Below are 57,671 nucleotides of genomic sequence, written 5' to 3' on the forward strand. Positions count from 1 at the left end.
TCAGGCCGGCAACTTCGTTGTGCAGCCGCTCCATCTTCCTGTCGAGTCGGTGCGCGACGTCGGCGGCCTCGGTCAGCTCCTGCACCAATCGGCGGGGGACGGAGCGCTGGTACTTGTAGTAGATCTTGTGCTCGAGGCTGGCCCAGAAGTCCATGGCGATCGTCCGGATTTGCAGCTCGACGGGTACCTGGACGGCCCGGTCGCTCAAGAACACCGGGATCTCGACTGCCACATGCAAACTTTTGTAGCCGTTGGATTTCGGCTTTGCGATGTAGTCTTCGACCTCGAGCACGGTGACATCGGGCTGACCGCCGATCAGGTCCGCAACGCGGTAGGTGTCCGAGATGAGACCGCAGGTGATGCGGACTCCGGCGATATCGCGGATGTTCTGCCGAATGTCGGCGGCCGTGAGCGGGCAGCGCAGGCGCTGCGCTTTGGCCATGATGCTGTCGGGGGATTTCACCCGTGCCGAGACATGCTCGATCGGGCAGTGGCGATCCAGGTGCATGAAACCCTGTCGCAGGATGTGCATTTTGGTGGTCAACGTCGAGATTGGGCATTGGTAGGGCAACACGAACTGGGTGAATTCGGGACCGAAGAGCTCGAACTGCGTCGTCATCGGTAAGTCGGGATCGCAGATGGTGTCGACCGTCATCCCCTACCTCTGCTGTTGTGAAGCGGCTAGTATTTAACGGAAGTCTATCCGTTAAATTGGTAGAATGAAAGGTGACGAGGTGGACGAGGCAAGCGATACCCGGGGGCCGCGGCGAAATTTGCTGCCGCGCAACCGGCAACGGGAACGTGTTCTTCGGATGGTGCGTGAGCACGAGGGTGCGGTGGACGCCGCCGAGCTGGCATCACAGATCGGTGTGCACGTGACGACGGTGCGGTTCCATCTGGACGCACTGTGTGACGACGGCGCGATCACGCGCACCCGGATGAACCGGCCGGGCGCCGGCCGGCCCCGTACCGGCTATCTGGCGATCGAGGAACGCGTGGACTACCGGACCCTCGCCGACGTCCTCGCGATGGAGCTGGGCCAGACGGTGCAGACGCGGGCTCGCCGCGCGCAGCACGCCGGGCACGAATGGGCCGTGCGGATGGCGGCTTCCCGCAGGGCAGGCACCGGTGACGGCGGGCACACACCGGAGTCGGATGACGATGATGCGCTCGATCACGCGGCGGCACGCACCACGGATGCTTTCGCGCGGATGGGGTTCGGCCCCGAGCTGGTCTCGGCGGCGGGACCGCCGACACCGCCGTCGGCGGACAGCGGCGGCCCCGCGGGCGAACGTGAACGGATCATTCGCCTGCACGCCTGCCCGGTACGGGATCTGGCCCGGTCGCATCCCGAGGTGGTGTGCGGAGTGCACCGGGGGTTGCTGCAGGGTCTGCTGGACACGTCAGCGACCGAGGGAGACCGAAAGCCGCATCGACCGGACATCTCGGCTCACCTCGAGCCGTTCGTGGAACCCGAACTGTGTGTGGCCAGGCTGGTGGCGGGGTGAGTCAGGTTGCCCGAAACCCGGTGCTGCTGGTGCCGGGGTCTGGGCCGGGGTGATGGCGGCGATGTCGGGGTGATGGTGGCGATCGTTCTCCGGAACGCTCTGTGACACGCTGTCTCCGAGAGCGACTCGTAGATGATTTCGGCACATCGAAATCTGTGGGCCCCAGGTTTCTTTCGACGGGCCTCTGGTGATGTGAGGCACTCGTGCACGCCCGAGCCGCACTGTGCGCCACCGTTACCGGTGCGGCCGCGCGTGAATCTGCACAGTTGACCCAGCCTCCGGGCCGGCCGGCGTTGGACGACAGCGGTGGGCCGGGTTTACGGGCGGGGGATTGCTACGACGCCGCCTCGCCGACGCTGTACCCGGAAAGGTCGGGGACGGCCCAATTCTCACCGTGTTTCTCGAGCGGGATGGTCGCCACAACAATGTCCGGATCCAGCGGCACCGCTCCCATGATCCGCGGAACCCACCGACCGGGAGTACCCGACGGCCCCGCCGTCTCCTCCCATCGAATGTCGACACCGGCATCGCGGAGTGCGTCCTGGTCGATCACAATCACCGCCAGGGGAAGATTGACGTCACCGTATACGGTGGCGAGGACATGCTCGAGTTGCTCCGCGGTCGCGGCGTGGATGAATCCGATCTGATCGAGTGTGTGGGCGCGGGTGGACGCTTCGTATTCGCCGAACCGTGCGGCGCCTTCCCAGTCGTCGGCGAGGGCTATGTGAAAGATCTGTTCGCTCATCGTGATGTCCTTGTGGAGGATTGTCCGTGGGAATGCAGGTGTCGGGCGCGCCGCCGAGCGCCAACGGGTCGACGGGCAATTCGTGTGCGGCCGACTCAGGCCGAGGAACGTGGACGGCCGAAGTCGGCGGCGCGTGCGGAGGTGAGCGCGGTCCGCGTGACCGCTTCCCGCTGCGCGGCTGCTTCGTACAGTTGATGCGACAGGTCTGCCAGGGCGCGGGCAGCGGCCATGTCGTCGCTGACCTCCGGGACGTCGGTATGGTGCGGATTGCGCCGGGCGAGTCCCGTTCCCACGAATATGGCCCGGCCGCTGGTATGCAGACGGGCGCTCGCTCGTGTCTGGGCGCCGGTCTCCGCCGATTTGTGGTCGTCGATGACGATGTTCACCGACCATGTCTTCTGGTTCACGGTTGATGCACTCCCTTTCGTGTTCTGCGCCGCGGACGCATCCGAGTCGACGCTGGTGCCCCCGGGGGGTTGTCTGCGGCCACCGTCTGCTCTGCTCGGCGCGGATTGTGGTGGGTTTCCGGGAGATCCGTGGCCTCACGTGCCCGGCGATGAGACGCCGTTCCGTCATCGAGGTCACGGCTGGGGGAGCGATCAGAGGGGTGGTCATCGCGGACCCGATGGGGAAGTCGGGAGGTGAGGGCATCGAGTTCGGCGGAGTCGGTGCCGGTCAGGTTGCGGTGCATCGCCCGGGCGATCCTGGTGGCGTGGACGGTGGCGTGTGCGGCGATCGGATCATGAAACCTCTGCCCGACCGTGGTGGACCAGAGGGTGAGCCATCGTAGGAAGTGCCGTGCCTCGAGTCGCTGTCGGGTGTGGACGCTCCGGTGCACCCGCAGGGCGCTGCCCTGGTAGCGGCCGGCCCCGAACAGGACGGTCTCCCAGAAGTCGCACATGATCGGCAGGTGTGATTCGAGCCCCCTCTCGCGGATCTCGGCGAACGGGACGGCGAGGAGGTCGTCGACGAGCACGCGCCCGTAGAACCGGCGGAGCACGTCCTCGATGTCGGCGCGAGTGGCCAGATCCGTGCGTGGGTGTTCGCCCGGTGTCAGTGCAGGCATGAGGCCACCGCCCGAAACAGCTGGAAGATCAACGCGATCAGCAATGCGACCTTCGCCGCCTCCAGTCCGATGTACACCAGGTGCACCCTCGATCGTGGCAGGCTCTCGCCGGCGAGGATCCGGTCCGATCGTTTACTCAGGGGCGGGCGCACCACCGCGACCTGCACCACCAGCACCACCGTGACCAGCGCGAGCACCGTCAACGCGGTCGCGTCCGGTGGCGCGGCCACGCACGACGCCAACAACGCCAGTGCCAGAACCAATTCCACCGCATTGAGCGCGAAGAAGACCTTCCGGCCGATCCCGAGCCCGATGGCCAGGGTCACGCCCGGAGCCCGAAATTTGATCGGCGCCTCGAGAAACGAAATCGCCACCACCATCCCGAGCCAGAACACCGGCAGGATCAACTGCGTGTAGCGCGCCACCTCAGTCATGGGCCACCCACCTTGCGAGGCCGGTTCGGGCTCGGGTTCGACGGACGGTGCCCGGTAGTCGGGTGCAGCAGTAGTCGTCCCGCGGGGTCGGCCGGTCGCCGCCGCTCACGGACCACGACCGTGCATGCACCGCAGCCGCATCGGCTTCGGGACACCGGAGTGAACTGTGGGAACGATCGGCGGTGTCACTCATCGCCGGCCCGTTTCTCGCTCGGGTCCGGAGACTGTGCCCGCGGTGACCGTCACCGACTTGGGCCGTCGGCCGACGTACGTTTCGGCGCGCATCCGCTCGACCATGTGGGGGTAGTGCAGTTCGAACGCGGGGCGCTCGGAACGGATTCGGGGCAGCTCGGTGAAGTTGTGCCGCGGCGGGGGACAACTGGTGGCCCACTCGAGCGAGTTCCCGTAGCCCCAGGGGTCGTCGACCGTGACCACCTCGCCGTACCGGTAGGACTTGAAGACATTCCAGACGAACGGCAACACGGACCCGCCGAGGATGAACGAGCCGATCGTCGAGACGGTGTTGAGGGTGGTGAACCCGTCCGAGGGGAGGTAGTCGGCGTAGCGGCGGGGCATGCCTTCGGCGCCGAGCCAGTGTTGGACCAGGAAGGTGGTGTGGAAACCGATGAAGGTGGTCCAGAAGTGCCACCGGCCGAGGCGCTCGTCCATCAGCCTTCCGGTCATCTTCGGGAACCAGAAGTAGATGCCGGCGTAGGTGGCGAACACGATGGTCCCGAACAGCACGTAGTGGAAGTGCGCGACGAGGAAGTAGGAGTCGGTGACGTGGAAGTCCAGCGGCGGGCTCGCGAGTAACACGCCGGACAGGCCACCGAACAGAAAGGTCACCAGGAAACCGAGCGAGAACAGCATCGGTGTTTCGAAGGTGAGCTGCCCTTTCCACATGGTGCCGATCCAGTTGAAGAACTTCACCCCGGTGGGTATCGCGATGAAGAAGCTCATCAGTGAGAAGAACGGCAGCAGAACGGCGCCGGTGGCGAACATGTGGTGCGCCCACACCGCGGTCGACAGTGCGGCGATGGCGATGGTCGCGTAGACGAGGCCGGTGTAGCCGAAGAGCGGCTTGCGGCTGAAGACCGGGAAGATCTCCGAGACGATGCCGAAGAACGGGATCGCGACGATGTACACCTCGGGGTGCCCGAAGAACCAGAACAGGTGCTGCCAGAGCAGGGCGCCACCGGTGGCCGGATCGAACAGGTGCGCGCCCAGGTGCCGATCCACGAGCAGACCCAACAGCGCCGCGGTCAGAATCGGGAAGGCAATCAGTACCAGGATCATGGTGATGAAGATGTTCCAGGTGAAGATCGGCATCCGGAACATCGTCATCCCCGGGGCGCGCAGACAGATGACGGTGGTGATCATGTTGACGCCCCCGAGGATGGTGCCCACACCCGCCAACGCCAACCCCATGATCCACAGATCGCCGCCCACCCCCGGCGAATGCACCGCGCTGGTCAGGGGCGAATACCCGGTCCAGCCGAAGTCCGCCGCACCTCCCGGGGTGAGAAACCCGGACACGGTGATGATCGCCCCGAACAGATACAACCAGTAACTCAGCGCGTTCAACCGCGGGAACGCCACGTCGGGGGCGCCGATCTGCAGCGGCAGAATGTAGTTCGCGAACCCGAAGACGATCGGCGTCGCGTACAGCAACAACATGATGGTGCCGTGCATCGTGAACAGCTGGTTGTACTGCTCATTGGACAAGAACTGCAAACCCGGCACCGCCAGCTCGCCGCGGATCAGCAGGGCCATCAACCCGCCCACCATGAAGAACGCGAACGAGGTGACCAGGTACATCAGACCCAGCATCTTGGGGTCGGTGGTCGTGGCGGCCTTGTAGAGAAACGATCCCTTGATCCCGCGCCGTGTCGGGTACGGCCGGACAGGGACGAGTTCGGAGACGACGGGAGTCACAATGCACCGTCACTGCAGCGGGATGCCTCGCCGGTAGCCGTGGGGTCCGAATGCGGATACCCACCCACCAACTCGGTGTCGGCGGGGACAGGGCCGAGCTTGCCTGCCCCTCCCGGCATCCCGAGCGCTGCACTCGCACCGGGGAGCGGACTGTGGAAGAACCGGGCGTTGTCGTCGATGAACGCTTCCCACTGGGAGGGCACGTCGGCCTCGTAGAAGATGGCCTCGACCGGGCAGACCGGCTCGCACGCACCGCAGTCGATGCACTCGTCGGGGTGGATGTACAGCGAACGGCCGCCCTCGTAGATGCAGTCCACCGGGCATTCCTCGACGCAGGCCCGGTCCATCACATCGACACAGGGCTCTGCGATCACATAGGTCATGGTCCACCTCCGGGGAGCTACCCCTTTTTTTGAGGAATCCCTTCCTCTAAAGTCATACAGTATGGCGACACAAAAAGGAACCGGTGCGGAGCGCGCCGGGACGCACGCGGTGCTGGCGTCGCGCAGGCGGGTCCAGTTGCTGGACGCTTTGCGGGCGAGTCCGACACCGATGACCGTCGGTGAATTGGCGGCGCTGTGCGAGTTGCACGTGACCACCGTTCGCTTTCACCTCGACGGGTTGACCGGCGCCGGATTGGTCTCGGCCGAACCCGAGCGGCATCCGGCGCGCGGTCGTCCCCGTCAGCTCTACCGGGCGCTGGCCCCCCTCGGCCCGGGCCGCCGTGCCGATTCCGGGTACGAGCGGCTGGCCCGGGTGTTGGCGGCGCACTGGGCGGGTGCTGAGGACGACGACCCCGTGGGCCGGGCGGAGGCGGCCGGCCGGGCGTGGGCACTCGACGATCTCACCGACACCCCCGGAGCTCCCCGATCGGTCGAGGACGCCGCGAGCACCATCACGATCCTGTTCGCGGAGATGGGATTCGATCCCGAACTCGAGGCGTCAGAAGACGAGATGCGGATCCGCTTGCATGCCTGCCCGTTCGAGTCGGTCGCCCGGCAGAGTCCGAATGTCGTGTGCGCACTGCATCTCGGGCTGTTGCGCGGCGTCCTGACCCGGCTCGGCGCACCGGAAACCGAAAGCCAGCTCGTCCCGTGGGAAACTCCCCAGACCTGCGTCGCCCACCTGGCGCGACGCTAGCCCGCCCGGTATACCCGGCATCACCTCGATCGCGCACGGTGGGGTGCGGTGTGTCGGGAAAGGAGGAGGAGGAGGAGGAGGTGAGTCGTCGATGTTGCTGTCCGTGGGGCACGGCCGGCTCGGTCGGGAGGAATTGACGACGCTGCTGACCACGGCAGACGTCGACGCGGTGGTCGACATTCGCCGGTATCCCGGCAGTCGCCGCAATCCCGACGTCGGCAGCGAGAGGATGACGCACTGGTTACCGGACGCCGGTATCGGCTATCGCTTGGAGCCGCGACTCGGCGGTCGCCGCCGCCTGCCGCCCGGGCAGCCGCGAGAGGACCCCTGGTGGCAGGTCGATCAGTTCGCCGCCTATGCCGCACACACCCGCACCACCGAGTTCGCCGCGGCACTGACCGAGCTGTTGGATCAGGCGGCACGGCAGAGAACGGCGATGATGTGCAGCGAGAGCGTGTGGTGGCGGTGCCACCGCCGGCTCGTCGCCGACGTCGCAGTTCTGTGCCGCAGGGTGAGTGTCGAGCACCTCATGCACGACGGCCGGTGCACCCCGCACCTCCCGGCAGCTGGCGCCCGGGTGCGGCCCGACGGTCAGGTGGTGTGGGACCGCCCCCGGGCGCCGTCCTGACCGACGTGCATCAGGCGCGATGCCGCCAACGTCTCTGCTTCGTCCGCCGCGCAGTCCGCGAAGACTCGATGATGACGCCCGTCCGAGATGCACTCCGCGAGAATCTTGATGGCTGAACTGTCGAGCGCTCTACCGAACTTCCGTTTGAGCGCGGCTTCGACCGCGGTCACCGATTTGCCCTTCTGAGCGCGCTACACCGGTCACAGAGAGATTCCTGAGATCATAAGGCCATGCGGCTGTCGGGGGCGTGCTGATTTGTTGCGCAGCAAAGCGAGTCGCTGATCAACGTCGGTGCGTGATTGCTGTGTTTGATACACCGATATAGCGACCCCATTGCGCGGTGATCGCGGCGAGGCTTCCGCCCGGCTTGGGTGTCGACTCTGCAGTGCCCACCACGCGGGCCAATTCCCGTGCGAGCTGAAGTGGGCTCAGGTGGGTGCGCTGGGCGACGTCGATGATCTCATCGAAAGCCTGCCATCGTGAACATCCCTTCCAGTCCATGATGATTCGTTTGGCGAGGTCGAGGTCCCCGCGTGCGGTGGTGGGTACCGCGTTCGAGAAGAAGGGGTCTGGCATCGTCATGATTCCTCCATTCGAACGCCTTGCCGCTGTCGACGCCCATGACGAACGCCGAGGAACTTTCGATCCTGTTGCAGCGACATAAGAACACTCCCGCCTTGACCGCATGGCAGCCAATACCTCCACCGGCGGCGACGCGATCTTGGACATTCGCGTGCGACGTGCCTCCGATGCCCCCATCCTACGCTGCCGGGGTGGAGCGATCGGCTAAGCCGACTTCGTGATCAGCGGTGGACGAATCGCAACGAGCAGTGGACTCCTCAGTGCCCCCGTGCAATCGAGCGGCAATGGAGTGATTCGCCCGGCAGCCGACCGGGAATTCCGTGGCCGATCCTCCGAGGATCACATCAACTTCCATCCGATGGAACACGTCGAATCGGCTGTCGCAGTCGACCGTTCCCTACGCCGGGTGGTTTACCCCGCGCCGGAGCGGTCCCGCAGGTATGACCCAGGCAGCAACCGTGTGAACGCCGGGCAGCGTCCGGATATTGTGAGTTTGCTTGTCGGCCGGAAGGTTAGAGTCGCATTCACCCACCCACACCTCATGTCGCCGGCATCAGCGTCACGCCTGTGAATGATCAGTCACGGTGAACGAATGCGGGATTCACACACGACGACGTTGTAGCGCTCCATAGGTCGGTCAGAGCAGCCACATCGCCGCCCCGGACGCTGTTGTGGCGATGGTGCCGTGGAGCAGCAGCGTGATTCCTGTTTTCGCCATTGTTTTTCGCGCCTGGTGCCGGGTTTGGTACGTCGCCGTCAACGGCCACTTATAGACGCGACCAGTGTCGTCGACAACCCACATCGACATCACACCGGTGCAGAGAACGGCGACGCCGGCCAGGAAGACGTAGATCACCGATGCACCTCCTTCCGCTCTGGGGGTGAGCACTACCCGTCTGGCGGCAATGAACACGGCGCCGCGGCTCATCGAACGCACACAAGCCCCGGTGAGCGACGTGCGTCAGCAGGCTGACTCGGCACGGCTCGCTCACGCAGGTCGAGTCAAGGCTCGAGGCAGTGCATGGCGGGGGCCGTTGCCCTTCCTCGACGCGCGTCGGCAATCACCGCCTCGACACTTTCCTCCAACCGCAATTGCACCTCGGGCGGGGGCATGCAAACGTTTCCGGTCCTTTTCACCCGCTTTTCTTCGATTCACTGAATTGATTGTCGAAACCCTTGAATGGTGCACTGCTTGTCGGCACGCAAAGCGGTGCGGCGACCCGATCGCGGAGCGATACACGTGTGCGCGCCGACGCTGATCGAAACTCAAAACTCACCGAATGCGTTCTCTCACTGGGCTGCATAGGTTGCCAAGTGTGCGGCCGGGTTTGGTCATGTCAGGTCGCCCTTGTTGCTCTCGCACGGAGACCTCAGCGCCTGCGAACCACCGCCGACGACTCGAGCGCCTTGTCCCGCTTCTCCGCTCCTCCAGGCTCCGCGTCGGCTTCTCGAGGGCTTTACCCGAATTCTTCAGCCATTGTCGTTCCATATTCGAGATCGGCAACCACAATCTGATGTCGACCATACGCAAAATAAAAGAAAAAGCCAGTCCGCGGCTCGTGAGCAACAACGGACGGTGCGCCGCTCACCGACGCATCTCGGTGCCGGGTCATCACACTGTCGTGCGCCCGTTGCTCATTCACGGTCCGGGGTCTGTTGGTTCGGGTCACCGACCATGCCCGTTTCGTCAGCAAGCGTGTTGACCAGTCCGCGCGCGAACTCAACTCGAGGTGGCCATGCACGCGATCCAAGAAAGCGCTGGCAGCCGGTCCCGGTCTCAAGCGTTGACGCCGGCGAGTGCGAAGAATTCTTGGCGAGACCGAGGATCCTCCCGCAGGGCGCCCAGGAGAGTGGACGTGACGGTTGCCGATCCGACGGATTGGACCCCGCGCAGGGTCATGCAACTGTGCTCGGCCTCGATGACCACCCCGACACCCCGAGGGTGCAGTTGTTCGGCGAGCCAGTCGGCGATCTGCTTGGTGAGCCGTTCCTGAAGTTGGGGTCGGCAGGCGAAGTGCTCCGCCACGCGGGCGAGCTTGGACAATCCGATGATGCGTTCACCGGGTAGGTACCCGATGTGGACGGTGCCGACGAAGGGCAACAGATGGTGCTCGCACACCGATCGCAGCGGAACGTTGCGGACCAGTATCAGCTCGTCGTACTCCTCGTCATTGGGGAAGGTGGTCAGATCGAAAGGGCGGGCGGTGAACAACTCGGCGTAGCCGTACGCCATGCGGCGGGGGGTGTCGCGCAGGCTTTCCGAGTCCAGGTCGATCCCGAGAGCTTCGAGGAACATGGCCGCCGCGTCTTCGGCAGCAGCCATGTCCCGGCCTGGCGCTTGGGGTAGAACGTGGAGTGTTGCGTGTGCAGGCATGCCGGTTCCTTCCGGGGAGACCTTGGGTGACGTCCACCCCACGAAGCGGCTGCTCCGAGAGGTGGACGAATGAATTGTGTGAATTGTGCGCGACCGGAAATGGTCTGGATGCGCGGCGGTACCGGCTAGGCGGTGCGCAAATTCGGGGCCACCACGGTGCGCCGGTGCCAGGCCGGGTCGTACACGTAGGCCAACCGGCCGAGGGTGAGGGCGGCGAGCATCAGTCCGAAGTCGCGCAGTGCGACGTCGTAGAAGCCCGGGTAGGTCAGCAGGTTGATCACGATTCCGGCGAGCCAGGCGGCGACGATGTAGGCCGCATATCGTGGTTTGATCGCGACGGCGATACCGGCGACGATTTCGATCACTCCGACGACCAGCATGGTCTGGTGCGCGCTGAACGGACTGAGGTCGACGATCCACGGCGCCAGGTAGTCCTCCCAGGTGGTGAGCACGTTCGTGAACTTGTCGATGCCCATGGCGATCGGGAGCACGGTGAATCCGATCCGCAGTAACAGGAACGCGCCGTAGGCGGGGTCACTGCGAGCGCGTTGCAGGGCCGTCCCGGGCGTGGGTGCGGTCGCCGACGAGTCAGGCGTGGGAGTAGTCATCACGGAACCCCTTTGTAAAAGTAATACGAACTATTTTTAGAATCTCCCCCCGACACCTATTTGTCAATACTTTTTGGTGTTACAGTCGGGGTATGTCCACTCCGCGATCCGCTGCGCCGGCGGTTCTGGCGGCGTTGAGCAACCTCGATGATCCGTTGCGGCGCAGGCTGTATGACTACGTGACCGAAAGCGACGCACCGGTCTCGCGGGAGCAGGCGGCCGCCGCCGTCGACGTCGGACGCACCCTCGCGGCCTATCACCTCGACAAGCTGGCCGATGCCGACCTGGTGACGGTCAGTTACCAGCGGCCGGCCGGCCGCGGCGGACCCGGCGCGGGCCGCCCGGCGAAGCTCTACACCCGGGCCACGACGGAAATGACCGTCAGCGTGCCGCCCCGGGACTACGAACTGCTCGCCCGGCTGCTCGTCTCCTCGGTCGAGCAGGACACCAGCGGAGCGGTGCGGGCGGCGGTGAACGAGGCCGCGCTCGACGCCGGCAAGCGGGCCGCCGCCGACACCGGGGGAGATCTCCTGGCGGCGCTCCGTGGCTGCGGATACCTGCCCCACGTCGACGACGACGGCCGCATCAACCTACGCAACTGCCCCTTCCACCATGTCGCCCGAGACCACCTGGACGTGGTGTGCGGGTTGAACTTACGCCTCGTCGAGGGCGCGATCGCCGGGAGTACCCAACACGACGTGCACGCAGAACTGGACCCGCGACCCGACCGGTGCTGTGTCGTGGTCCACCACGCAGCGTCCGCACATGCGCACTCGCCCCCGCCCCCGGGTCCCGCCCGCCCCTGACGGACACGAACCGGCATGAGGCGAGGCGGCGGATCGGCTCGCGCGTCGACCGAAGGGTCCGCGCAACCGACCACCGGCATACCGGCGCATCACTGACCGCGACGCTCCATGCGAGCGCCGCGTGCCAGGAAGCGCTCGTCGCGCATCACAGCGCGAACCACCGGGACCACGTCTGGAAACCCCCGAATCGGAACCCATGACGCTCACCGTTCGTCGTCTTCCTTTTTCGGTGACACAGTGGGTCCAGGGCGGTCCGCATCGATCAAAACCATACCTCTGCAAGGGATTACATCCCATGGGTGTCTACCGAATCCTCTGGTGGGTGGTGACCGTGCCGCTGGGGTTGGTCGGCTTCGCGGTCGCGATCTTCACCGTCCACCCCGACGTCCTCGTGTCCGCGGCATTCGCGGCGGCAGTGACCGGCGGCGGCCTGACCGCGATGGTGGCCGACAGGTCCGCCACCGCCACGCCGCGTTCATCGCTGCCGACCGCCGCACTCAACGCCGCCGCCGCGGGCGTGGTCCTGATCGGCGTCGTGGGCCTGATCGCACTGTCCGGCGCTGCGGCCGTGCCGCTGGTGCTCGTGCTGACGGTCACCGCCGAGCCGGTGGCGCGGCGGCTTCGACGCTGGCCGCCGTTGGCGCAGTTACTCTCCCCGCAGCCCTCTGCTTCGTGTGATCCGGACGAGGCGAGCGCTCCGGGTTCCCTGCCGGAACCGCCGCCGCGCTGTGCGGAATTGTCCGGCGATGCGTTGTGCCGCGGCTGGCGCACCAGCTTCGCGGAGCTGCAGAACGCGAGGTCGCCCGCCGACCGGCTGCGACTGGCCCGGATCCGCCAGCAGTACCTCGACGAGATCGAGCGCCGCGATCCCCAGGGATTCGCGGCGTGGTTCAGCACCGGCGCCCGGGCGGGCAGCGATCCATCGAAGTTTCTCACCACACGAGAGCCACCACCTACCGACCGGCAGTGACACGGTGCACACGCGGACAGAGCGGTGAGCCACGTGGGCGTGGATGAGACGCCCGCACGACGAAAGGCCTGACGATGAACAGATTCCCGCCCCCATCGGTAGAGGTAACGGTGAGTCGGTTGCATCGCCTGTACCGCGAGCAGGGGCAAAGCCCCTGGTTGGACAACCTCACCCGCCCCTACCTGCGCGATGGCACCCTCACCGAGTGCGTGGCCGCCGGGATCCGGGGGGTGACAGCCAACCCCACCATCTTCGCGCGGGCCATCGCCGGCTCCGATGCCTACGACGCACAGTTCGCAGCACTCATCGCCCAGGGACTCGCGGTCGAGGACGCGTATTGGGAGCTCGCCGCGGCCGATGTCGTCGACGCAGCCGCGGTACTGCGACCCGTCTACGACACCTCGGGCGGCACCGATGGGTTCGTCTCGATCGAGGTCGCCCCGGAACTTGCCCGTGACACCGACGCCACCATCGCCGCGGCCGGGCAACTGCACGAACGGATCGCCCGACCGAACGTGTTTGTGAAGATCCCCGCGACCGCGGAGGGCATACCGGCGATCGCGGACATGATCGGCAAGGGCGTCAGCATCAACATCACCCTGATCTTCTCCCTCGCCCGCTACGAACAGGTGATCGAGGCGTACCTGCAGGGTCTGGAGGCGCTTGCGGCACGGGGCGGGGATCCGGCCGCGGTGCGCAGTGTCGCATCATTCTTCGTCAGCCGCGTCGATACGGAGGTCGATCGACGACTCGAGCACAGCAGCGACCCCGAGGCCCCGGCACTGCGGGGTCGGGCGGCGATCGCCCAGGCCCGCCTCGCCTACCGGATCTTCCGGGACCGCTTCACCGGCACGCGGTGGGAGACACTCGCCGCCCGCGGCGCCCGGGTGCAACGACTACTGTGGGCATCGACCTCGACCAAGAACCCCGACTACCCGGACACCCGCTACGTCGACAGTCTCATCGGCCCGGACACCGTCAACACGCTGCCCGAGGCCACCATCCTGGCATTCGAGGATCACGGCACCCTCACACGCTCCATCGACACCGACCCCGCCGGCGCGGCCGCCGTCCTCGGCGAGCTCGCCGCGGTGGGCATCGACATGGACGACGTCGGCCGCACCCTCGAAGACCAGGGTGTCGCCGCCTTTCACCAGTCGTTCGCCGATCTGCTCACCGAACTCCGTGCCAAAGCCCACCAACTGGCACAACGATCACCTCCACGGTCTGACCCGACCCGGCCCGGCCGGGCGCGCGATACGGACGGTGCGCGGTGAACAGGACACGGCGACCTGAGCCACAGCGCATGAGATCGGTCTTCACCCCCTAAGCACCTCGCATCAGAGAAGGACATGACATGGCCACTGCAGAGCAGGCATTCGTCATCGTGGGCGCCGGACTGGCCGGCGCAAAGGCCGCTGAGGCGCTGCGCACCGGCGGGTTCGGCGGAAGGATCGTTCTCATCGGCGACGAGACCGACCGCCCTTACGACCGACCCCCACTGTCGAAGGCCTACCTCCAAGGCACCACCGAGCGGGAGAAGATCTACATTCACCCGGCCGGGTGGTACACCGACCACGACATCGAGTTGCGGGTGGGGACCCCGGTCACTGCCCTCGACCTAGCCGAACACGAGGTGGTCATCGACGGCGTCGAGCGGCTCGGATACGACAAGGTGCTGTTGACCACCGGTTCGTCGCCCCGCCGGTTGCAGGTGCCCGGCGCCGATCTGGGCGGGGTGCACTACCTGCGCCGGGTCACCGACTGCGAAACAATGAAGGCCGCGTTCGTTGCGGCGGACCGGGTCGCGATCGTCGGGGCGGGGTGGATCGGTTTGGAGACCGCGGCTGCCGCCCGAGCGGCGGGCTGCGACGTCACGGTGGTGGGGAGGTCGAAGTTGCCGTTGCTGGCGGTGCTCGGTGCCGAGGTCGCCGAAACCTACGCCGCCCTGCACCGCGACCACGGTGTGGAGTTGCGGCTGAATTCCGGGGTGCTCGAGATTCTCGGTAAGGACGACCGGGCCACCGGAATCCGCCTCACCGATGGCACCGTGGTCGAGGCGGACGCGATCGTCGTGGGCGTGGGTATCGTGCCCAACACCGCACTGGCCGAGACGGCCGGGCTGGCGGTCGACAACGGGATCGTTGTCGACGAACACCTGGTCACGACCGACCCCGACGTGTTCGCCGCAGGGGACGTCGCCAACACCTATTACCCGCTATTGGGAACTCATCTGCGCCTCGAGCACTGGTCGGCCGCCCTCAACCAGGGGCCGGTGGCGGCGGAGAACATGATGGGCCGTGTCACCGCCTATGACCAGGTGCCCTACTTCTTCTCCGATCAGTACGACAGCGGGATGGAGTATTCCGGCTACGTCCCGCACGGGGGGTACGACTCGGTGGTGTTCCGCGGCGACGTCGCCGCCGGCGAGTTCATCGCCTTCTGGATGCGGGACGGGCGGGTGCTGGCCGGCATGAACGTCAACACCTGGGGTGTCACCGATGCCATCGAGGCGCTGGTGCGCTCCGGTGAGCGGGTCGACCCGGTGAAACTGGCCGACCCGGACGAGCTCCTGAGGTACCTGGCCGATCGGGTGCCCGGAGGTGCGCGGTGACGCTCATGCCCCAGCAGCAGGCACGGACGCGAACCCCCGAGACACCGCCCCCGTCTCAGTGGTGGTGTCGACGGCCCTGCTCGAACTCGGCCGGGCCACCTGGATCCAGCGACGGCGCTTCCGGTTCGGCCGGACATGATCGATCGGGTGCGCTGGGGCCGCGACGGAGGATGGGCGCCTCGTCCGTGCACACGCGCCGGGAGGGATTCCCATGATCCGTTGGCTGGTCATCGCGGGCGCCTGGGTGCTGGGATCGGCGTCGCTGCTGCTGGTCTTCTTCGTCTCGACCTGGTGGCTGTCCTTCACGGTGATCGCGGCGGCGATCGCCATGGTCGGCACCTGGGATCTGCTGCAGCGTAGGCACAGTGTGCTGCGGAACTATCCGGTGATAGGCCACGCCCGGTTCCTGCTCGAGTCGATCCGCCCCGAGATCCAGCAATACTTCGTCGAACGATCCACGGACGGAACACCGTTCGACCGTGACACCCGCACCACGGTGTACGAACGCGCCAAGGGCATCAAGGACGTGGAACCGTTCGGAACCGAACGGGACGTCACCGCCACCGGATACGAGTTCGTCACCCACTCGTTGCGCGCGCAGCCGGCCTCCGATGACACACCACATGTTCGGATCGGCGGTCCACAGTGCACCATGGGGTACGACATCGCCTTGTACAACGTCTCGGCGATGAGCTTCGGATCCCTGTCGGGCAACGCCATCGAGGCGCTCAACGGGGGCGCGGCGCGCGGCGGGTTCGCCCATGACACCGGCGAGGGCGGTATCAGTCCTTACCACCTCAGACATGGCGGCGACCTGATCTGGGAGATCGGTTCCGGCTACTTCGGCTGCCGCGACCCCGATGGGCACTTCGATCCCGGCGAGTTCGCCACCAAGGCCGCCCTGCCTCAGGTGAAGTGCATCTCCATCAAGCTCTCCCAGGGGGCGAAACCAGGGCTCGGGGGCGTGCTGCCCGCTGCGAAAGTCAGTCCCGAGATCGCTCGAACCCGGGGGGTGCCGGTCGGGCAGACCGTGATCTCGCCGCCCTCCCACAGCGCGTTCCGCACCCCGCTCGAGCTCATCGACTTCATCACCACACTTCGTGCACTGTCCGGCGGAAAGCCCATCGGCTTCAAACTCTGCGTCGGTTCCCGCACGGAATTCCTCGCCATCTGCAAGGCCATGATCGAGACCGGCATCACCCCGGACTTCATCATCGTCGACGGCTCCGAGGGCGGAACCGGAGCTGCCCCACTCGAATTCGAGGACCACGTCGGGATGCCGCTCACCGAGGGCCTGATGCTGGTGCACAACGCGCTGGTGGGCACCGGACTGCGGGACCGGATCAAGATCGGCGCCTCCGGCAAGGTCGCCAACGGAATCGACATCATCAAACGCCTGATCCAGGGAGCGGACTTCACCCTCGCCGCCCGCGCGATGATGTTCGCGGTCGGCTGCATCCAGGCCCAACGCTGCCACACCAACCGGTGCCCCGTCGGTGTCACCACCCAGGACGCCCGCCGGGCCCGCGCACTGAATGTTCCGGACAAGACCACCCGGGTGTACAACCTCCAGAGATCCACCGTCGCGAGCGCCCAACAAATCCTGGCATCGATGGGGCTGGACGACTTCTGCGACCTCGATCCGTCGATGCTCAACCGGCGCATCCAGGGGCACCGCACGATGACTTACGCGGACCTACACGAGTGGCTGCAGCCAGGTGACCTGCTCACGGAGGACCCCCCGACGAGTTGGCTCCGCGACTGGACGAACGCCGACTCGTCAAGGTTTTGACGGCATCGCCGGGGTCTGTGGTGTTCGCCCGAGCCCCCCCCAGACGGACCACTACGCACTACGGTTGCGGCAACTCCTCGTCGGGGACTCCCACAGATAATCGACCAGCGATTTTTTTCACCGACCGGCAATTGATGGGGACGGAGACGAGCGGGCAATCGACTGATCAGATCATCGGTCGCGGTCCCGGTGGGTCGGCGTAGGTCGCGAAGTCACGGGTCGTGGGGAGGGTCGTCCCAGATGGGTAACTCGAGGGTGGGTCCGAGGCGCAGCAGTTCGTCGCGGTGCATCGCACTCAGGCGTGCCAGGATCAGCTGCCCGTGCTCGGTCAGCTCCACCCGTACCGCCCGCGCGTCGGACGGGTGCGGCGCGCGCTCCACGAGTCCCTGCTTCTGAGCCCGGTCGACCAGCTCCACCACGCTGTGATGACGCAGCTGCAGGCGGTCGGCCAGTTCTCGCATGGTGGCCCATTCGCGGCCGGGAAATCCCTTGAGTGCGAGCAGCAACTGGTAGTGCTGCGGGGTGAGGCCATGGTCACGGACCGTGTCCTCACTGAAGCGCAGATAGCGGCGGATGCCGAAGCGGAAACGTGCCAGTGCCTCGAAATCCCGCTTCGTCAACGGCTCCGACTCCACGTGCTCGTCTGCAGTCACGGCACCTCGCCCCTTCAGTCGTCAGAACCGCCGCACTATATATCGCCATACGATACACCGGGTATGCTCTGACAATCATCACGCCTCAACGGGGCATTGCCCGAAATCGTGCGACGAGCCCATGGAGACAGCCCCGACGTCGATGCCACGGCGACGAGTGCGTAACACCCCGCCGTGCGATCGGACGGCGACTCGGCAAATGTCGACAAGTATCGCCGATTGGCGGTCGTGATTCCGGCGCAGACGATTTCCGATTCCCCCAGAAGGACGCCCCATGAACTCATCATGTATCAGCACGGGCACTGCCGCGTGCAGCGGAGCGATGTGCGCGGGTCGAAGATTCCGCAACGAAAGCATCGCGCACTCGTTCGGGTGCAATTGCGGCACGGATCGCGGGGGGCCGAAAAGGGTCGTCGGAACGTTGTGAACCGTCGACTCGTCCCGGCAATGGATCTGGAACCTCTGTTGTGCGAAGGTCGTTCACCCGCGGAGCCACAGGGGCCGGCGGGCACGTGTAGCCTTGTGGGTGCCGAGGGCCCGAACATGCGCGGTCAAGCCATGTCGTCCTCGGCGCCCGACCCGGCCCGATGTCACAGGGCCGAGAACTGGAGCGCCGCCATGGCGTCGAACGCGACCTATGTGTCGAACCCTGAACGGGCACTGGAATCAACGCCGTCCTGCACGGCATGTCCGCACAGCCCGGATTCCCACGATGCGCTCGGTATTCGGTTTTGCGCCGCGACCTCGGACCGAAACCTCGACCGAAACTGCATCTGCGCCGGCGAACAGGCGACTGGACAGCACTACTCCCGGTACTGAACGAGAAGTTCAACTCGAAAAGCCAACCCAGGCATATCCACCCGATTCTCGGCGAGTACTACCGCAACCCCTCTTCGCGCGGTGCGGGACCGGCACCCACGCGGCGACATCACCGACCGCACCAATCGGTGACCGTCGCTAGAAAAGGGGCAGCGGCGGTACCACCACCTTTCCTGGCGCGCAATCCCCTTCGCGTCCGGCAGCGGCCAGGCTTCCCGCGGTGCCGGATATCGACCGTGATTTTCGCGGAGTCGCATACGGATCGAGCGGCGGGACCGGGTATGTGGTTCAGCGCGAGCGTCTTCGCGCACGAAAAAGGGGTCCACTACTGAACCACCGGCGAGGAGCGCAGTCAACCAGGGTGGACGACGCCGCGCCTTCCGCGCTGCAAGCGAAACGTTTTTATCGTGATACGATATAAAAAGTGGTCGTCCCGGCACCAAGACCTCGCCGGGGGAGTCCGGGAGGTGCGCTGTGCTCAGCGACGATGAACGAAATACTTTGTGCGAGATCGAACAACGGCTTCTCGCAAGCAGCCCGACGCTGCTCCGAGTGTTTCACGGCGTCACACCGCGCCCACCATACGATCGCAGTGTGCGGACCCGACTGAGAGTGCTGGTGCTCGCGGTGACGTTCGGAGTGTTTGCACTGCGAGGTCCTCGCATTTTCAACGAAGCCGAGATCACCGTCCGGAAGAGTGCACCGACGCCACGCACAACACGGGCGGTGCCAGCACGCAACCGTCTGGCCGTCGGCGGTTCCCATTCCGCGAGCGCGATTCCGGTCAACACCGACACCGTCCGAATCCTCGATCCATCGACCGCATCCGGTGCTGTGCTCATACCATGGCCGCCCCGCGGGGCGCCGGCACCGCAATAATTGGCGAACTCGGAAAGCCAACGCGCCGCACCTGATCGGACGCCTCCGCGAATCGAGGCGCTGCCCCGAGCAGCTAAACGCGGGGACGTGACGTAACTTCATCGATTGGCAGCAAGCCCGTGGTGACCGGGTATCGGTAGAGGCCACGGACGGATAGGAGAACACCATGATTCTCTATGCGGTGGCCGTCATAGTCGGTCTCGGCCTACTCGGCCTGAGCTCGAGCATTCGCGTCGTCACACAGTTCGAACGCGGCGTCGTGTTTCGGTTCGGGCGCGTCCAGCCCGCCGTCCGCGGACCGGGCCTGATGTTGCTGATCCCGATCGCCGACCGGCTCGAGAAGGTGAACATGCAGATCATCACGATGCCGGTGCCCGCCCAGGACGGCATCACCCGCGACAACGTGACCGTCCGGGTGGATGCGGTCGTCTACTTCAACGTCGCCGACCCGGTGCGAGTGGCAGTGGACGTGCAGGACTACGTCTCCGCGATCGGTCAGGTCGCACAGACGTCGCTGCGGTCGATCATCGGCAAGAGCGAACTCGACGACCTGCTGTCCAACAGGGAGGGCCTCAACCAGGGCTTGGAGCTGATGATCGACAGCCCCGCGCTGGGGTGGGGTGTGCAGATCGACCGGGTGGAGATCAAGGATGTGGTCCTCCCCGATTCGATGAAGCGGTCGATGTCGCGCCAGGCCGAGGCCGAACGTGAACGGCGGGCCCGCATCATCACCGCCGACGGCGAACTGCAAGCCTCCGCGAAACTGGCCCAGGCCGCCGAGACCATGACGGAACATCCCGCCGCCCTGCAACTGCGGCTCCTGCAAACCGTCGTGGAAGTCGCGGCCGAGAAGAACTCGACCCTCGTGCTGCCGTTCCCGGTCGAGTTGCTCCGCTTTCTGGAACGAGCGACACCGCACACCGCCCATGCTCCGACGCGAACAGCCGAACCTACAACCACAACCACTCCGGCCAACGTGAACGACGAACCGTCGACCCGGCACACACAACACACGCCCGTCGACGCCCGCGGATTCGCCCTCGAACAATCACGATTCGGATAGGACCAATAGACCCGTGTGGGTCCAGAGCAGTGACCGCCGGTTCCGTTTGGAGGGTCCTGGGTGGCAGGTGGTGTCGGGAGCTATGTTTGATCCCGACACCACGGTGACCTCTGTTGCGGCGGGACTCGCGGCAGGGGGCAGGACCGTCACCCTGTGCCGTCCGGTTCCAGGATGTCGCCCTACGGGCCTGGGGGTCTGATTGCCCGCACTGACCTGCGACCGACCCGCCACTGCCCCGCGGACCACGGCCCCGTTCTGACCGCGGCCGGACGGCACGGCTCGATGTGCGGGCCGGAGGTTCATGGATGCGATGAGAGTTCAGCCCGACCTATGGGGATGTCAGAACTGATTCGAGATCCACTCGCGCAAGACCACGGCTTGGTTGTGCTCGAGGTCCTTCGCCGAATACAGCAGCACCACAGTCCCGTTCCGCGCCGCCTCGACGATCGGCTGGGCGGCAGTGCGATTGGTATCAAGTTCCTGAAGATAGCGTGTGCGGAACTCCGGAAACCGATCCGCCTGGTGGCCGAACCAGGTCCGCAGTTCCGTACTGGGCGCCACCTCCTTGATCCAGGCGTCGCAGTCGAGGTCCGCTTTCGCGATGCCCCTTGGCCAGAGTCGATCTACCAAGAAGGTTGGCGATGTCTTCTTAGTGCCGCGAGCGTCATAGGCTCGCACCAACTCGATCGGGCCCATAGATCGATCATGACACGAAATGACGGTGCCCACAACGAATGACAAACCCGCGGTGCACTGTGGCGGTGAAGATCGCGGACACCGCGCCGGCAACCGTGTCGTGGTGGCGGCGGGCGCCTTCGCCGGCCACGCCACGATGTCCATCGGGATGCTCGTGCACGAACTGTCGGTGCTCGTGGCCATCGTCAACCCGATGCGCCTGTTCGTCGGAGGGGTATCGGCTCCGCACATCACGCGGCGCCCCTCGGTGCGAGAGAGGGTCCGCACCGGGTTTTCCGATCCGTCGATCGGACCGCTGAGCTAGCCTGTGGACAATCCGAGACGAGCTCCCCGAAAACGTAATTGACGAGGTTGGAGTCGATAACCATGTCTGTCCCCATGAACAGCGAGGGCTCGGGTTCCGTAGCGCTACCGCCGGTCCCCGAAGGCGCCGTGATGGTCACGTTGAAGATTCGCCGTTTCAGCCCCGAGGACCCGGGCAAGGCCGGATGGGCGAGCTTCGAGGTTCCGTGTCTGCCCACCGATCGGTTGCTCAACCTGCTCACCTACGTCAAGGGGTATCTCGACGGGACCCTGACCTTCCGCCGCTCGTGCGCGCACGGCGTGTGCGGATCGGATGCAATGGTCGTCAACGGAGTCAACCGGCTCGCGTGCAAGGTGCTCATGCGCGACATGCTGCAGAAAGACGGTAAGAACACCACTGTCACGATCGCACCCCTCAAGGGACTCCCGGTCGAGAAGGATCTCGTCGTCGACATGGAGCCGTTCTTCTCGGCGTACCGCCAGATCAAACCGTTCCTGATGACATCGGGTCAGGAGCCCACCCGCGAGCGGATCCAGTCCCAGGCCGATCGTGCCCGGTACGATGACACCACCAAGTGCATCCTGTGCGCGTGCTGTACCGAGTCGTGCCCGGTGTATTGGGCGGATGGTAGCTATTTCGGGCCGGCCGCCATCGTCAACGCCCATCGCTTCATTTTCGACAGCCGCGACGAAGGCGCCGGGGAGCGGATGGACATTCTCAACGGCGTCGACGGCGTCTGGCGTTGCCGCACCACGTTCAATTGCACCGACGCTTGTCCGCGCGGAATCAAGGTGACGCAAGCGATCACCGAAGTCAAACGCGCGTTGCTGTTCAACCGCAAGGCAGTAGTGCGGTAGCCGCACGAGTTCTGCACCATCGCCAGGCCTTTAGCGGGTTCGTGAGGCCCTGGAGTGGCGGGAACGAAAAGGCGTCACCCTGTTGCTCGGGCCCGCGGCGCGGTGACCCGCTCGGCCAGGGTTGCTGGCCGGCGGTCGCTGCCCCGGTGGGTATGGCGAGCCGCTCAGGTGACGAGGAGCTGTCGCAGCACGTATTGCAGTATCCCGCCGTGGCGGAAGTATCCCGCCTCCGCGGGGGTATCGATCCGCACGGTGGCGCGGAATTCCTGTACTTGACCATGGTGGTGGGCTCGGACGGTGACCTCGGTAGGGAAGTCCGCGCCCGGGTCGCCGCCTTCGAGTCCGGTGATCGAGTATTCCTCTTCACCGGTCAGGCCGAGGCTTTCGCGGGTGTGACCGGGCGGGAATTGCAGGGGCAGTACCCCCATGCCGATCAGGTTGGAGCGGTGGATGCGCTCGAACGACGTCGCGAGGACCGCTTTGACCCCGAGGAGCAGTGTTCCCTTGGCCGCCCAGTCGCGTGAGGACCCGGATCCGTATTCGGCGCCGGCGAGGATGATCAGCGGAGTGCCCTCGGCGGCGTAGGCGTTCGCGGCGTCGAAGATGCTCATCTCCTGCCCGTCGGGGAGGTGGCGGGTGACGCCGCCCTCCGTGCCCGGGGCCAGCAGATTCCGCAGGCGGATGTTGGCGAAGGTGCCGCGGATCATCACCTCGTGGTTGCCGCGACGGGATCCGTAGGAGTTGAAGTCGGGCGGTTCGACGCCATGCTCGCGCAGGTAGATACCGGCCGGGCTGTCGCGGCGGATCGTGCCCGCGGGTGAGATGTGGTCGGTGGTCACCGAATCCCCCAACATGACCAGCACCCGGGCGCCGGTGATGTCGGAGATCGGTTGCGGTTCGGGCTGTATGCCGTCGAAGTACGGTGGCCGCCGCACATAGGTGGAGTCCTCGTGCCATTCGAATATCTCGCCGGAGGCGACATCGAGGCCGCGCCAGTTGTCGTCGCCGGCAAAGACATTCGCGTAGCCGTCGGTGAACATCTGTGATTGCAGGCATTCGTCGATGACTGCCTTGACCTCCTCGGTGCTCGGCCAGATGTCGCGCAAGTACACCGGCTGCCCGTCCGACCCTGTCCCGATCGGGTCGTGGAGCACGTCGGCGAGCATGGTCCCGGCGAGTGCGTAGGTGATGACCAGCGGCGGGGAGGTGAGGAAGTTCATCTTGCATTCGGCGTGGATGCGGCCCTCGAAGTTGCGGTTCCCGGACAGCACCGCGCAGGCGGTCAGATCGTGTCCGGTGACCGCGTCGCTGACCTGGGGGATCAGCGGACCGGAGTTACCGATGCAGGTGGTGCAGCCGTAGCCGACGAGTCCGAAACCGAGCTGTTCCAGATAGGGGGTCAGCCCGGCCCGTTCGTAGTAGTCGGTGACCACCCGCGATCCCGGGGCCAGCGACGTCTTCACCCACGGTTTACGGGTCAGGCCCGCCTGCACGGCCTTCTTCGCCAGCAGGCCCGCGCCGATCATCACCGACGGGTTCGAGGTGTTGGTGCACGAGGTGATCGCGGCGATGACCACGTGCCCGTGATCGACACTGTGCACCGCGCCGTCGAGGACCACCTCCACCGGGTCGGAGGGCCATTCATGGCTCTTCCCACACCGGCACGGTGCCGCCGGCCCATCCGATGCGCGGTCGTGGTCGACCGCGATCGGGTCGCTGGCGGGGAATGACTCGTCGGATGCCTCGTCGAGGCCGGCATCCAGCGCAGTCGGCAATGGTTGGTCCGCCAGCAACGACCCGACGGCGTGCGGCGCGCTGGCCAGCGGGATGCGGTCCTGGGGTCGTTTCGGGCCCGCGATGGAGGGCTCGACGGTGGCGAGGTCGAGCTCGACGGTGTGACTGTAAACGGGTTCTTGATCGGGGTCGTGCCACATTCCTTGTTCTTTGGCATAGGCCTCGACGAGTCGGATCTGCTGCTCGGGTCGCCCGGTCAGGCGCAGATAGTTGAGGGTTTCGTCGTCGATGGGGAAGATGGCGCAGGTCGAACCGTATTCGGGGCTCATGTTTCCCAGGGTCGCCCGGTTCGCCAACGGAACGTTGGCGACACCAGGGCCGTAGAACTCCACGAATTTGCCGACGACCCCGGTCTTGCGGAGCAATTCGGCGATGGTGAGGACGAGGTCGGTGGCGGTGGTGCCCTCGGGTAGGGCGCCGGTGAGTTTGAGCCCGAGGACCTGCGGCAGGAGCATGCTCATCGGCTGGCCGAGCATGGCTGCTTCTGCCTCGATCCCGCCGACTCCCCAACCGAGCACGCCGAGGCCGTTGATCATCGGGGTGTGCGAGTCGGTGCCGACGAGAGTGTCCGGGTAGGCGAGAGGGCCGTCCGGTGTGTCCCGTGTGAACAACACGCGGGCCAGGTATTCCAGGTTGACCTGATGGCAGATGCCGGTATCGGGTGGCACGACCAGAAAATCGTCGAAGGCATGCTGCGCCCACCGCAACAGTTGGTAGCGCTCCTTGTTGCGGGAGAACTCGAGGTCGGCGTTGATCCGGTAGGCGTCGGGCCGACCGAAGACGTCCGCGATCACCGAGTGATCGATGACCAATTCGGTGGGTATGAGCGGGTTGATCTTTCGCGGGTCGCCGCCCAGCGCCGTCATCGCGTCCCGCATCGCCACCAGGTCGACCACACACGGCACGCCGGTGAAGTCCTGCATCAGCACCCGGGCGGGGGTGAATTGGATCTCGGTGTGGCCGGGATTGCGCGGCGACCAGGACGCCAGGGCCGAGACCTGCCCGGCGGTGACCAGGCGGCCGTCCTCGTTGCGGAGCAAATTCTCCAACAACACCTTCACACTGTAGGGAAGCTGCACGTCGGTCTCGATCGCATCCAGCCGGTAGATGCCGTACGTCTGGTCTGCGACCGTCAGTGTGGAGCGCGCGCCGAAACTGTTGCCGCTCACGGTTCGGGCTCCCCGGTAGAGGTGTGGACACGATGGTTCATCGCGTTCAGGGCCAGCGTGGAGTGCGCGAACGCACCACCGGCCCGCATTTCCGCCGCGACCCAGATGGCTTCCATGATTTCCTCCGGTTCGGCGCCCGTGCGGCGGGCCAGTTTGGTGTGCCCGGTGATGCAGTAGGGGCATTGCGTCACATGGGCGACCGCGACCGCGATCAGCTGTTTCGTCTTCCCCGGCAGCGCACCGTCGGCGAAGACGGCGCGACTGAAATCCTCGAAGGCGTCGTGAATCCCGGGTGCGAGCGCCTTTCGACGCTCCGAAATCTCCGGCGTGGTGGGCTGATACAGCGACTCGGGCATACAGCTGTCCTCCTGTTTCAGCGTTGCCAGCCGTAGCACAGACACCGCAGCAGCAGCGCGGACCTTCGCCTGCCACCATAACCCGTCCGCATCAAATTGCCAGGGCCGAATGTCCCCACTTCCACGACCGGTCCGGTGGCTCAATGGTGCAAACTGAGGGGGCGATCTGCAGGACAGTGTGGGACGAGTGAACATTGGCCCGATTCGCTTGCCGCATTGCGCGGCGCGATGGTGTCGGAGGACAATAGTGGATGCGTGCGTTCCGATCTGAGCGACGACACCAACCCACCCCGTGAGCGGTACGGTGAAGATCACGGACCGCCCGGGCGTAGGAGATGAAGATGTGCGCTGCCAAGGTTGCCTCGTCGGTGATGCAAGTGGCCGAGCTGGATCGGTCGGTGAAGTACTACTGCGACGTCTTCGCCTGCCGTGTCGCTGTGCGCGAGCCCGATGCAGCACTCCTTTTGACGCCGGATAACTTTCAGATCTACATGTATGCGAAGAAGGGGGCATCGACCCGTCGCGGGGTAAGCGTCATCGGTGTCCACTACGTCATGTGGTCCGCCGACACCGAGGAAGAGTTGGAGCGGATCACCGAGCGACTACACGCATATGATGCGGCCACATACACGCAGACGGTCGGCGGGGTGACGTTCGTGGATGGTTGCGACCCGGACGGTATCCGTGTGATCGTCGCCTACCCTGGCCCCGAGCAGCTACCGCGGGAGCTGATCGCGCAACGATTCCACGGGTGACCACGGGGGGTGACCACGGGCGTTGGCGCATCCGCCACGCCGGCAGACGAGCGTCCTCTGATCGAATGCGACCGCGCCGGCGTATGGCTACTTCACGACGACGAGTTACGCAAACGGATCGCAGGCGCCGAGGTCATGATCGACCGACGACAACGTCGAGTACACGATGAGGCCATAGCCTTCAGAGGTACTGTCGACGTTCGGACAACACCGCTGACATTGACCGAGCGGCACATCCCCGGCCTGACACTAGGTGCGGATTTCGCCAATCAAGGGGTTCCATTTGCTGATGAGGACCTTTGAGACGAGGTTTGCCTGAGCAAATGGATCGTGCGTGAACAGACGTGTGACGGTGTCTTCGTCGGCAGCGTCGACGATGAACTGGGCGCCGGTACGGTCGGCGAGGGGACCCGATGACAGCACCACCTTGCGGCGGACCAATTCGGCGAGCCACGCATGGTGGTCTGTTCGGTGATCATCACGACCGGAGGATGTTTCGGGACTGTAGGTGTATTCGACGACGAACATGGGCATGCTCTTCTCGTTCCCTCGTGAGCCGACCTATCCAGTGTGCAACCACGCTCGAAACATTACCAATCCTTTGGGCCGAAATTTCTTGCGGCGACGGTAGTCTGCGGCCAACCCCGTAGCGGATGTTCTCGGCCGAGAGCTCCCTCTCGAGCAGTGCCTCGCGCACGCCGAGCATGAAGGGCAGCGGCAGACAAAGGTAGGCGTGGGTGCCGGGTGCGATGGTGATCTCGGCGAAGTCGGCGCGGCCTTCGCGGAGGCGCCTTCGGGTCGGCGTCAACCACCGCCTTGATATCCGTCAACCACCGCCTTGATATCCGCGGAGTGGAGCAGCTCATCCACTCCTCGCTGTCGGGTCGACCGTGTCCCACGGAAGTCAACATCGTCGAAATCGTTGTGCACCAAAAGGATCTGAACCGGGATCCGGTCCAGCAGCGCATAGTCCGGCAACGACTTCGAGCCACGTTGGTTACATCGATGTCGTGGCGGTAGCCGATCGTCAGCAGTTCGGAGAACGCGTCGTCGTGGTCGTAGCTGTGCTAGCCGATCAGAATGCCTTCGGCCACAGCCGGGTCGGCGTGGCCGCGGACTGAGCACTCGGGTCGCCAACGCGATGCCGATACACCTTCATCGCGTACTGAGGGCGGCGCCCCAGTGATCACCGCGGCGCGCCGTTGCCTGATAGCTTGTGCCTCATCGACCAATACCTGTTCTCCAGCGGCAATGGACACTGTGCGGGTGCCGGGTACGGTCTTGGTCAACGCGATCGCGATGCGGCGTTCGGATTCGTCCGCGAACGGGCCTGCGATGGTGACGCAGCCCTCCTCGACCGTCACGCGCCAGCGTCCGTCCCCGGTATAGTCGTCGAGGCGGCGTTGCGCACCCACGGCGATCGTCTCGTCCGGTTTGAGCATCAACCGCACCACGTCACTGCGGCTGAGGATGCCCACTACCCGCCCGTCGATCCACGACCGGCAGACTGCGTAGACCCTGCTCAAGCAGCATCTGGCTCACATCGGCCAAATATTGATACATCGGCGCAGCAACGGCGGGTGCAGTCATCACCTCGCCCACCGTCTCCGAAGACGCGTGTCCGGCCCGCAACACGTCTCCGCTGTTCAACATCCCAACCAGCCGGTCGTGGTCGTCGACGACCGGCACCGCCGCGAACCCGTACTCGGCCAGTAGCACCGCCGCCGTGCGCATACTGTCGGATTGCCGCACCATTACAACCGGTCGCTGCATCACGTTCAACACTCGCATGGTCATCACTCGCTTTAGTCGATCCGACACTCAGCACTTAACTTAAGAGCGTCCTTTAACGAATCATAACTTATGAAAACTATTTCGTCAATAATGGTTTGGTTGTTCAGCGGAGGGCGTCGATCAGGTCACCGACGGTGTGACCGCCCTCCAGAGGATCGGGCAGTCGCCTGTCGAGGTTGACCGTGTAGGTGTTACGGCGACCGACCTTCGTCTTGGACATGTACCCGCCCTCGGTGAGGTCGGCCAGGATCGCTTGCACCGAACGTTCGGTGATGCCGATCTCGATCGCCAACTCGCGAGCGGTGTGCTGATCACCACCGGCCAGACACAACAAGACGTGCGCATGATTGGTCAGGAAGGTCCAGCTACGAGTGCGGGCGGCGTTCTCGTGCATCGCAGAGCGGTGATTGGGTCGTCGAACCGTTGTCGCCATTTCCCCACAATATGACATCGATGATTCATGTATCCAGTTTCGGGATTGCTCCACGGTCTGATCGAACGGGACTGCCCCCACCCTGGTTGACACACGGGGTGTGCAGTTTCAGGCCGCGTGTGCGGTCTGATGGAGCGTCTCATATTCGACGGGTGTCAGTCGACCGAGACCGCGTTGCCGGCGACGCCGGTGGTAGGTCTTCTCGATCCACTCGACGATCGCCAACCGTAGTTCCTCACGGCTGCTCCAGCGGTGACGGTCGAGGACATTGCGTTGCAGCAACGCGAAGAACGATTCCATCGCGGCATTGTCACCACATGCCCCCACCTTCCCCATTGATCCTTGTAAACCATTGCAGGTCAGCAATTCTACGAAGATCCCGGAACGGAACTGGCTGCCGCGATCGGAATGTACGACGGTGCCGTCCGGGTTGCGGAGCGCAATGGCATTTCGCAGCGCCGAACATGCCAGGTCCGCGGTCATCCGGTCGGCGATCGAATAGCCGACGATCCGGGTGGAGAAGCAGTCCTTGATCGCGCAGATTATGTGGAATCAAGATTGTCAAGTTCATCAGGGTTTCCCGGGTCGGACTTGCACGATCGGAAGCAGGGTCACGGTCGCGGGGGTACCGAGCTCACGCGGGGTGGGCCCGGCGGGTGTGGGGACGTCGGCGAGCCGGTCGAGCAGGGCGGTGACTGCGGTGTGTCCGTCGTCGACGGCAGCGCGCTCGTCGTCGGTAAGCGGGATGCTGGCGAGCATGCGCTGCAGGTTGCCGCTCGCCTCGAGCAGCTGGGCTTTGCTGGAGTCTTTCGGGGTGTAGAAGTCGCAGCGTGCGCAGGCCATCCTGTGCTGACACTGCTCGAAAAAGCTGTAGCTGCACCATCCGTGGCCGAGGTCGTAGTGCTGCCAGGGCTGCCCGGCGGCGGCGGCGCCGGAAGTGACGGCATCGCGGTCCAGCAGCACCTCGATGGTGCGCACGTTGCGGGCGAAGTAACCGGCTTCGGTGTAGGCCTTGGAAAGGGTGTTCGGGCTGATCTTCGCGTAATGCTGCGTGGCGGTCGGGGTGCGATGTCCGAGCCATGCCTGCAGCTCGAACAGCGTCATCGGTTCCTTGGCGTTGTAGAGCTGGGTCGCGATCGTGGACCGGGCCCGGTGACTGGTGATGTTGCCGCGGACGTCGCTGCTCGGGACACCGGCCTTGGCGCAGAGCGCAGGGATGATCGTGCGGTTGATGTAGTTCTTCGCGACCGGCTGCGCGCGGACAGCGAAGAGCATGTCCACCTGTTCGCTGGTCTTGCGGTCGAGCGTCGTCGGCTGAGGCGGGCGCAGCGCCTGCCAGGCCTCGATCGCCTGTCCCAGAAGAGGATCGACGGGTTTGGTGAACGCGGTGCCGGTCTTGTGGACGGGCACGTCGAGCAGGCAGACGGCGTCCTCGGCGAGCACGTCGGGCGAGTCGGCAGCAATGGACTGACCGTTGTGTTGCCAGCGCACGCAGCCGACTCGAAGGCGGGACAACTCGTCGCTGCGCAGGCCGCTGAACAGCCAGGTCAGCGTGATCGCCCGGATCAGCTCCATCGGGTAGTAGGTGTCGGCGGAGTTGCCGGGCAGATGGTCCTGGTCGAGGTTCAGCCCGGCCCAGAGCAGTTTCGCCCAGACCTCGTCGGCGATGACGCGTGGGTTGGTGCCGATCAGCGCGGACACGCTGCGGGGCACCGCAAGTGCCCGGGCCGGGTCGAAGCGGCGACCGATCCACTCCCACTCCTGGCAGTCGCGGAAGAAGGTGCGGGTCGCCATCAGGTTGTGGGCCTTGGTGCGCGGGGAGATCGGTGTTCCAGCACGGGCGTGGAGGTGGTCGCGTCGCTGGACGTAGTCGCCGACGTTCATGCGGTCCACGGCCGCGACCCAGGCGGCGCACGTCTGACGGGTCCATTGCCCGGGTTCGGTGATCTCAGGATGTTCTGCGACCAACCATCGCCCGGCCTTGGCCATGATGGTGCGCACGGCGGCGCGGACCCGTGGGGTGAGCGTCGAGGTGTCGTGCCAGCGTTCGACCCAGCCGGCCCAGGCTGTGGCAGTGCCCTCGATGCCGGGTGCGTGGTGCCCGGTGCGCACCGGCGGGTCGCAGTGTCCGAGTGCGGCGACCGCACGTTGCAGCGCGTAGAGCATCTCGCCGTGGTGGTCGCCTGTTGCCGGATGCGCGCGCAGCCGCTCGAACGCCGCGGTATCCAGGTCCTCCAACCTGGGGCTGCGGTTGATCAGCAGCGCCTGGCTGAAGACCCCACGCAGGCGGTGCTTGCCGCTCGCGGCGCCGCGGTAGCCCCACTGGTCCAGGACCGCGCTGGCCTGGCGCATCGACTCCTCGACAATCCCGGCGCCGAAGACGAAGCGGGCCAGGTGCAGCCGGTTGAACGTGCCCAACAGCTGGAAGTCGTCGAAGCCGCCGAGCAGATAGGCCAGCGCGAGCAGGAAGGGACGCACCGTGGTCTCGGTCGGCAGTTCCCTGGCTGCGACGAAGGCCTCGGCGCTCGAACCACACAGCTGCGCCCAGTCCTCGGTCGTCCACGCCCAGTAGGACCGGCTCGTGTCCACGCAGTTCTGCAAGATGATCGCGGCCGCGTGCGCCCCGGCCCGGCGAAACCGGGTGTCATCGCCATGATGCAACCCGGCCCGCGCGGTGTCGAGCGGCTCGACGAGACGGGCCAGCGCCGTCCAGTGGGTCGCGGTCCGGCGTGGGATTCCGCGTGCTCTGTTGCGGCGCAATGCCTTCGGACCCAACTCGCGCAGAGCGCGGCACTCCGCATCGGTCAGCTCCCCCCGTTGGTCGTAGCGTTCGAGGGACAACGGAAACGTCCACCCCGGCGGCATGGCTTCCGTCTTGCCGACGGCACGAACCGCGGCGGTCACGCCGGACCCGTCCCGTCGGCATCGGCTGCGGTGAGCATGCTGATGCGCTGCGCATGCAGGTGCGTCATCGAACGATTCAGCTTTTCCGCAAGATCCCGGCCCGACAGGTGAATGTAGGTCAGTGTCGACTCGGTGGAACGGTGCCCGGCGAACGTTGCGATTGCGTGCAGCTCCCAGCCCATCCGGGCCAGGTCGGTCAGACACAGGTGTCGGGTGGTGTGCGTGGAGAACTGCGGAACATCAGCAGCCAAAGCGACCCGTCGCACCACCTTCGACCAGCTCCACAAGCTCAGTGGTTCACCGTAATTGCGCCGTGACTCGGACAAGAACAGCGGTCCCCGGGCGCGGCTGATCCCGGCCCGGTGCGCGAGGTAGCCCGACAGCAGCACCCCGGTCGCCGCCGAGTACGGCACCACCCGCCCCCGACGGGTCTTGGTCGTCTCCGCCCGCACCCGCAGCGTGCGGTGCGCGGGATCGAGATCGTCGGTGCGCAGCGAGCACAGCTCTTCACGGCGCAGCGCCGAGTCGTAGGCCAGCGCCAGCATCAGCCGGTTACGGATCGGCTCGAGCCGGAACGCGTCAAGCAGCTGGAACCACTCGGCCTCGCCGGGGATCCAGGGCAACTTGACCATCCGCGGGACCAGCGGCCGGGACTGCCCACCGAAGTACCGGCCCGGCGTGTAACGCCCGCGACCGACCGGGTTGGACTCGCGCACGCCCTCCTCGACCAGGAAGTCGTAGAACAACCGCACCGGAACCAGCCGCTGCTGCAGCGTCGCGTTCGCCAGACCCGAACCCGAGTCCAACGCGACAACGTTGGTACCGCGTCGGCTCGGGCGAGTCCGCAACTCCCTTACAAACAGGGCGATTTGGGCCCGGGTGGCAACAATCGGGTCGATGCCCTCGCGATCGCAGACCAGCAGATACTCGGCCAGGCCACGCGCATACGCGTCGATCGTGCGAGGCGCCCGCCCCAGATCGGTCCAGATCCGCAACCACTCGGCCGCCCGCTCGTGCCGGCACAGCACCGGCCACTTCTCCTCCAAGTTCATCGACACAGTCAACAGGGCCCCTCAGCTCGTGGTGACACCGCGGGACGAACAACCCGCCCCCGGCGTGATTCCACGTAACTAATAGGTAGAGCTTGCCCTCATCGGTCCAGTGCTCGGTGGGGGCACCTCCCTGCACGTAGTGCTTGGGGGAATGTCGGTCAACCACAACCGGTCGGGCTGCTGGGCGCTGAACTGCCGCCTGACGAGGTCGTCATGGACCGGTGGCCCGGAGCGGCGATGAAGTCCTCGCTTCTTGGCGAACACCGAGAAGATCCGCTGCTGCGAACACAGCCGGTGGACGCGGTTCTCGCCGGCGACGATGCCGTGGGTGGGTAGTTCGTCGGCGATGAACCGGTATCCGAATTCCGGATCGCCGGCGTGGATATCGAGTGCGGCGTTGATCAGATGGGCATCGTCCCAGTCCCGTCGGGACACGGGATCGGTGTTCCACTTGTAGAACGCTTGCCGGGAGAATCCCAGCACCCGGCAGGTCACCGCGACGGCGATACCGTCGGCGGCGAGTTCACGGACCAGCGGGAACATCATTTTGTGCCCCTATGCTGTTCGTCAAGCAGCTGAGGGTCGCGGGTGGGCTTGATAGATGGTGCCGTCGCGGAGCATTGCGAAGAGGACGTCGCAGCGGCGACGTGCGAGTGCGACGAGAGCTTGGTTGTAGCTTTTGCCCTGGGCTCGTTTGCGGTCGTAGTAGTCGCGTGAGTCCGGGTCTTGCAGGGCTGCGAACGCGGACAGATAGAGCACGCGTTTGAGTTTCTTGTTGCCGCGTCGCGATCGGTGCTCACCGCGGATCGAGGACCCGGATCGGCGGGTGACCGGTGCGAGGCCGGCGTAGGCGGCGAGGTGGCCGGCGGTGGCGAAGTGCTTGCCGGAGGTTTCGGTGATGATGCGGGCGGTGGTCCTGATCCCGACTCCGGGCATCGAGGTCAGCACCGGGTAAAGAGGGTGCGCTTCGACCAGCGCTTCGACTTTGGCTACGACGTCGGATCGTTGCCGCTGCAATGATGAAAGTTGCTCTGCAAGTTTCGGAATGACGGTCTCGGCAGCACTGGTTCCGATGACGACCACGTTCTGTTCGGAGATAGCGGTGGTGATGTCGCCGGCCAGTCTTGCTCCCATGCGTGGGGCCTTCTTGCTCAGCCGTGTCGCGAGGCGGGCGTATCCGAGCCGGCGGATCTGAGCTGGGGTCGGGTAGTGCTCGAGCAGGTCGAGGATGGCAGGGTGGGCGATGTGCCGACCGATGGCGCGTTCGAGTGCGGGATGGATCTGGGTGAGCAAGCCGTGCAGTCGGTTGCTGGTGGCCGTGATCTGCATGGCGAGGTCGTCGTCGAATCCGCTGAGGATCGACAGTTCGGCGACCTGTGTGTCCGTCGCCTTCAGGTTTCGGATCGCGTGTGGCAGCGTGCGTGCCGCGTCGGCGATGATCGCGGCGTCTTTCTTGTCGGTCTTCGCTTCACCGGGGTAGAGGTCGGCGATGCGTCGCATCGCCAGTCCTGGGAGGTAGCCGACGGCGATCCCCATGTCTTGGGCAACTGCGACGGCCAGCGCACCGATGGTGGCGGGTTGATCGACGACGAGGATAGTCGGACCGTACTGGGTGAGTGTGTCGATCAGTTCGCGGAGGCGGGTTTCGTCGTTGGGTAGTGTCCGGTCGAATAAAATGGTGCCACTGCGGGATACGGCGACAGCGTGGTGTTGTCCCTTGCCTACGTCGACGCCGAGGAAGACTTCGATTTGTTCGTGTGTCGGGACTGTCATCGCATCCTCTCGTGGGAAAGAGATGTGGTGCACTGCTGGGTGTGGCGAGTGAGTCTCGGCATCCACGTTACGACGGCCTGTATGTGCGGGTCCGGCCCCTATCAGCGATCACTCATCGCCTGTCCACCTCGGTGACATCACAAAATTGATCATTGTGCGACAGGTTGACGTAGTCATGCCGAGGTGTCCAGTTCAGTGGTCGGAAGCGGGTTGTTTCCGACTACGAAAAGGGTAACGGGTTGACGTCCCTCGATAGGTAGGCCACCGCCCGGCGCATCACCTCCGCTTCCTGTTCGAGCAGCCGGATACGTTTGCGGGCCTCGCGGAGCTCGTCGGATTCGTCTCGTGTGAGGCCCGGTCGGGTGCCGTCCTCGATGTCGGCCTTGCGCAGCCAGTTCTTCAGGCCAGTCTCGGAGATCCCGAAATCTTTCGCGATCTGCTCCAGCGGGGCTTCGCGTTTGCGGGCCACGGCGACGACGTCGCGGCGGAACTCTTCCGGGTACGGCTTTGGCATGTCGATCATCCTTCCACCGTGAGGGCAGATCCCTCACAGGTCAGGTGTCAACCAGAGCCGGGGCAGTCCCAACACGTCACATCCCGGGTGAAATCCGCCGAAAGCATCCTGCACAAGGCGCAGCGCATACAGTGCCCCCTCACGGTCGAGGACATCCGCAAGAACATCCTCGACATTGCGGGTGTGCGGATCATCTGCAGCTTCATTTCGGACACGTACCGGATCGCTGCCCTACTTGCCGGGCAGGCGGACGTCACCGTGGTCGAGGTCGAGGACTACATCGCCAAGCCAAAACCGAACGGTTACAAGAGCCTGCACATAACGGTCGAGGTCCCCGGTTTTCATGAGCAGCGGGGTTCAGCGGGTGCCGATCGAGCTGCAGATCCGGACGATCGCGATGGATTTCTGGGCGCGCCTCTCACCGGGTCTCGGTACGTGAGTAGCGTGCCCGCTCACTGCACGCAGTACCTGAAACTCCCCGGGAAACATGCCGTCCCGACTGCGGAGAGGCCGAGACGACGCGGGAGGGCCGGAGATCGGACCCTGATATGGTGGTCTCACGCACACGCACACGCACACGCAGACCAATGACATGTGGCGTGCTTCGAGATTAATTCAGGTTTCGATGGGCCTTTTCCGATCCTGTACGACAATCGGAAGAGAGAGCAGCCCCCATGATGTCTTGCGCCCGAATAGCTGTCACGCGACAGTGCTACTCCGCGATGTGGGTGCGGGTCGGTTGGTCGAGTTTCCGACGCAACATCTTCAACCCTCAGCCAGCGGAGAGCATGGCGGAGGGTGAGGTGATGCTCCAGAAGGGCTTCAACTCTTACGCTTTCGAATGAACTGAGTCGACTCGAGGGCCTTCGCTCGCTTCTCCGCCCGGCGCCCCTTGAGGGCACGTGCAAACTGTTTCGAACTCTTGACGGCAGACTTGTCAGCCATTGTCGGTCCTGTCCGAATCGGCAACCGCAAACTAACCTCGACCATACCCAACAAAAGAAGTAAGTCCAGTTCAGAGGCAGATGCGAGGAACCGACACGTCTACGAACCTACACTAAAAGGTCAGTTTCGGTTCTGCCCCGACGTGACGACGGGGTCGGCTGGAACGTCATCACCGGGCTGTTCCGTCCGAGATGCCCTGCGCCTCTTCCACGCCCGCCCCGATCATCTTCGATAGTCACGTAGAGGCGGTTCGAGATCCCAAGACGCGCAGAAAATGTCACGGCGTTTGCCTATTCCCTACCGATGGCTATGGTGCAGGGCAGGCATCAACGGCATCTACTGGAGGGCTGAAATGTGAGTGCGGCTACCGATCGTCAATGGGCGGTTCGTGACGCTGTTCTGCGTTGGCTTCTTGCAAAGACAACGGAGGGCTATCTCAGCCCGATTGTGGACGCGGATGCCATCGGAGAAGAAGTCGGTTGGGCGGCCTCGGCGCTCACCCCCGACGAAGTGTCCGACGCCGCGAACCATCTCTACAAAGAAGGGTATGCGACCGGCATGCCGGTAAGGGGTATCGGGATTCCCCGCCCGAGGCTGACTCTTGTCGGACGTCGTGCGGCCAAGACAGGCACACCCCTACGATCCGAGGTCGACGCTCGTGAGGCAAAGTCGCGCAAGCGGCTGATCTCTTCCGGTGGCGAGGTTGTGAGTTAGGCACGGCTCCGCCTGACATTCGACGACAATGTGCGAGTACGGGTTTGGGGTTCACCTCCTGCGGAGATTCAGCCTACTCGCTTCTGTTGGCGAAGCGCGAGCTGATGATCATGCCGAAGCGGCAAGGACGAGAACCTCCTTCACACGGCCGTCGTCTGAGTCTGAGTGGTGTCGACGACACAATGGACAACCCGGTGCGGAATCACTGGCGGTGATCGACCGATGATGCGTCGGCGTGGTCCCGGTGAGCCTGGCTATGGTCGGCCGGGTTTCGGCCGGTACAGATTGGCTGCGCCGTACCGACTCGCCCGCGCCCCAACCTGGACTTGCTGCTTCCCAGTACACATCTGATCGTGCCGTGATGTCCGCGGAACGCTCACGCGGTCTCCTCTCACTGCCCGGGCCGTGCTGATCGACAGGCCCGATCCGGGGTCTCCACGATTCGACGATGCCAGATGCGGTGAAAGAGGAAGCGTCCGGGCAAGCAGGGCGATCCTTGCGGCAGAAATTGATTGCCGTAGCGAACCCGACTTGATGTGGGGTCAAGTGGGGGCGAACGCTCGCATGGAGATGCCGAGGTAGATCACCATGAAGGTCAGTAGTGCCCATCCTGCGCCATGCCAGATCGGCCAGGTGCCACCCCGTCGCCATACCTGGTAGGCGCGGACGAAGGCCCCGAGTCCGCCGAGAAGGAGGATGGCGGTGGGTCCGAAGACCAGAACGTATCGGTCGGGACTGGCGCACACCAGAAATTGCGCGTCCGCGCATTCGTCTCGGTTCGCCGCTGCCCAGGCGACGGTGATCGCCATGAGCAGCAAGGCGACACCGACGACCGCGCCTGCATACAGGCCCGCTCGGCGAAACGTGGCCTTGTCGGACCATCTCTTCTCGACGTCGTTGGTCACGGATCTGCGTCCGCGCTCATCCGTCGACGCGGTCCGTTGGCCCTTGATGGCCCGATGCGCGGGCGCAGTGGGCGCAGCAGTACATCTGCTCGTCTACTTCGACACCGTGGCCGAGGATACGGCATCCGCAGTGACCGCACTGGGGTGCCATGTTCTGGGCTGCGCATTCGAAGCTGTCGAATATCGCCGACCGATCACCGCGGGTGACGGTGAAGGTCTTGTCGTACTCGTTGCCGCAGGTCTCGCAGGTGCCCATTTGACATCAGCCCCTCGTCGCAGTGGTGAGTCTTCGCTGGTTGTCGTCAGTTCGGGCTGCGGATCCGTGCTGTGGCGGCAGCCCGAGCATTAACCTCCGATCGAACCTTCCTGCAGGAATACCCGGGCCGCCGTGCGGTAAACGGGGTCCGTCGGAACCTACCGCGTCCCCACTTTCAGCCGGTGGTGTGTCAGCAGGGGAGCCGTGAGAATTGTTGTCACCGCCCGGATGGCGGTCTTTGCGGCTGATGGTGGTGTCGACGGACGGCCGGGACGGCATCGTGGCGGTCTGCCCTGCTGATTCCGGCTGTGCACGCTGGGCTGTCAGCTGCTCGGATCCGGTTCCACCACAATGACCCCGCAACTCGGCGCCGATCTCCAACCCTCCAGTGGGCGCGGGCCGATACGTGTATCGCACTCCGCCGATCGGCTGAATATCGCGACGAAACACAGCTGGTGGGCCCACTACGGCCCGTCTGATCGGGGTCGACTCGGACTGGCCTGGCACCAGGTCTCTGTCCGGGCGGTGACCAGGGCCGGATTAGTTCGTGCATCTTCGGTGTTGAACTAATCAGTAGAGCCGTCACCGCCCCGACGGAGAACGCACCGATGAACTCCTCACGAGGGAGCGAGCCCGACCGATCCGACCTGGATCAGGACACATCGGAGCGGGAAGGAGTGGTCATGACCAGGCGGTCAATCGTAAGCCGTGATCCCGAAATCTGTCTGTCCACGTATCTGCCACATGATGTCTCCCGAAGCGTGCTCGGCCACCGACGGGCCACGATGGTCTTCGACATCACCGGTCACGGTCGGTGGACGGTGCGGATCGACGAAGGCGCCGTCACCCACTCCCGCGGTGCCGTCTCTCATCCGACCTGCACCGTGCGGACGGACGCGAGCACCCTGTGTGATCTGCTGACCGGCCGGATCAGTGTCGTCGATGGCTTCTTGTCCGGCGATCTCGACGTTCGCGGCAGTATGACGACGATACTGACGGTCGGCGGCACCCTCGCACCCAATGCCGAGTTGTCCACCCGCGCCCACGGCCGAGAGACCAGCGCGTACGGGGTGCCCACCGGTTACCTCGAAGCCGGCGACCCGGAGAAGCCGCCGGTGATTCTGCTGCACGGCCTCGGCGCCAACAATTCTTCGATGCTGCCCGTGCTAGCTGCACTCGCACCCGATCACCGGGTGATTTGTCCTGATCTGCCCGGTTTCGGATCCTCCGCGGCCCCGGCATGGCGGTACACCCCACACCAGCTGTATCGATGGCTCAATGCCTTTCTGGACGCAGTCGATGCTCGCGGTGCCGCGGTGATCGGGCACTCTCTCGGTGGCCGCGTCGCCCTCGAACTCGCCCTGCGCGACCCGGACGCCATCACCGGGTTGGTGCTGCTGTGTCCGGCGATGGCGTTCCGTCGTCGCCGACTGACCACGCTTGCCCGACTGCTTCCCGCCGACTTGGCTCGCCTTCCCCTCGCTGTGCCGTCGTGGCTGCTGCACACTGCTGCCCGTAGCGGACTTCGAGCACTGTTCGCGGACCCGGACAAGGTGCCTCGGCACTGGTACGAGGCCGCAGCCGACGAATGGGAACTATCCCTGCGACACGCCACGCGGCGCCGTGCGCTGTGGTCCGCACTGCTGGGCCTCTACCTCGACGAACCCTTCGGTGAGACCGGACTCTGGGATCGAATTGCGGCGTTGGAGCCGCCCGCATTGTTCCTCTGGGGCGACGCAGACCCCCTCGTCCCCGCGAGGTTCGCTCGCCACCTCAGCGCTGTCCTCCCGGGAGCCAAATCAGTCATCCTCCCGAACTGTGGACACGTGCCGCAGTTCGAGTTGCCCGAGAAGACCCTCCACCTGATCTGTGAGCATCTCACCGCCACCGGAGATCAGCGTGAGGTCCGACTGCGACAACGGACACGGACACGGGCACGGGCACGGACACGGACACGGACCAGCGCTACATCCCGACATCGATGCCGATCAGCCGGCTCGAACACCGGCCGCACGGCCTGAACCGGGCGGGACGGAACTCGCGACGCGCGCGGCCCCCCGCACCGACGGTGTGAGTGACGCGTTGCCAAGGGTGTTGTTCGAGTACTGCACATTTCGATGCCCCGGGTGTGCGATCTCCGATAGCCGAACGCCGCGCCGGAGTGGGAACGCACGTGTCTCCATGCCGTTCCGCTCGCTGCATTGGGAGATTCCTTGACTGCGTCGAGGCTGGCGAGTTACGCGGGCAACGGGCGCCCCTGGGAGTTCGTTCGCCATGTCTGTGGGCGGTGTGTGGGCGCCCGCCAGTGCGGGTACCCACCCGACGGGCGGGCGACCGGGAAATGCGATGCAGTGCACCTGTCCTCATCAGGCGACTAGTGAAGGACACGTAATTCGAGCAGGCCCCTGTGTGGACGCCGACGTCGCCGCATTCGTGACCCGTAGCGACGACTTCGAGTTGGAGACCCGGTGGCCGCTGTTCACCAAAGCAGCACTCGCCGCGGGGGTGCGCAGCATGCTCTTGTTCCGGCTCTACACCCGTGCCGACCATTCTGGGGACCTTGAACCTGTCCGCCTTCGCACCGAACACCTTCGACAGCGAATCCGAATCCATCGGGGAGGTGCTCGCTGCCCCGCGGCCATCGCGATCACCGCCGGCCGCACGAAGCTCAATTCCGGTCCGCGCTCGCAAGCCGGGACATCATCGGTCAGGCCAAGGGCAGGCTGATGGAACGCTTCGACATCCCCGCTGATCGTGCATTCGAGATGCTCGCCGGACTGTCCCCGGACACCAACACCCCATGGGCGGCGGTCGCCACCCGCATCGTCGAAGCCGGACCCGATCGACGAGCGAGCCACACGAGCGCAAGCACACACCGCGGGCAAGGACAGCATCAGTCGGCGTTGGTGGTCGCCCGCGGCCGCTGGCACCATCGAGTCATGCGCAGACTGCGATGGCCCGCGGCGCCGGCGACCGGGGGCGTGCGAGTGCACGGCCCCGCGGTGCTCGCTGCCCAGCACAATCTCACCATTCACCTGGTCGAGATTTTGCCTTCCCCGACGGTGTGGAGGTGCGACTGACGGTGACCGCCACCGGAGTCTGCGCCGTGCTCGCCCGGCGAGCAGACCTACGCCGAGCATGCCGACCCCGAGGGCGAGGTGCAGCCAAGTGTCGGCGGTGTTGACGGGGACGAAGGTCGCGGCGCTGTCCTGGTCGATGACCAGACCGTAGATCCACGGGATCAGATGACACCGCCGCCGAGAAGGAACAGCTTCGTGGTCCTCGCCCACTCGGCCATACTCCGGCGATCCCGAAGAGCAGGTGCACGAGGTTGTGCAGGATGGACACTTCGAACAGTCCCAGCAGTTTCGCACCGCAATGGTGCCCGGCCGGCGCAGAGATCGGCGGCGGATTCGCCGCCGATGACGTTAAAGGCCCGGTTGCTGGTGCGGATTGCGATCGCTTATCAGGCTCACTTCGAACTCGGCGAGGGCATCGATCGGGCCAGGGCTGCCGGTGCGCAGTGGTCGGAGATCGGGGGGGTGGGGTCGATACTGGTCATCGACGGTCGGCCGGGGTCTGGTACGTGATGGATATCGAGCATGAGCCCTGTGGCGAAAGGTCGCGGACATCCAACCCTCATCTCGCTAATCGCACGACGGGTGGAGGTTACTCTCATCAGGGGTGGGGGTCAGGTACGCCAGGCAAAGCGACGGCTCGACGAACGGCTCGAGCCGATCGGCCGCGAGCGGTGCCCGCACCTCGGTCAGCACGCCGCGGATCAAGCCCAGGTGCAGCGAACACACCACGTCCCGGTGCCGCTCGGCTACCTCCCGGAACGGGCAGTGCCGCAACGGGATCACTGGTCGAGTGAGGTCGTCGACCACGCCCGGGGCGAAGCCGGACTCGGCCAGCACCGTCGACAACCGGCGGACCCCATCGGCGGCGTCCACCCGCTGCGACGGGGCCGGCCGCTCCGCCAGGTAGCGACCCCACGCCTCCCCGGCCGTCTCGGCAGCCCGGCCGGGCTCCGGCAGAGTGTCGGCGATCAGGCCGGTCAGCATCTCCGCCAGCAACCGATAACTGCGCCGGCCGGTGGACGCATCCGAGGTGGTAGCGGCATAGACCATCCGGGGCCGACCCGGACGGCGGCGGTCCTCGGCGCGACGCTCGGCCAGGCCCGCCTCGACCAATCCGTCCAGATGGAACCGGGCCGTATTCGGATGCAGGTCGACCCGTTCGGCGATGTCGTGTACGCCCATCGGTTCCGCCGCGGCGCACAGCAGGTCCAGCACCCGGTTCCGGGTCTCGCCGAGCGCGGTCGGCAGCGTGGGGTCGGTCAACGTCCGCTCGCTCATACTGCCTATTTTAGCCGAGTCTATTGTGAAAACCATCCATATCGACGAAGGAACCAACGAGGGGAAGATCGTCCGATAACACCAGGTCAACAACGTCTAGTGATTTTAGTCACACGCATTTTTCCTTCCGACGGTCAGCGAGTTTGCACTATCATAATAGTAAATATCAGTTGTTGTTTGAGGTAGTGCAAGCTTGCTCTCCTCGCGCAGAGAGAGGGCCTCGTCGTGTGCGCACCATTCGACATCACCGACACCATCACCGGCTCCGGTGTTCGGGCCGGCTCGGGCATTCGAGATGACGCTCACCGTCTGCTCCGCGAGTATCGAGCGAAAGCGGCACTGGTGACCGAGTTGGCACTCGATGGCCCACTGTCGGCGAAGTCGTACGCCGGGGTGAATCTCCCCACCACTTGCCGTCGACGGCAGCCGGTCGCCAGCGACCCGCCGTGGGGCCGTGGCGTGGTCGAGGCACTGCCGTCTGGTTCGGCACTGCTCGTGGTCATCCGGGGACCCAACCGCGGTGAGTGGTTCCTGCTCGATCAGACGGTCACCACGATCGGTCGCCACATCGACAGCGACATCTACCTCGACGACACGACCGTCGGCCGTTGCCACGCCCAGATCCGGTGCGACAACGACACAATTCGGGTGACCGATGTCGGCAGCCTCAATGGCACCTACCGCAACGGGGTGCCGGTCGACACTGCACTGCTCGCCACCGGTGACGAGATCAAGATCGGAAAATTCCGGCTCGCGTTCCTCATCACACCGCCTACAGCGGCAACAGATCAATGATCCCGACGGAGTGAGAGCGCATCTGAAAACTCGGGTGATTGGCGTGTGACTGGTGAGGAATGGGTGAACTCCTGGTAGGTCAGTAGGTGCTTACGCCACGACCCGACCAGGAGTTCACTTGTCATCATCGCTCATTGCACTGTGTCCGTCATGCCCTATCCCGGATCCGGGGATCGGGCATCGGTGCGCGGTCTACTCGTCATCCTCGGTGACCGACGCTCAATGGGCGATTCTCGAACCACTACTACCTCCACCCGGCAACACCACCGGCAGCGGTGGTCGACCCGAAAAACACTGCCGCCGTCTCGTACTCGATGCAATCTTCTATGTCGTTCGAGGTGGGATCGCCTGGCGGCAGTTGCCGGCGGAGTTCCCGCCCGCGACCACGGTGTACGCGATCTTCGCCCGCTGGGTCCGCGCGGGAGTATGGCAGCGGATTCACGACGCGTTACGTGCTCGGGCGCGGGTCCAGGGCGGTCGACACCCGCTGCCGTCCGCGGCGATCGTCGACTCCCAGTCGGTGCAGGGCGCCGACACGGTGGCCCGGTCGAGCCGAGGATACGACGCGGGCAAGAAAATCAACGGCCGCAAACGTCATATCGCGGTCGACGCCAACGGGCTACTACTGGCGGTCGTGGTAACCATGGCCGGGATTCAGGACCGCGGTGCCATCCGGCTGCTGGCTGCGTTGCGTGCCCGATTCTCGACGATCAGCCTGGTGTGGGCGGACGGCGGCTATGCCGGACGGCTGATAGACTGGTCGAAACGGGTTGTGTCCCTGACGGTTCAGGTCGTCAAGCGCACCGACGATGTCAAAGGGTTCAAGGTTCTTCCCCGGTGTTGGGTAGTCGAGCGAACCTTCGCCTGGATCTGTAAACACCGGCGCTGTGTCCGTGACTACGAGACGCGGCCCGACCATCACGAAGCGATGGTCTACATCGCCATGATCGCCACCATGTCACGCCGACTCGCCCGCACGGCGTGACCTATCCCGGAGTTCTCAGACGCGCTCTTACACTTACACCGAGCGGCGACTCGACGGCCACCTGCTGGACCGTTCCGCCGACCGTGACACGACCACGCTGACTGTCGTGCGCCGGAGGGGTCGCGCAGAGCCGAAAGAGCGACGATGATTTTCGAGAGGAGATCGTCGTGCGCCGGAACGATCGGACACGATGCCACGACAGGAGGCGACGGCAATGGGAAGCAATGAGCCACATGTCAGAGAACTCGCTGTCAACGAATGTTGGGCGTTGCTTCGTACCGAGAGTGTCGGCCGTCTCGCGGTGTGGGTAGACGACCACCCGGACATCTTTCCACTCAACTATGCAGTTGATCATGGAACCATTGTGTTTCGATCCGGCAGTGGCACCAAGGTCTCCGCTGCACTCTCGGATGCGCCGGTTGCGCTCGAAGTAGACGGCTACGAGACTTCATTGCGCGAAGCGTGGAGTGTGGTTATCAAGGGACGTGCCGAGGGGATCCAGGAAATCGACGAGTTGATGGACACGGTTGACCTGCCGCTCTTTCCGTGGCAGGGCGGGGCGAAGAACCTGTTCATCCGACTCGTTCCCACCCTGGTGACCGGCCGACGGTTTCCGGTTGCCGATCCGACCATGTGGCAGACTCCCTTCTCAAACGTGCGACGTTCGCCTTCGGAGTAGCTGGGAACCTCAACCTATTCGCAGACCCCACCGCGAAGGGGTCAACACCTCCACAAAGTGGTCGGTGGTCGACGCCCGGTGAGATGAGGTGATAAGGCATCGAAGGCCACCGCGGCGCGTGGTGCACAAGGGCGCCGGTGAAGGGGCCTGGCCCGCCTCCGGTGGTGGCTGGCGGCGTGGTTTGCGGTTCGGTCGCATCCGAGCCTCCGGGACGAGTCCCTGACCCGTCCCGTCGAGCCTGCCGAAACGCTGCGAAGACCCGGGATGTGGGGTTTCATGATGTAGGTGAGCTCCGGGGCGCACGTGCGGGGATCTTCGGCAAGGTCGGTCAATCTGGCCCTGGCGACCTGGGTGTCCGCGATCAATTTCTGGGCGTGGAACTTGATCGGTCCTCTGTCGACCACGTACGCCGAGGCGTTGTCGCTCAGCAGTGCGGAGGCGTCGATGCTGGTGGCGACGCCGATCCTGGTCGGCTCACTCGGCCGTATCGTTGTCGGGGCACTGACCGACCGATTCGGTGGGCGGGTGATGTTCATTGCCCTCTCGTCGTCCTCGATCGTGCCGGTCCTCGCGGTGGGATTTGCCGGCTCGATCGACTCGTACACCCTGCTGCTCGTCTTCGGTTTCTTCCTCGGTATCGCCGGTACCGTGTTTGCGATCGGCATCCCGTTCGCGAACAACTGGTATGAGCCGGCACGCCGGGGGTTCGCCACCGGCGTCTTCGGTGCCGGCATGGTCGGTACGGCGTTGTCGGCGTTCTTCACCCCGCGCATGGTCGGCTGGTTCGGCCTCTTTCCGACGCATGCGATCGTGGCCGCCGCGTTGGGGGTCACCGCGCTCGTGTGTGTCGTGGTGATGCGGGACTCGCCGGAGTTCGTGCCCAACACCAATCCCGTTATCCCGAAGCTGCGTGTCGCGGCCCGGCTCCGGGTCACGTGGGAGATGGCATTCCTGTACGCGGTGGTGTTCGGTGGGTTCGTCGCGTTCGCCAACTACCTCCCGACGTACATCAAGACCATTTACGATTTCTCCGCCGTCGACGCGGGCACCCGGACCGCGGGCTTCGCCGTCGCGGCGGTGATCGCCCGACCGATCGGCGGCGCGTTGTCGGACCGGATTCCTCCGAAGTTCGTGGTGCTCACGTCCCTCGCGGGTACCGGGGTGATGGCGGTGGTGGCCGCGTTCCAACCGCCACCGGACTTCTGGTCGGCCGTCACGTTCATCGGCCTTGCGGTGTTCCTCGGGATCGGGACGGGTGGGGTGTTCGCGTGGGTGGCGCGCCGATCGCCGGCGGCGAGCGTCGGCAGCATCACCGGGATCGTCGCCGCGGCGGGCGGGGTCGGTGGCTATTTCCCGCCGCTGGTGATGGGTGCGACGTATGACGCGGCGGATAACGACTACACCGTCGGGCTCGCGCTGCTGGCGATCACCGCCGCGGTGGCCCTGTTGTACACGGCGTTTCGCCTGCACGCTCGTGAACCCGATACCTCGGTCCAGGCGCACTCGACGTGAAGGAGAGCTGACGTGGTCGTCCCGCACACCGGTGGTCCGTTGGAGGACGCCCTGCTCAGGGGAGGGCGGTTCTTCACCCCGGGCGTGTTCTCGGACGACAGGCGCACGGTCACCCGGGAAGGGGGGCGCGAGGGCGATGTCTTCTACCGGGACCGCTGGAGCCACGACAAGGTCGTGCGGTCCACCCACGGGGTGAATTGCACCGGATCGTGTTCGTGGAAGACCTACGTCAAGGACGGGATCATCACCTGGGAGACCCAGGAGACCGACTATCCGTCGGTGGGGCCCGACCGCCCCGAATACGAGCCCCGCGGCTGTCCCCGCGGCGCGGCGTTCTCCTGGTACACGTATTCGCCGACACGGGTGCGATATCCGTACGCGCGCGGGATTCTCGTCGAGATGTATCGGGAAGCGAAGAACCGGGTCGGCGATCCGGTGGACGCGTGGGCCGATGTCCAGGCCGACCCGGCGCGCCGGCGCAAGTATCAGCAGGCGCGCGGCAAGGGCGGGCTGGTGCGGGTGTCGTGGGCCGAGGCCACCGAGATGATCGCCGCCGCTCACGTGCACACGATCAAGGAATACGGGCCCGACCGCGTCGCCGGATTCTCGCCGATCCCCGCGATGTCGATGGTGTCGTTCGCCGCGGGGTCACGGTTCATCGAACTTTTCGGCGGCGTCATGACCTCGTTCTACGACTGGTACGCCGATCTGCCGGTCGCCTCGCCCCAGGTGTTCGGTGATCAGACCGACGTTCCGGAGTCCGGGGACTGGTGGGACGCGTCGTACCTGATGATGTGGGGGTCCAACGTCCCGGTCACCCGGACGCCCGACGCGCACTGGATGGCCGAGGTGCGGTACCGCGGCACCAAGGTCGTGTCGGTGAGCCCCGACTACGCCGACAACACGAAGTTCGCCGACGAATGGATGCCCTGCGCCGCGGGCACGGACGGCGCAATGGCGATGGCGATGGGCCACGTCATCCTGTCGGAGTTCTTCGTGAAGAGGCGAGAACCGTTCTTCGTCGACTACGTGCGGCAGTTCACCGATCTCTCGAGGGAGGACCGTCATGAGCGCCACCATGAATAGCGGATTGACTGATGCGTTGATCAAGACTCGTAGATTTTTTACGAGGAACCAACCCGTCTCGCTCGATGGCCGAACCCTCCTCAAGATCGGTGGCCGTTCAGGAGATTCGTTCTACCGGGATCGCTGGAGTCACGACAAGGTTGTCCGATCGACCCACGGGGTCAATTGCACCGGCTCGTGCTCCTGGAACGTGTACGTCAAGGACGGCATCATCACGTGGGAGACCCAGGCCGTCGACTATCCCACCACCGGGCCCGACAAGCCCGAATATGAACCACGCGGGTGTCCCCGCGGCGCCTCCTTCTCCTGGTACACCTACTCGCCGACCCGAACCCGGTATCCCTACATTCGCGGCGTTCTGCTCGAGATGTACCGGGAAGCCAAGTCGCGACTGAAGGATCCGGTGCTTGCCTGGGCCGACGTGACCGAAGACCCTGAGCGGGCCGCGCGGTACAAGCGTGCGCGCGGCAAGGGCGGTCTGGTGCGCGCCAACTGGGATGAGGCGATCGAGATCATCGCGGCCGCCCATGTGCACACCATCCGGAAGTGGGGTTCCGACCGGGTGGCGGGGTTTTCTCCCATCCCGGCGATGTCGATGGTTTCCCACGCCTCCGGAGCCCGTTTCGTCAACCTCATCGGCGGGTCGATGCTGAGTTTCTACGACTGGTATGCCGACATGCCGGTCGCTTCCCCGCAGATGTTCGGCGACCAAACAGACGTGCCCGAATCCGGGGACTGGTGGGATGCCAGCTACCTGATGATCTGGGGCACCAATGTCCCAGTGACCCGGACGCCCGATGCACACTGGATGATCGAAGCGCGCTACCGCGGCCAGAAAGTCATCGTCGTCTCGCCGGACTTCGCCGACAGCACGAAGTTTGCCGATGAGTGGCTGCCGGCCGAGCCGGGCACCGATGGTGCACTGGCAATGGCGATGGGGCACGTGATCCTGAAGGAGTTCTACGTCGATCGAGAGACTGCTTACTTCACTGATTACGTCAAGAAGTTCACGGACCTGCCGTTCCTGGTCGTGCTCGACGAAGCGCGAGACGCCGACGGTGAGATTACATATACCGCAGGGAAGTTCCTGACCGCCTCAGACCTCGCCGACGAGATTGCGCCGGAGCAGGAGAACGCCGAATTCAAGACGGTGCTGGTGGACTCGGTCACAGATCGACTCGTTATCCCTCCCGGAACGTTGGGTCACCGGTATGGCGAAACCGGTGAGGGCAACTGGAATCTCGACCTCGGGGACATCGATCCGAAGCTGTCCCTGATGGACGGCGCAGACGAGAACGTCCCAGTCGACATGCCACGCTTCGACACCGGTCAGGGCAACGTGGGCGTCATCCGACGCGGCGTGCCAGCCCGCCGGGTCGCCGGCCGGCTCGTCACCACGGTCTTCGACTTGATGCTGGCGCAGTACGGCGTCGGACGACCCGGCCTGCCCGGCCGGTGGCCGAGCGGCTACGACGACGCGGAATCCCCCTACACGCCCGCGTGGCAGGCAGCGATCACCGGCGTTTCCGCGGAGGCTGCCGAGCGGATCGGCCGCGAGTTCGCGCAAAACGCGGAGGACTCCAAGGGGCGGTCGATGATCCTGATGGGGGCGGGCACCAACCACTGGTTCCACTCCGACACCATCTATCGGACGTTCCTGACCATGACGACGATCACCGGCTGTCAGGGTGTCAACGGCGGCGGCTGGGCCCATTACGTCGGTCAGGAGAAGGTCCGCCCGCTGACCGGGTACACCCAGTTGGCCAATGCCCTGGACTGGGTGCGACCGCCTCGGAACATGGTGCAGACAGCCTACTGGTACCTGCACACCGACCAGTTTCGCTACGATCAGTTCGGCGCGGATACCTTGACGGCACAGACCGGCAAGGGCCAACTAGCCGGCAAGACAACCGCTGATGTGATCGCCCAGTCCGCACGGCTGGGCTGGATGCCGTCCTACCCCACCTTCGACCGCAATCCGCTGGTGATCGGTGCGCAGGCCCGCCAGAATGGGAAGTCAGCCAAAGAGTATGTGGTGGAGGAGTTGAAGGCGGGTCGGCTGAAGTTCGCGGCCGAGGACCCCGATGCGCCGGCGAACTTTCCCCGGGTGTTGTCGTTGTGGCGATCCAATTTGTTCGGATCGTCGGCGAAAGGCAACGAGTACTTCCTCAATCACCTCCTCGGGACGTCACACACCGTCAGCGCCAACGAGACCGCCGAACGATTCCGCCCACACGAGGTCAAATGGCATGACGAGGCGCCCATCGGCAAGCTTGACCTGCTGACGACCCTCGATTTCCGGATGACCAGCTCTACCCTGCTATCGGACATCGTGTTGCCAGCGGCAACATGGTACGAAAAGCATGACCTGTCGACGACGGATATGCATCCCTTCGTCAACTCGTTCAACCCCGGGATTTCCCCGCCATGGCAGTCGCGCACCGATTGGGATGCGTGGCAGCAGATCTCCCAGGTCTTCAGCCAGCTGGCTGCGCGCCACCTCGGCAAGCAGACCGACGTGGTCGCCGCACCCCTGACCCATGACACACCAGATGCGATGGCAGCGCCGCACGGCAGGGTCCGGGACTGGAAATACGGAGAATGCGAACCGGAGCCCGGCGTCACGATGCCGAAAATCATCGAAGTCGAACGGGACTACACGGCGATCGGCGACATGATGCGCTCCGTTGGCCCGCTGATGGACACCTTGGGGGCAACCACCAAGGGAGTCACATTCGAACTCGGCCAGGAAATTGCGGCTCTCAAGGAGAAAAACGGCGTCGTCCGAGGTGGTCTTGCCGACGGCCGACCCGACATTCTCCATGATATTCAGGCCTGCGAGATGATCCTGGCACTGTCGGGCACCACCAACGGCCATCTCGCCACAGAGGGCTTCAAGACACTGGAAAAGCGTACCGGCACGCTGCTGCACGACCTGGCCTCCGAGAATGAGGGCAAACGCATCACCTTCGCCGATACCCAACACGGCCCGGTACCGGTGATCACGTCACCCGAATGGTCCGGATCCGAGACCGGCGGACGGCGATACTCGCCGTTCACGATCAACGTGGAACGACTCAAGCCCTGGCACACGCTGACCGGCCGCCAACACTTCTACCTCGACCACGACTGGATGACCGAGCTGGGTGAAGGGCTGCCCACCTTCCGGCCACCGCTGAACATGACCGCGCTCTTCGATGAGTCCGAGATCGGGGCGACGCCCGCCCACGGTGTCTCGGTCCGCTACCTCACTCCACACAACAAATGGTCGATCCACTCCGAATATCAGGACAACCTGTTCATGCTCTCACTGTTCCGCGGCGGGCCCGGTATCTGGATGAGCCCTCAGGATGCAGAGAAGATCGGGGTACACGACAACGAGTGGATCGAAGCCGTCAACCGCAATGGAGTGGTCAACGCACGCGCCATCATCTCGCACCGGATGCCTGAGGGAACGGTCTACATGTACCACTCGCAAGACCGCCTCATCGATATGCCGCTCTCTGAGACGAGCGGCCAGCGCGGCGGCAACCACAACTCGCTGACCCGGCTGATGATCAAGCCCACCCACATGATCGGTGGATACGCCCAACAGACCTACGCCTTCAACTACATGGGTCCCACCGGCAATCAACGCGACGAGGTCACCGTGATCCGGCGCCGTAGCCAAGAGGTGAGGTACTGATGCGAGTCATGGCTCAGATGGCGATGGTCATGAACCTGGACAAGTGCATCGGCTGCCATACGTGCTCGGTCACGTGCAAGCAGGTGTGGACCAACCGGTCCGGCGCCGAACACGTCTGGTTCAACAATGTGGAAACCCGGCCCGGTCAGGGATATCCGCGCACCTATGAAGATCAGGAGAAGTGGAAAGGTGGCTGGACACTCAACAAGCGTGGCCGGCTGAAGCTCAAGGCAGGAGGTCGCCTGAAGAACCTCGCCACCATCTTCGCCAACCCACACCTTCCCGGCATCAACGATTACTACGAGCCGTGGACCTACGACTACGAGAACCTCACCACGGCCCCGGCGCAGGATCATATGCCGGTAGCTCGCCCCAAATCGTTGCTCACGGGTGAGAATACGAAAATCACCTGGTCATCGAACTGGGACGACGATCTTGCCGGGTCCGTCGAGCACGGGCACAACGACCCGATCCTCAAACAAGTCGGCGACAAGGTCAAATTCGAATACGAGCAGGCGTTCATGTTCTACTTGCCACGGATTTGCGAACACTGCCTGAATCCTTCATGCGTGGCGTCGTGTCCCACCGGAGCGATATACAAGCGCGAAGAGGACGGCATCGTCCTCGTCGACCAGGATCGCTGCCGGGGCTGGCGACAATGTGTGGGCGGATGCCCCTACAAGAAGATGTATTTCAACCACAAGACCGGCAAAGTCGAAAAATGCACGTTCTGCTATCCGCGCATCGAGATCGGCCAACCCACCATCTGCTCCGAAACCTGCGTGGGGCGACTGCGCTACCTCGGCCTGATGCTTTACGACGCCGACCGGGTGCTCGACGCTGCATCCACGACCGATGAACACGGTCTCTATGACGCCCAGCGCGCCGTATTTCTGGATCCCAAAGATCCGGAAGTCATTCGACAGGCGCAGCTTGCGGGCATCCCGGATGACTGGATCGACGGTGCACAACGTTCACCGATCTGGGCGTTGATCAATGAATACAAGGTCGCCCTGCCGCTGCATCCGGAGTACCGCACGATGCCGATGGTGTGGTACATACCGCCGCTGTCTCCGGTCGTGGACGCAGTCAGTGAAACCGGCGAGGACGCCGAACGCAAGGACAACCTGTTCGCCGCTATCAACACGCTGCGGATCCCGGTCGAGTACCTCGCCGGGTTGTTCACCGCCGGGGATACTGCTCCTGTCGACAAGGTGCTGCACAAGCTCGCAGCAATGCGCTCGTATATGCGCGACATCAACATGGGCTGGGAGACGGACGAGTCCATCGCGGAGTCGGTTGGGATGACCGGCCAACAGATCAAAGATATGTACCGACTGCTGGCCATCGCCAAGTACGAAGAACGCTACGTCATCCCTCCGGCCCACTACGAAGACGCCCACAAACTGGAAAACATCGCCACCGAGTGCTCGCTCAACGTCGACGGCGGGCCCGGGATGGGCGGGATGGACGGTTCCTTTGGTGGCGACCCCGGCATGGGTGCGGACCCCGGCGTCGGCTCGCCGGTCGGCCCGGGACGCCCTGAGGGGGTGCGGATCAACTTGGTGACCTGGAACGGCCAGGGGACCCCGGATGGGCTCTTCCCCGAGTTGCACGAGCGGTCCGAAGGACCGACGGACACCGAGCGCCGGTCATGACCCCACGGGTACCGAAACTCAAATACTCCAAGGACGAACTCACCCGCACCTGGCAGTCCGCTTCGATGCTGATGGACTATCCCGACCAGAACCTGCTCGCACATCTCGATCTTCTCAGCCAGGTTGCCGCCACCCTGCCTGCGAAACTCGGTGCGCGCCTGCAGGCGACGATCGACCACCTTCGCGCCCGGCCGTTACGCGAGTCCGAAAGTGACTACGTCGACACCTTCGACAACCGCAGGCGCGGCTGCCTGTTCTTGACTTACTTCTCCAACGGTGAGACCCGAAAGCGGGGTCTGGCGCTCCTTCGCATCAAGCAGGTATACACAAGGGCTGGCCTGACACTCACCGATGACCAACTACCCGATCATCTGTGTGTCGTACTGGAGTTTGCCGCCACAATCGATCAGCAGGCCGGCCTGAAGATGATTCTCGACAACCGCGCGGGCCTCGAACTCCTCCGCCTGCATCTGCGCGAGATCGAGTCGCCGTGGACGGGGGCACTAGAAGCCGTCTGCGCCACGCTGCCCCCGCTAAAGGGCACGGATCACGAAGCCGTCGAACGGCTTATCGCCGAAGGCCCCGAAGAGGAGCAGGTGGGCCTCAACCCCTATGGAATGCCCGATCTGTTGCCGATGCCCGGAGGTGCATGATGGACAACGTCTGGAACATTTTCCTGTGGTTGATCTTCCCGTACATCTGCCTGACCATCTTTGTCCTCGGCCATATTTGGCGCTATCGCTACGACAAATTCGGCTGGACTTCCAGATCGAGTCAGATGTATGAAAGCCGTATTTTGCGTTGGGCGAATCCGATGTTCCACTTCGGCATCCTGGCCGTCTTCTTCGGCCACGTGATGGGCCTGGGCATTCCCGAAAGCTGGACCGAGGCCGCCGGAATTTCGGAGAGCATGTACCACTTCATGGCGATCACGGTGGGCATCTTGGCCGGTGTCTTCACCATCGTCGGCCTGGTCGGCCTGCTCTATCGTCGACGCTTCACCAAGGCAGTGCTGGGGGCGACCACCAAGATGGACAAGCTGATGTACCTCATGCTCACCGTCGTGATCCTGAGCGGTCTCGTCAACACCGGGTCCGGCGCTGTCGGGGATTACAACTACCGCGAAGGTGTATCCGTTTGGTTCCGTAGCATCTTCTTCCTCAACCCCCAGCCCGAGCTGATGGCCCACGCCCCATTTAGCTTCCAATTCCACGGCCTGGCTGCCATCAGCCTCTTCGCGCTATGGCCCTTTACCCGTCTGGTACACGTATTCACCGCCCCATTGGGATACATCTTCCGGCCATACATCCTCTACCGCAGTCGCGATGCACACGAAGGATCCCGCGAACGCCGCCGTGGCTGGGACAAGGTCGACACCATCCCGCGCCGCCGGTAGGCAACAGAAACGCCGAACGAAGACCTGGGCCCCTCCCGCGTTAAGCTCACGATCCGCAAGGGGCTTCTGCACGATGTCTTTGAGTTTGCGCAGAAATGCGGCTGCGGGTGCACCATCCACGACGCGGTGGTCGACGGACAAGGTCAGCTTGATGATCGAGCGCACCACCACCTCGCCGTCCCGGACGACGGGAGTGGGACTGGCTGCACCTACCGCGAGGATCGCCGCTTCGGGTGGGTTGATGATGGCGGTGAAATGGTCGATCGGGTACATGCCGAGGTTGCTGATGGTGAAGGTTCCGCCGGTGAATTCGGGCGCATGGATCCACCGATTCGGTAGAGGCCTGAAGTGGGTCGCAACGGCGAAACGCCCTGTCGTGGTGGGAGAATAGGATTCCTTGAAGGTCGCATTCGGCCACGACGAAGGGCATCTCGTAGATGGACCTATCTCATACCCGACCGGTAGCGTCGGCGATCTTCGACGATCCCAATCCGGTGTCCTGCGCCAGCCTGGTCCCGATCGAGGCGTTGGCCGAGCGGTGCGACCTGGCGGCATTGGCCGACGAGCACGCCCGTAACGTCGTCTACCGCAAGCTGGTGGCCGTCGTTCCGCACGAGCCCGGTACCTCGGGGCGTCGGTGGCGCAGCATCGGGAGCAGGTAATGACGGTGGGCGGTCGCCGCGGCCGAGTCGTGGGCGCCGTCCGTGCGGCGGTCGGGTGGGTTGATGATGGCGGTGAAATGGTCGACCGCGTACATGCCGAGGTTGCTGATGGTGAAGGTTCCGCCGGTGAATTCGGACGGGGTCAGGGTGCCGGTGTGGGCGCGTTCGGCCAGCGACCGTGCCTCGGCGGCAATCTCCCGAACGGTCTTGCGGTCGGCGTCGCGGATGACGGGAACGAGGAGGCCCCCGTCGGTGGCGACGGCGACACCGATGTGGATCCGACGGTGCCGCACGATGGCGTCTCCGCCCCAGGACGCGTTGACCTGCGGGTGCGCGTGCAATGCGACCGCACAAGCCCGCACCAGCAGGTCCGTCACACTGACTTTTCCGCCGGCGTCCGCCGATGCAGCGTTGACCTCCGCACGGAAGCTGGAGCAGCCGCTCGGTGTCGACCACGCTGGTCAGATAGAAGTGCGGTACATCGGCGCTCGCGGTCAATCGGCGTGTCGTGACCCGGCGAACGGTGGTGAGCGGGACGGACTCGTCGTCTGACTGGATTGTGGCTGGTGTCGTGGCGACCGGCACCGATGCCTGTGGAGTGTGCCCGACGGCGCCGACGGCCGGCTCGACGTCGGCGCGGACGATCCGCCCACCCGGCCCCGTGCCGGTGACAGTGCCAAGGTCGATGCCGCGCTCGTGCGCGATCTTGCGGACGAGCGGGGTGGCACGCCGGGAGGGGGTGGCCGGTTCGGGTGCCTCCGCTGTCGCGGGTCCACCCGCCGAGGGCTTGGAGGCTGAGGGTTCGGCTCTCGTCGGTGCCTGCGGCGCAGGGGATGTCGGCTTCGCGCTGGCGCTTTCGCCGATGATGGCGATGGGCTGGCCGATAGGGACTGTGCTGCCTTCGGTGACCAGCAGAGCGGTGAGCGGCCCCTCGTCGTAGGCTTCCAGCTCCATAGTGGCCTTGTCCGTTTCGATCTCCGCGATGATGTCGCCCTTGCGGATCAGGTCACCTTCGTTCTTCAGCCACCGACTCAGAATCCCCTCGGTCATCGTGTCGGACAGGCGGGGCATCTGTGCTTCAGGCATGGCGGAACTCCTACCGCGTGAAGCGAGTGTCGTCGAGGACCTGATGGATGACCGTGAGCAGCGCAGCAGCGTTGGGCAGGGCCGCCAGCTCGAGCGGTTTGGCGTAGGGCAGCGGGACCTCCGCGGCGGCGACCCGTCGGACCGGGGCGTCGAGGTAGTCGAAGGCACCTTCGCCGATGCTGGCGGCGACCTCGGCGCCGATCCCGTAGCTGAGCCCGTCGTCTTCCAGGACCACCGCCCGGGTGGTTTTGCGCACCGAGGTGCAGATCGTCTCCCGATCCAGTGGCCGCAGGCTTCGCAGGTCGACGACCTCCACCGAGATGCCCTCTTCCTCGAGTTGGCGGGCCACTTGCAGGGCGATCACCGTTGACCGTGAGTACGCAACGACGGTGATGTCGTGACCCTGCTTGACCACCCCGGCGGTACCGATCTTGCCGAGCAGCTCCCCCTCGGGAACCTCGCCCTTGGTGTTGTACAGCGAGAGGTTCACCAGCACGATCACCGGATCGTCGTCCCGGATCGCCGCCGTCAGCAGTGCTTTGGCGTCCGCCGGGGTGGCGGATGCCAGCACCTTCAGGCCGGGCACATGTGCGTACCAGACCTCCAGGTTCTGCGAGTGCGTGGCCGCGAGCTGTTGGCCATCCCCACCGGGTGTGCGGATCACCATCGGTACCGACACCTGCCCACCGAACATCGTGTGCATCTTCGCCGTGTGGTTCACGATCTGGTCCAACGCCAGCAGGCTGAAGTTGATCGTCATGATCTCCACGACCGGCCGCAACCCGAGCATTGCGGCACCGATGGCCGCGCCGACGAAGCCCTCCTCACAGATGGGCGTGTCCCGCACGCGGGTCGGACCCGCGTGTCCCGCACGCGGGTCGGACCGAAGTCCTTGAGCAGACCGGCGGTGATCTTGTAGGACCCTTCGAAGGCACCGATCTCTTCCCCCATCAGAAACACGTTCTGGTCGCGAACGAGCTCCGCCCGGAGCGTGTCCTGTAAAGCCTTGCGGTAGGTGATCACCGGCCCCACCGGCGCAGCGTCGGTCATGGAATTGTCACCACCCGCTCGCCCGGAAGGTGGTGTGGCGCGTTGAGCACCGCGGTGGCATAAGTGTGCGCGAACAGCTGGTCCGGCTCCGGTGAGGGGCTGGCGTCGGCGAACTCGACGGCAGCGGTGACCTCCTCCTCGACCTGTGCGCCGATCCGTACCACGTCGGCCTCCGCCAAGACTCCCTCCTCGAGGAGGCGAACCGGAAGCGGGAAGCGTCGCCACCGGGTCGAGGGCACGCACCCGGTCGGTCTCCCCCTGCGAGCGGTAGCGGGCCGGGTCGACCACCGAGTGTCCGCGCAGCCGTTCACACATGGTCTCCAACAGATACGGCTGCCGGTCGATCCGCGCACCCTGCAGCGCTGCACGGGCGGCGTCGCGGACGGCCAGCACGTCGTTGCCGTCCACTCGCTGCCCTGGGATGCGGTAGGAGCAGCCCCGCTTGTACTGTTCCGGCTCGCCGGCGGCCGCCTCCACCGTGGTGGCCATGCCCAGGCCGTTGTTGACGATGACGTAGACGATGGGCAGCCGCCACACCGCCGCGAGGTTGAGTGACTCGTGAAACGCACCGATGTTGGTGGCGCCGTCGCCCATTACGCACATCACCGCCTCAGCGTCCGGTCCCGACTGACCGCGGTAGGTCAAAGCCAGCGCGGCGCCGGTCGCGGGCGGAATCTGACCGCCGACGATGCCGTAACCGCCCATCAGCCGGGTAGGCACGTCGAACAAGTGCATCGACCCGCCCCAGCCCCCCGACACTCCGGCGGTCTTGCCGAACAGCTCGGCCATGATGCGTCCGGGCTCCAAGCCACGAGCCAGGGCGTAACCGTGGTCGCGGTAGGTGTTGAACAAATAGTCCCGTGGTTCAAGCGCATCCATCAA

At 64.8% G+C, this 57,671-nt stretch carries 48 protein-coding genes and 12 pseudogenes (2 of these 60 running past the window's edge); 27 read left to right on the forward strand and 33 right to left on the reverse strand.

From position 1 onward, the window contains the following. Positions 1-655, reverse strand: the 5' portion of a protein-coding gene (locus JWS13_RS00510) for a GTP pyrophosphokinase (RefSeq protein WP_005261804.1). The gene continues 176 nt to the left of window position 1, outside the view; only the first 655 of its 831 coding nucleotides appear in the window; it begins with the start codon at positions 653-655; the stop codon falls past the left edge of the window. Positions 656-812: 157 nt separating this feature from the next. On the opposite strand from JWS13_RS00510, the gene JWS13_RS00515 reads away from it, so the two are divergent. Then, entirely contained in the window at positions 813-1,508 is a 696-nt protein-coding gene (locus JWS13_RS00515) for a helix-turn-helix transcriptional regulator (protein ID WP_005261805.1), read from the forward strand. 334 nt (positions 1,509-1,842) lie between these two features. Here the strand turns inward: JWS13_RS00515 and JWS13_RS00520 are convergent, their stop codons facing one another. The 6 genes from JWS13_RS00520 to fdxA all read right to left on the reverse strand — a co-directional run bounded on the left by JWS13_RS00520 (position 1,843) and on the right by fdxA (position 6,071). Further along, positions 1,843-2,253: a DUF952 domain-containing protein gene (locus JWS13_RS00520; RefSeq protein ID WP_005261806.1), complete on the reverse strand. Its 411-nt coding sequence runs from the start codon at positions 2,251-2,253 to the stop codon at positions 1,843-1,845. A gap of 95 nt (positions 2,254-2,348) precedes the next feature. Next, the gene (locus tag JWS13_RS00525; RefSeq protein WP_005261808.1) at positions 2,349-2,660 is read right to left on the reverse strand and encodes a dsRBD fold-containing protein; all 312 of its coding nucleotides are present in this window, start codon (positions 2,658-2,660) and stop codon (positions 2,349-2,351) included. Next, a complete protein-coding gene (locus JWS13_RS00530; protein ID WP_005261811.1) occupies positions 2,657-3,319 on the reverse strand; it encodes a group III truncated hemoglobin in 663 nt (220 codons plus the stop codon). Before JWS13_RS00530 ends, JWS13_RS00525 begins: the two co-directional genes overlap by 4 nt. Continuing rightward, the gene (locus tag JWS13_RS00535) at positions 3,307-3,753 is read right to left on the reverse strand and encodes a hypothetical protein (RefSeq protein WP_005261813.1); all 447 of its coding nucleotides are present in this window, start codon (positions 3,751-3,753) and stop codon (positions 3,307-3,309) included. The genes JWS13_RS00530 and JWS13_RS00535 overlap by 13 nt, the downstream gene beginning before the upstream one ends. 189 nt (positions 3,754-3,942) lie before the next feature. Beyond that, complete coding sequence (ctaD, locus tag JWS13_RS00540; RefSeq protein ID WP_005261815.1) at positions 3,943-5,688, reverse strand: aa3-type cytochrome oxidase subunit I; 1,746 nt, start codon at positions 5,686-5,688, stop codon at positions 3,943-3,945. Then, positions 5,685-6,071 carry a ferredoxin gene (gene fdxA, locus JWS13_RS00545; protein ID WP_005261822.1) on the reverse strand — a complete coding sequence of 129 codons (387 nt, stop codon included), beginning with the start codon at positions 6,069-6,071 and terminating at the stop codon, positions 5,685-5,687. Before fdxA ends, ctaD begins: the two co-directional genes overlap by 4 nt. Positions 6,072-6,132: 61 nt before the next feature. On the opposite strand from fdxA, the gene JWS13_RS00550 reads away from it, so the two are divergent. Both JWS13_RS00550 and JWS13_RS00555 read left to right on the forward strand, forming a co-directional pair. Further along, positions 6,133-6,828 (forward strand): helix-turn-helix transcriptional regulator, encoded by a 696-nt coding sequence (locus JWS13_RS00550; RefSeq protein WP_005261824.1) that lies wholly within the window; start codon positions 6,133-6,135, stop codon positions 6,826-6,828. Positions 6,829-6,919: 91 nt separating this feature from the next. Continuing rightward, positions 6,920-7,456: a DUF488 domain-containing protein gene (locus JWS13_RS00555; protein ID WP_005261826.1), complete on the forward strand. Its 537-nt coding sequence runs from the start codon at positions 6,920-6,922 to the stop codon at positions 7,454-7,456. A 282-nt stretch (positions 7,457-7,738) separates the two neighbouring features. Here JWS13_RS00555 and JWS13_RS00560 read toward each other — a convergent pair whose 3' ends face one another. The 4 genes from JWS13_RS00560 to JWS13_RS00575 all read right to left on the reverse strand — a co-directional run bounded on the left by JWS13_RS00560 (position 7,739) and on the right by JWS13_RS00575 (position 11,020). Next, positions 7,739-8,038: an ANTAR domain-containing protein gene (locus JWS13_RS00560; RefSeq protein WP_005261828.1), complete on the reverse strand. Its 300-nt coding sequence runs from the start codon at positions 8,036-8,038 to the stop codon at positions 7,739-7,741. A gap of 637 nt (positions 8,039-8,675) precedes the next feature. Further along, on the reverse strand, positions 8,676-8,894 hold the full coding sequence (locus JWS13_RS00565; RefSeq protein ID WP_005261829.1) for a hypothetical protein: 219 nt from the start codon (positions 8,892-8,894) through the stop codon (positions 8,676-8,678). A gap of 921 nt (positions 8,895-9,815) precedes the next feature. After that, entirely contained in the window at positions 9,816-10,412 is a 597-nt protein-coding gene (folE, locus tag JWS13_RS00570) for a GTP cyclohydrolase I FolE (RefSeq protein ID WP_037205886.1), read from the reverse strand. Positions 10,413-10,537: 125 nt separating this feature from the next. Further along, entirely contained in the window at positions 10,538-11,020 is a 483-nt protein-coding gene (locus tag JWS13_RS00575; protein ID WP_005261831.1) for a DoxX family protein, read from the reverse strand. A gap of 92 nt (positions 11,021-11,112) precedes the next feature. Between JWS13_RS00575 and JWS13_RS00580 the strand changes: the two genes are divergently transcribed. The 5 genes from JWS13_RS00580 (at position 11,113) to JWS13_RS00600 (ending at position 17,202) form a co-directional block, all read left to right on the forward strand. Beyond that, positions 11,113-11,826: a helix-turn-helix transcriptional regulator gene (locus JWS13_RS00580; protein WP_005261832.1), complete on the forward strand. Its 714-nt coding sequence runs from the start codon at positions 11,113-11,115 to the stop codon at positions 11,824-11,826. Positions 11,827-12,121: 295 nt separating this feature from the next. Beyond that, a complete protein-coding gene (locus tag JWS13_RS00585) occupies positions 12,122-12,796 on the forward strand; it encodes a hypothetical protein (RefSeq protein WP_206003922.1) in 675 nt (224 codons plus the stop codon). Between the two features lie 110 nt (positions 12,797-12,906). After that, positions 12,907-14,073 carry a transaldolase gene (gene tal, locus JWS13_RS00590; protein ID WP_259375193.1) on the forward strand — a complete coding sequence of 389 codons (1,167 nt, stop codon included), beginning with the start codon at positions 12,907-12,909 and terminating at the stop codon, positions 14,071-14,073. An 80-nt stretch (positions 14,074-14,153) separates the two neighbouring features. Continuing rightward, positions 14,154-15,410 carry an NAD(P)/FAD-dependent oxidoreductase gene (locus tag JWS13_RS00595; RefSeq protein WP_206003923.1) on the forward strand — a complete coding sequence of 419 codons (1,257 nt, stop codon included), beginning with the start codon at positions 14,154-14,156 and terminating at the stop codon, positions 15,408-15,410. Between the two features lie 211 nt (positions 15,411-15,621). After that, positions 15,622-17,202 (forward strand): FMN-binding glutamate synthase family protein, encoded by a 1,581-nt coding sequence (locus JWS13_RS00600; RefSeq protein WP_206003924.1) that lies wholly within the window; start codon positions 15,622-15,624, stop codon positions 17,200-17,202. Between the two features lie 212 nt (positions 17,203-17,414). On the opposite strand, the gene JWS13_RS00605 is transcribed toward JWS13_RS00600, so the two are convergent. Then, positions 17,415-17,855, reverse strand: coding sequence for a MarR family winged helix-turn-helix transcriptional regulator (locus JWS13_RS00605; protein WP_206003925.1), 441 nt, complete (start codon positions 17,853-17,855; stop codon positions 17,415-17,417). A 618-nt stretch (positions 17,856-18,473) separates the two neighbouring features. Here JWS13_RS00605 and JWS13_RS00610 point away from each other — a divergent pair. The 3 genes from JWS13_RS00610 (at position 18,474) to JWS13_RS00620 (ending at position 20,616) form a co-directional block, all read left to right on the forward strand. Next, complete coding sequence (locus tag JWS13_RS00610; RefSeq protein WP_231868828.1) at positions 18,474-18,674, forward strand: RGCVC family protein; 201 nt, start codon at positions 18,474-18,476, stop codon at positions 18,672-18,674. 474 nt (positions 18,675-19,148) lie between these two features. Next, positions 19,149-19,553, forward strand: coding sequence for a DUF3040 domain-containing protein (locus JWS13_RS00615; protein WP_206003926.1), 405 nt, complete (start codon positions 19,149-19,151; stop codon positions 19,551-19,553). Positions 19,554-19,719: 166 nt separating this feature from the next. Further along, positions 19,720-20,616, forward strand: a complete 897-nt coding sequence (locus JWS13_RS00620; RefSeq protein ID WP_005261846.1) for an SPFH domain-containing protein — start codon at positions 19,720-19,722, stop codon at positions 20,614-20,616. Between the two features lie 339 nt (positions 20,617-20,955). Here the strand turns inward: JWS13_RS00620 and JWS13_RS00625 are convergent, their stop codons facing one another. Further along, the gene (locus tag JWS13_RS00625; RefSeq protein WP_005261847.1) at positions 20,956-21,312 is read right to left on the reverse strand and encodes a DUF488 domain-containing protein; all 357 of its coding nucleotides are present in this window, start codon (positions 21,310-21,312) and stop codon (positions 20,956-20,958) included. Between the two features lie 25 nt (positions 21,313-21,337). On the opposite strand from JWS13_RS00625, the gene JWS13_RS00630 reads away from it, so the two are divergent. Beyond that, complete coding sequence (locus tag JWS13_RS00630; RefSeq protein WP_241032019.1) at positions 21,338-21,616, forward strand: hypothetical protein; 279 nt, start codon at positions 21,338-21,340, stop codon at positions 21,614-21,616. Between the two features lie 62 nt (positions 21,617-21,678). Continuing rightward, positions 21,679-22,473: a succinate dehydrogenase iron-sulfur subunit gene (locus JWS13_RS00635; RefSeq protein ID WP_206003927.1), complete on the forward strand. Its 795-nt coding sequence runs from the start codon at positions 21,679-21,681 to the stop codon at positions 22,471-22,473. Between the two features lie 164 nt (positions 22,474-22,637). Here JWS13_RS00635 and acnA read toward each other — a convergent pair whose 3' ends face one another. Together acnA and JWS13_RS00645 are read right to left on the reverse strand one after the other, a co-directional pair. Then, positions 22,638-25,436: an aconitate hydratase gene (gene acnA / locus JWS13_RS00640; protein ID WP_206003928.1), complete on the reverse strand. Its 2,799-nt coding sequence runs from the start codon at positions 25,434-25,436 to the stop codon at positions 22,638-22,640. Then, complete coding sequence (locus tag JWS13_RS00645) at positions 25,433-25,792, reverse strand: carboxymuconolactone decarboxylase family protein (RefSeq protein ID WP_206003929.1); 360 nt, start codon at positions 25,790-25,792, stop codon at positions 25,433-25,435. Before JWS13_RS00645 ends, acnA begins: the two co-directional genes overlap by 4 nt. Before the next feature lie 341 nt (positions 25,793-26,133). Here JWS13_RS00645 and JWS13_RS00650 point away from each other — a divergent pair, with 341 nt between their 5' ends. Further along, entirely contained in the window at positions 26,134-26,547 is a 414-nt protein-coding gene (locus JWS13_RS00650) for a VOC family protein (RefSeq protein WP_206003930.1), read from the forward strand. 249 nt (positions 26,548-26,796) lie between these two features. Here the strand turns inward: JWS13_RS00650 and JWS13_RS00655 are convergent, their stop codons facing one another. From JWS13_RS00655 to JWS13_RS00695, 9 genes and pseudogenes are all read right to left on the reverse strand, one after another. Beyond that, complete coding sequence (locus JWS13_RS00655; protein ID WP_206003931.1) at positions 26,797-27,081, reverse strand: YciI family protein; 285 nt, start codon at positions 27,079-27,081, stop codon at positions 26,797-26,799. A gap of 704 nt (positions 27,082-27,785) precedes the next feature. After that, a pseudogene (locus JWS13_RS00660) lies at positions 27,786-28,338 on the reverse strand (CBS domain-containing protein); the annotation flags it as partial. Positions 28,339-28,444: 106 nt separating this feature from the next. Then, complete coding sequence (locus JWS13_RS00665; protein ID WP_415651129.1) at positions 28,445-28,774, reverse strand: ArsR family transcriptional regulator; 330 nt, start codon at positions 28,772-28,774, stop codon at positions 28,445-28,447. A gap of 108 nt (positions 28,775-28,882) precedes the next feature. Next, positions 28,883-29,317, reverse strand: a pseudogene (locus JWS13_RS00670) (DDE-type integrase/transposase/recombinase); the annotation flags it as partial. Between the two features lie 27 nt (positions 29,318-29,344). Further along, positions 29,345-31,678: a tyrosine-type recombinase/integrase gene (locus JWS13_RS00675; RefSeq protein ID WP_241031977.1), complete on the reverse strand. Its 2,334-nt coding sequence runs from the start codon at positions 31,676-31,678 to the stop codon at positions 29,345-29,347. Continuing rightward, complete coding sequence (locus JWS13_RS00680; protein ID WP_206003932.1) at positions 31,675-32,730, reverse strand: tyrosine-type recombinase/integrase; 1,056 nt, start codon at positions 32,728-32,730, stop codon at positions 31,675-31,677. The genes JWS13_RS00675 and JWS13_RS00680 overlap by 4 nt, the downstream gene beginning before the upstream one ends. Positions 32,731-32,812: 82 nt before the next feature. Then, positions 32,813-33,279: pseudogene (locus tag JWS13_RS00685) on the reverse strand (IS3 family transposase); the annotation flags it as partial. A gap of 18 nt (positions 33,280-33,297) precedes the next feature. Further along, positions 33,298-34,503 (reverse strand): IS110 family RNA-guided transposase, encoded by a 1,206-nt coding sequence (locus tag JWS13_RS00690; RefSeq protein ID WP_206003933.1) that lies wholly within the window; start codon positions 34,501-34,503, stop codon positions 33,298-33,300. 235 nt (positions 34,504-34,738) lie between these two features. Continuing rightward, a pseudogene (locus tag JWS13_RS00695) lies at positions 34,739-35,017 on the reverse strand (transposase); the annotation flags it as partial. 69 nt (positions 35,018-35,086) lie between these two features. On the opposite strand from JWS13_RS00695, the pseudogene JWS13_RS46075 reads away from it, so the two are divergent. Further along, positions 35,087-35,435: pseudogene (locus JWS13_RS46075) on the forward strand (GTP pyrophosphokinase); the annotation flags it as partial. 881 nt (positions 35,436-36,316) lie between these two features. Beyond that, positions 36,317-36,676: a serine recombinase gene (locus JWS13_RS00705; protein ID WP_081276535.1), complete on the forward strand. Its 360-nt coding sequence runs from the start codon at positions 36,317-36,319 to the stop codon at positions 36,674-36,676. Between the two features lie 542 nt (positions 36,677-37,218). Here JWS13_RS00705 and JWS13_RS00710 read toward each other — a convergent pair. Together JWS13_RS00710 and JWS13_RS45165 are read right to left on the reverse strand one after the other, a co-directional pair. After that, a complete protein-coding gene (locus tag JWS13_RS00710; protein ID WP_206003934.1) occupies positions 37,219-37,581 on the reverse strand; it encodes a hypothetical protein in 363 nt (120 codons plus the stop codon). 16 nt (positions 37,582-37,597) lie between these two features. Further along, positions 37,598-37,837 (reverse strand): hypothetical protein, encoded by a 240-nt coding sequence (locus tag JWS13_RS45165; protein ID WP_241031978.1) that lies wholly within the window; start codon positions 37,835-37,837, stop codon positions 37,598-37,600. A 683-nt stretch (positions 37,838-38,520) separates the two neighbouring features. Between JWS13_RS45165 and JWS13_RS00715 the strand changes: the two genes are divergently transcribed. Continuing rightward, positions 38,521-39,858 (forward strand): alpha/beta fold hydrolase, encoded by a 1,338-nt coding sequence (locus tag JWS13_RS00715; RefSeq protein WP_206003935.1) that lies wholly within the window; start codon positions 38,521-38,523, stop codon positions 39,856-39,858. 705 nt (positions 39,859-40,563) lie between these two features. After that, the gene (locus tag JWS13_RS00720) at positions 40,564-40,917 is read left to right on the forward strand and encodes a hypothetical protein (RefSeq protein ID WP_241031979.1); all 354 of its coding nucleotides are present in this window, start codon (positions 40,564-40,566) and stop codon (positions 40,915-40,917) included. 30 nt (positions 40,918-40,947) lie between these two features. Here the strand turns inward: JWS13_RS00720 and JWS13_RS45875 are convergent. Next, a pseudogene (locus tag JWS13_RS45875) lies at positions 40,948-41,227 on the reverse strand (DUF4383 domain-containing protein); the annotation flags it as partial. Positions 41,228-41,484: 257 nt separating this feature from the next. Continuing rightward, on the reverse strand, positions 41,485-42,195 hold the full coding sequence (locus tag JWS13_RS00730) for a helix-turn-helix transcriptional regulator (protein ID WP_206003936.1): 711 nt from the start codon (positions 42,193-42,195) through the stop codon (positions 41,485-41,487). Between the two features lie 225 nt (positions 42,196-42,420). Between JWS13_RS00730 and JWS13_RS00735 the strand changes: the two genes are divergently transcribed. From JWS13_RS00735 to narI, 9 genes and pseudogenes are all read left to right on the forward strand, one after another. Continuing rightward, positions 42,421-42,990 carry an FHA domain-containing protein gene (locus JWS13_RS00735; RefSeq protein ID WP_206003937.1) on the forward strand — a complete coding sequence of 190 codons (570 nt, stop codon included), beginning with the start codon at positions 42,421-42,423 and terminating at the stop codon, positions 42,988-42,990. A gap of 172 nt (positions 42,991-43,162) precedes the next feature. Continuing rightward, on the forward strand, positions 43,163-43,975 hold the full coding sequence (locus JWS13_RS00740; RefSeq protein WP_206004222.1) for an IS5 family transposase: 813 nt from the start codon (positions 43,163-43,165) through the stop codon (positions 43,973-43,975). A gap of 214 nt (positions 43,976-44,189) precedes the next feature. Further along, a complete protein-coding gene (locus tag JWS13_RS00745) occupies positions 44,190-44,654 on the forward strand; it encodes a pyridoxamine 5'-phosphate oxidase family protein (protein WP_206003938.1) in 465 nt (154 codons plus the stop codon). 285 nt (positions 44,655-44,939) lie between these two features. Beyond that, complete coding sequence (locus JWS13_RS00750; protein WP_269592161.1) at positions 44,940-46,166, forward strand: nitrate/nitrite transporter; 1,227 nt, start codon at positions 44,940-44,942, stop codon at positions 46,164-46,166. Positions 46,167-46,178: 12 nt separating this feature from the next. Further along, a pseudogene (locus JWS13_RS00755) lies at positions 46,179-47,216 on the forward strand (molybdopterin-dependent oxidoreductase); the annotation flags it as partial. A gap of 16 nt (positions 47,217-47,232) precedes the next feature. Continuing rightward, a complete protein-coding gene (locus tag JWS13_RS00760; protein ID WP_206003939.1) occupies positions 47,233-50,937 on the forward strand; it encodes a nitrate reductase subunit alpha in 3,705 nt (1,234 codons plus the stop codon). Then, a complete protein-coding gene (narH, locus tag JWS13_RS00765) occupies positions 50,937-52,595 on the forward strand; it encodes a nitrate reductase subunit beta (RefSeq protein WP_206003940.1) in 1,659 nt (552 codons plus the stop codon). Before JWS13_RS00760 ends, narH begins: the two co-directional genes overlap by 1 nt. Beyond that, positions 52,592-53,248 carry a nitrate reductase molybdenum cofactor assembly chaperone gene (narJ, locus tag JWS13_RS00770; protein WP_005569158.1) on the forward strand — a complete coding sequence of 219 codons (657 nt, stop codon included), beginning with the start codon at positions 52,592-52,594 and terminating at the stop codon, positions 53,246-53,248. The genes narH and narJ overlap by 4 nt, the downstream gene beginning before the upstream one ends. Continuing rightward, a complete protein-coding gene (gene narI / locus JWS13_RS00775) occupies positions 53,245-53,991 on the forward strand; it encodes a respiratory nitrate reductase subunit gamma (RefSeq protein WP_005569156.1) in 747 nt (248 codons plus the stop codon). The genes narJ and narI overlap by 4 nt, the downstream gene beginning before the upstream one ends. A 57-nt stretch (positions 53,992-54,048) precedes the next feature. Here narI and JWS13_RS45175 read toward each other — a convergent pair. The 5 pseudogenes from JWS13_RS45175 to JWS13_RS00795 form a co-directional block, all read right to left on the reverse strand. Then, a pseudogene (locus JWS13_RS45175) lies at positions 54,049-54,303 on the reverse strand (2-oxo acid dehydrogenase subunit E2); the annotation flags it as partial. A 271-nt stretch (positions 54,304-54,574) separates the two neighbouring features. Next, positions 54,575-55,072, reverse strand: a pseudogene (locus tag JWS13_RS45180) (2-oxo acid dehydrogenase subunit E2); the annotation flags it as partial. A gap of 217 nt (positions 55,073-55,289) precedes the next feature. Beyond that, positions 55,290-55,739: pseudogene (locus JWS13_RS46305) on the reverse strand (biotin/lipoyl-containing protein); the annotation flags it as partial. A gap of 10 nt (positions 55,740-55,749) precedes the next feature. Then, a pseudogene (locus JWS13_RS00790) lies at positions 55,750-56,789 on the reverse strand (alpha-ketoacid dehydrogenase subunit beta). Continuing rightward, a pseudogene (locus JWS13_RS00795) lies at positions 56,786-57,671 on the reverse strand (thiamine pyrophosphate-dependent enzyme) (it continues 132 nt past the right edge of the window). The pseudogenes JWS13_RS00790 and JWS13_RS00795 overlap by 4 nt, the downstream one beginning before the upstream one ends.

It is taken from the genome of Rhodococcus pseudokoreensis, assembly GCF_017068395.1.
GTDB classification, from domain to species: Bacteria; Actinomycetota; Actinomycetes; order Mycobacteriales; family Mycobacteriaceae; genus Rhodococcus_F; species Rhodococcus_F pseudokoreensis.

Coding starts and splice junctions, on each gene's coding strand:
- narI (WP_005569156.1), top strand. CDS start 53,245: ATGATGGACAACGTCTGGAACATTTTCCTGTGGTTGATCTTCCCGTAC.
- JWS13_RS00655 (WP_206003931.1), bottom strand. CDS start 27,081: ATGCCCATGTTCGTCGTCGAATACACCTACAGTCCCGAAACATCCTCC.
- JWS13_RS00745 (WP_206003938.1), top strand. CDS start 44,190: ATGGGAAGCAATGAGCCACATGTCAGAGAACTCGCTGTCAACGAATGT.
- JWS13_RS00585 (WP_206003922.1), top strand. CDS start 12,122: ATGGGTGTCTACCGAATCCTCTGGTGGGTGGTGACCGTGCCGCTGGGG.
- narJ (WP_005569158.1), top strand. CDS start 52,592: ATGACCCCACGGGTACCGAAACTCAAATACTCCAAGGACGAACTCACC.
- JWS13_RS00535 (WP_005261813.1), bottom strand. CDS start 3,753: ATGACTGAGGTGGCGCGCTACACGCAGTTGATCCTGCCGGTGTTCTGG.
- JWS13_RS00600 (WP_206003924.1), top strand. CDS start 15,622: ATGATCCGTTGGCTGGTCATCGCGGGCGCCTGGGTGCTGGGATCGGCG.
- JWS13_RS00575 (WP_005261831.1), bottom strand. CDS start 11,020: ATGACTACTCCCACGCCTGACTCGTCGGCGACCGCACCCACGCCCGGG.
- JWS13_RS00680 (WP_206003932.1), bottom strand. CDS start 32,730: ATGAACTTGGAGGAGAAGTGGCCGGTGCTGTGCCGGCACGAGCGGGCG.
- JWS13_RS00515 (WP_005261805.1), top strand. CDS start 813: ATGGTGCGTGAGCACGAGGGTGCGGTGGACGCCGCCGAGCTGGCATCA.
- fdxA (WP_005261822.1), bottom strand. CDS start 6,071: ATGACCTATGTGATCGCAGAGCCCTGTGTCGATGTGATGGACCGGGCC.
- narH (WP_206003940.1), top strand. CDS start 50,937: ATGCGAGTCATGGCTCAGATGGCGATGGTCATGAACCTGGACAAGTGC.
- JWS13_RS00620 (WP_005261846.1), top strand. CDS start 19,720: ATGATTCTCTATGCGGTGGCCGTCATAGTCGGTCTCGGCCTACTCGGC.
- JWS13_RS00580 (WP_005261832.1), top strand. CDS start 11,113: ATGTCCACTCCGCGATCCGCTGCGCCGGCGGTTCTGGCGGCGTTGAGC.
- JWS13_RS00665 (WP_415651129.1), bottom strand. CDS start 28,774: ATGGCGACAACGGTTCGACGACCCAATCACCGCTCTGCGATGCACGAG.
- folE (WP_037205886.1), bottom strand. CDS start 10,412: ATGCCTGCACACGCAACACTCCACGTTCTACCCCAAGCGCCAGGCCGG.
- JWS13_RS00715 (WP_206003935.1), top strand. CDS start 38,521: ATGACCAGGCGGTCAATCGTAAGCCGTGATCCCGAAATCTGTCTGTCC.
- JWS13_RS00650 (WP_206003930.1), top strand. CDS start 26,134: ATGTGCGCTGCCAAGGTTGCCTCGTCGGTGATGCAAGTGGCCGAGCTG.
- JWS13_RS00645 (WP_206003929.1), bottom strand. CDS start 25,792: ATGCCCGAGTCGCTGTATCAGCCCACCACGCCGGAGATTTCGGAGCGT.
- JWS13_RS00635 (WP_206003927.1), top strand. CDS start 21,679: ATGTCTGTCCCCATGAACAGCGAGGGCTCGGGTTCCGTAGCGCTACCG.
- JWS13_RS00520 (WP_005261806.1), bottom strand. CDS start 2,253: ATGAGCGAACAGATCTTTCACATAGCCCTCGCCGACGACTGGGAAGGC.
- JWS13_RS00625 (WP_005261847.1), bottom strand. CDS start 21,312: ATGGGCCCGATCGAGTTGGTGCGAGCCTATGACGCTCGCGGCACTAAG.
- JWS13_RS45165 (WP_241031978.1), bottom strand. CDS start 37,837: ATGGGCACCTGCGAGACCTGCGGCAACGAGTACGACAAGACCTTCACC.
- JWS13_RS00550 (WP_005261824.1), top strand. CDS start 6,133: ATGGCGACACAAAAAGGAACCGGTGCGGAGCGCGCCGGGACGCACGCG.
- JWS13_RS00690 (WP_206003933.1), bottom strand. CDS start 34,503: ATGACAGTCCCGACACACGAACAAATCGAAGTCTTCCTCGGCGTCGAC.
- JWS13_RS00760 (WP_206003939.1), top strand. CDS start 47,233: ATGAGCGCCACCATGAATAGCGGATTGACTGATGCGTTGATCAAGACT.
- JWS13_RS00720 (WP_241031979.1), top strand. CDS start 40,564: ATGGAACGCTTCGACATCCCCGCTGATCGTGCATTCGAGATGCTCGCC.
- JWS13_RS00555 (WP_005261826.1), top strand. CDS start 6,920: ATGTTGCTGTCCGTGGGGCACGGCCGGCTCGGTCGGGAGGAATTGACG.
- JWS13_RS00595 (WP_206003923.1), top strand. CDS start 14,154: ATGGCCACTGCAGAGCAGGCATTCGTCATCGTGGGCGCCGGACTGGCC.
- JWS13_RS00560 (WP_005261828.1), bottom strand. CDS start 8,038: ATGACGATGCCAGACCCCTTCTTCTCGAACGCGGTACCCACCACCGCA.
- JWS13_RS00730 (WP_206003936.1), bottom strand. CDS start 42,195: ATGAGCGAGCGGACGTTGACCGACCCCACGCTGCCGACCGCGCTCGGC.
- JWS13_RS00530 (WP_005261811.1), bottom strand. CDS start 3,319: ATGCCTGCACTGACACCGGGCGAACACCCACGCACGGATCTGGCCACT.
- JWS13_RS00610 (WP_231868828.1), top strand. CDS start 18,474: ATGGCGTCGAACGCGACCTATGTGTCGAACCCTGAACGGGCACTGGAA.